This is a genomic window from Bradyrhizobium sp. MI1.3 (assembly GCF_055811695.1).
On record NZ_JBVVPQ010000001.1, the window covers coordinates 173,015 to 230,685 of the forward strand.

The window sequence follows — 57,671 nt, forward strand, 5'->3', positions numbered from 1 at the left end:
GGGCTGCTCGCGCAGCGAGAGCACGACGCTGCGCACGAGGCGGGAGACGCGCGGGATTTCGGCGACGGTGATCGCGAGAATGACGTTGCCGACGCTGCCGCGTGTCAGCGCCATCAGCGCGATCGCCAGCAGGATCGGCGGGATCGACATCAGGCCGTCCATGAAGCGCATCAAGATGCCGTCGGCCCAGCGGATGAAGCCGGAGACGATGCCGATGGCGAGACCGGCCGCGGAGGCGAAGATCGCAACGGACAAGCCGACCGTGAGCGAGACCCGCGCGCCGAACAGCACGCGTGAATAGATGTCACGGCCGAGAACGTCGGTGCCAAACCAGTAAAGCGCCGACGGTGCGCGGGTCCGCTTGGCCGGCGCAAGTGCGGTCGGATCCACCGTTCCAAGATAAGGCGCAAAGATCGCGATCAGAACGAGCAACAGCAGCAACGTGCCGCCAATGGCAACGGTGGGATGGCCGCGCAGCAGCCCGACGAAGCCGCGCCGGATCGTAACCGGCCGGAGGATCTCAGGCAGTTGCGGCGCGAGGACGAAGCCCGCCGGCAGCGCTTGCGGATTGACGGTCGTATCGGTCAATAGCGGATCCTCGGGTCAACGAGCGTATAAATGACGTCGATCATCAGATTGACGAGGACGTAGACGAAGCTGAACAGCAGCACGATGCCCTGGATTACGGGATAATCGCGGCGCAGGATCGCGTCGATCGTGAGCCGGCCGAGGCCGGGAATCGCGAAAACGCTTTCCGTGACGACCGCGCCGCCGATCAGCAGCGCGATGCCGATGCCGATCACCGTGACGATCGGCACCGCCGCGTTCTTCAGCGCGTGGACGAACAGGATGCCGCCCTGTCCGAGGCCCTTGGCGCGCGCGGTGCGGATATAATCCTGCTGCAATACTTCGAGCATGGTGGCGCGCGTGATACGGGCGATCAGCGCGATGTAGACACAGCCGAGCGCGATCGCCGGCAGGATCAGGTTTTGCAGCCAGGGCCAGACGCCCTGGGCGAGCGGCGTATAGCCTTGCACCGGAAGCCATTCGAGCTCCAGCGCGAAGACGTAGGCGAGGACATAGCCGACGACGAAGACCGGCAGGGAGAAGCCGAACACGGCAAAGGCCATGATGGCCCGGTCGATCAGGCTTCCCGCCTTCCAGGCCGCCAGCACGCCGAGCGGCACCGCGACCACGATCGTGAGCAGGAGCGTGACCATCATCAGCGACAGCGTCGGCCCGAGACGCTGCCCGATCATGGTCGAGACCGGCAAATTGGTGAAGATCGAGGTGCCGAGATCGCCATGCAGAATGCGCCAGACCCAACTGCCGAACTGGATCAGGAAGGGTCGATCGAGGCCGAGGCTCTGACGGATACGCTCCACATCCTCCGGACTTGCCTGATCGCCTGCGATCACCACGGCGGGATCTCCCGGCGCGATGTAGAGCAGGCTGAACACGAACAGCGCGACGATGGCCATCACTGGCAAGGTCGAGGCGATACGCCGGAGGATGTAGGATAGCATCTGGCTTCAGCGCAAGGTCATGCGGATTTCGACACGCCCCAGAAGAACGGCAGCGGCCCCTTTGTGATGCCGGAGACGTTCTTGCGCCAGGCCGTGTAGCTGAGGAAGAAGCCGGTCGGCGCGTAGACGACGTCCTCGAGCGCGACCTTGTTGAGACGAGCGACCGCGGCCTTCTCCTCGTCGAGGCCCTTGGCCTCGAACCAGGACGTGACCTCCTTTTCCGTGCCGGGGCTGTTCGGCCAGCCGAACCAGGCCTTGTCGCCGTTGGCGCGAATGGCGGTATAGGGCGCCGGATTGATGCAGTCCGAACCCGCATGCCAGGTGTGGAACATGTTCCAGCCGCCCTGTCCGGGCGGCGTCTTTTGCGCGCGACGCGAGCCGACCGTGCCCCAATCGGTCGCGACGAAGTCGACATTCATGCCGAGCTTCTTCAAGAGATCGGCGGTCACATCGCCGAACGCCTTGGTGATCGGCTGGTCCTGCGCCACCAGGCAGGTCACCGGCTGGCCGGAATAACCGCTCTCGGCGAGCAGCTTCTTGGCAGCGTCAAGATCGCGCTTGCCCTTGAGGACCTCGCCGCCCGCCTCGGTGTAGAGCGGCGTATCCGGTGTGAAGAAGCCGGGCAGCGACTTCCACAGCGAATTGTCGTCACCGACGAGCGCGCGCATATAGTCTTCCTGGCTCATCGCCATCAGCACTGCGCGCCGCGCCCGCACGTCGTTGAAGGGCGGATACAGGAAGTTCATGCGGAACGAGCCGACATTGCCGAGCGGATCGCCGATGTCGACGCTGATGTTCTTGTTGTTCTTGAGGACCGGGACGAGATCGGCGATGGGGTTCTCCCACCAGTCGATCTCGCCGTTTTGCAACGCGGCCGCGGCGGTCGCCGGATCCGGCATCACGATCCATTCGACGCGGTCGAGCAGCATCTGCTTGCCGCCGGCGAGCCACGACGCCTTCTCCTGCCGCGGTACATAGTCGGCAAACTTCTCGAACACGGCTTTCGCGCCGGGGACCCACTCGCCCTTGGCAAACTTCATCGGCCCCGAGCCGACATAATCGCCGATCTGCTTGAACGGGTCGGTCTGCGCGATGCGCTCCGGCATGATGAAGGCGCAGGGCGAGTTGTTCTTGCCAAGCGCATAGAGCATCTTCGGGAACGGCTGCTTCAGCACCCATTTGAAAGTGCGATCGTCGACAGCAGTGAGTTCCTGCTGCAGTGCCTTGAGCATCAGCCCCATCGGATCGCGCGCCGCCCAGCGGGTGAGACTCGCAACGACGTCCTTGCTCCGCACCGGCTCGCCGTCGTGGAATTTGAGGCCCGGCCGCAATTTGAACGTCCAGGTGGTGCCGTCGTCGGTCACTTCCTCGGACTCGACCATCTGCCGCTGCGGCTGGAGCGCGGAATCGACGCCGTAGAGCGTATCCCAGACCAGCGCGGCGGCATTGCGCACGACATATTGCGTGCCCCAGATCGGGTCGAAATTGGCGAGGTTTGCTTGCGGCACGAAGCGCAGGGTGCGCGCGGAGGCGCCTTGTGCGATCGCCGGGGCCGAGAGGCCGCTCAATGCCAGACCGCCCGCGCCGGCCAGTCCCTTCAATACGGTCCTGCGATCCATGAAATCCTCCCAATAGTGCCGTGATGCCGGCCATCGTTGGCCAAGAACAGGTGAAACCAGAGCTCATTGGCGTGCAAATGGTATGCCACTAACCGGACCTTCGCCAGCGGGATATCCGCACCATTTGGGCCGGGCGAGACCTCAAAGCGCAGCCGCCAGCACTGGCCCGGTCTCGATATGCGGAATCGCCTCGACGAGCTTGCGCGTGTAGTCGGTCTTGGGATTGTCGAACAGCGCCCGGCTCTCGCCCTGCTCCACGATGCCGCCATTGCGCAGCACGATAGTGCGATCGCAAAGCATGCGCACCACGTTGAGATCGTGGCTGACGAACAGCAGCGCGATGTCGTTCTCGCGCCTGAGACGATCGAGCAGTTGCAGTACCACCGCCTGAACGGATACGTCGAGCGCGGCGGTCGGCTCGTCCAGCACCAGGAGCCGCGGCCGGCAGGCGATGGCGCGCGCGATGCCGACGCGCGCCTTCTGGCCGCCGGAGAGCTGATGCGGAAAGCGCGGCAACAGATCCAGCTGCAGCCCCACACGCTCGGCGCAATCCTCCACCCGCTTGCGCAGCGCATCGCCCCCACGCATACGATCGAGCCGCATCAGCGGATGGGCGATGCAATCGAAGGCGGTGAAGCGCGGATTGAGGCTCTCGTTCGGGTCCTGGAACACCATCTGGATGTCTTTGCGGAAGCGCGAGCGATGAAAGTCGCGCGACGCCATGTGGCCGATCGACTGCCCGTCGAACACGATCTCGCCCTCGCTCGGATCGATCAGGCGGCAGATCATGCGCGACGTCGTGCTCTTGCCGGAGCCGGATTCGCCGACGAGGCCGACGCTCTCGCCGCCGGCCATCGTCATGGAGAAGTCCGCCACCGCCGCAGCGCCCTCGTCGAAGCGTTTTGCGAGCTTGCGCACCTCCAGCAGCGGCGGAGTCCCGTGAACGGGCTCCTGCCTGGGCCTGCTGACGACAGCCGCGTAGCCTTCCCGCTCCTCTTCCGTTACGAGGTCCGCGATCCCGGAGGTCGCGGTCGGCGACGCCGCCACCAGACGCCGGGTATAGGCGTGCTGCGGTGCGCCGAACAGCGTCCTGGGGCTAGCCTCTTCGACGATACGGCCGCGCTCCATCACCGCGATACGGCGACAATATCGCGCCGCTAACCCGAGATCGTGCGTGATCAGGATCGTCGCCATGCCGCGCGCGGCGGCAATCTCCGCCAAAAGGTCCATCACCACCTTCTGCGTGGTGACGTCGAGCCCGGTCGTCGGCTCATCGGCGATCAAGAGCGCGGGATTGCAGGAGATCGCGATCGCGATCATCACGCGCTGGCACATGCCGCCGGAGAGCTCGTGCGGATAGGCGTTCATCCGCGTCTCGGGGTCGCGGATCTGGACGGCGCGCAACAGCTCCAGCGCCTCGGCGCGGGCGGCGTCCTTCGATATCCGCTTGTGCGTGAGGATCGCGTCCGCGATCTGCAGGCCGATCGCGCGGATCGGGTTGAGCGCCGCGCGCGGGTTCTGAAAGATCATCGACATCGCGGCGCCCTGGAGCTGACGGAGATCGTCACGCCTGAGTTTTGTGACGTCTTGCCCGCGAAACAGGATTTTTCCGCCGGTGACGCGCCCGGCTGCATCGAGCAGTCGCGTCGTGGCAAAACCGGTGACCGACTTGCCCGATCCGCTTTCGCCGACGAGGCCAAGCATCTCGCCGGCCTCGACCTTGAGCGTCACGCCGCGCACGGCCTCGACCATTCCGCGCCGCGTCGAGAACGAAACGTGGAGATCGTCGATCCTGAGCAAGTCCTCGCTCATGTGCGCATGCGCGGATCGAGAATGTCCCGCATCCCGTCACCGAGGAGGTTGAAGCACAGCACGGCCATCATCAACGCGAGGCCCGGAAAGGCCACCAGCCACCACCGCCCCGTCGAGATGAAGCGGGCGCCCTCCGCGACCATGATGCCCCATTCCGGTGTCGGCGGCTTGACGCCAAGGCCAATGAAGGACAAGCCGGCGGCGTTCAGGATCGCCCAGCCGAGGTTGAGCGAGATCTGCACCGCCATCGCCGGCAGGATGTTCGGCAGCAGGAAGCGCAGCACCACCGAGAAATGGCTCTCGCCACAGGAACGCGCCGCCTCCACCCAGCCGACATTGCGCCGGACGTTGACCTCGGCGCGCGCGAAGCGGATGTAGAACGGCAGATTGATGATCGCGGTCGCAATCACAATGTTCTCGATCCGGTTGCCGAGCGCCGCAACCATCGCCATGGCCAGAACGAACAGCGGAAAGGCCATCATGACGTCGACGAAGCGGCCGACCGAACGGTCGAGCCTGCCGCCGGCATAGCCGCAGAAAGAGCCGACGACGGCGCCGATCACGAAGGAGATGCCGACCGCCGAGACCGCGATGGCAAGGTCGAGGCGTGCCGCAACGACGAGGCGGCTGAACACGTCGCGCCCGAGCTGGTCGGTGCCGGCAAGATGCGCCGCGCTCGGCGGTTGCAGGGCCTCCGAGACATTGGAGACGACGGGATCATAGGGCACCAGCCACGGTCCGAAGATCGCGACCAGGACAAACAGCAGGACACCCGCCGCGGCGACACCGGTCAGCGGGTTGCCGCGCAAAATCCAGACCGAATGGCGGAGGGTTGCGCTGGTCATCCGATCGACACCCTGGGATCGGCGATACCGTAGCAGATGTCGACGACGAGATTGACCAGCACGAAGATGCCAGCCATCAGCAGGACGAAACCCTGCACCGGCGCATAGTCGGACGATAGCAGCGCGTCGAGCGCGTAGGAGGCAACGCCCGGCCAGGAGAACACCTTCTCCACCAGGACATTGGCGCCAAGCATGGTCGAGAACACGATGCCGGCAATGGTGATGACGGGCAGGATCGCATTACGCAGCGCATAGGTGACGACGACCTTCTGCCAGGACAATCCGACCGAGCGCGCCGTGCGCACGAAATCGCTGCCGAGCGAGACCAGCATCGAGGCACGCGTGATCCGCGCCAGCGGCGCGATCACGAACAGGGCCATGCTCAGCGCAGGCAGGATCAGCTGCTTGCAGGCCGCCCACCAGCCCTCGATGTCTCCCGCGAGCAGGAAATCGATCGACAGGAATCCGGTGCGCTGCGGCGGCAGCGAGGTGAAGACGTCGATCCGCCCGGTCGGGTCAGGCGCAAGACCTAGCAGATAGTAGAACACATAGATCAGCAGCAGGCCCGACACGAAGGTCGGCACGCAGACGCCGAGCGCACAGAACAGCCGCACGCCGTGATCGACCAGCGATCCCGGCTTCAAGGCTGCGACCACGCCGAGTGGCACCGCCGCGATCAGCGCGATCAGGAGCGCCGTGAAGGTCAACTCCAGCGAGGCCGGCAGCCGTTCGCGCAGATCCTTCAGGACCGGCTGTCCCGTCATCATGGAGCGGCCGAGATTGCCGCGGCCGATATCGGACAGATAGAACACGAGCTGCTCCGGCACCGACTTGTCGAGCCCCATCTGCTTGCGGATCTGCTCGATCTCCTCCTTGCCGGCATTGGGCCCGGAGGCGAAGAACACCGCGGGATCTCCGGGGAGGACCCGCATCAGGAGAAAGGTGAAGACCAGCACGCCGAACAACGCCGGCAGCGACGACAAAAGCCGCCTCCCCGCCCGCACCACCGTCGCACCAAGTCCGGTCATCACCTTTCAGAGCTCCTCCAATTTTTCGGATGTCACTTGCGGCTGACGTCGCGATAGTCGACCTGACGATGGAACTCGTAGGTATAGCCCTCGATCGAGGCCGCCATTACGGCGTCCTGATTGGGCTGCCACAGCGGGATCTGCGGCATCTCGCTGAAATGGATCGCGTTGAGCTTGCGGCCATCCTCCTCGTACTTGGCCTTGTCGGGCTCGAAGCGCGCTTCCTGCGCGATCGTCGCCAGTTCCGGATTGTTGATCGAGCTGTAGTTCCAGCGCTGATTGCCGGTGTAGAAGTTGCGGTAGAAGTAATCGGTCGAGGGCAGCCAGGCGACGATGCCTTCCGTGAACAGGGGCAGCTTCTTCTCGTTGATCTGCGTCGACATCTGCGCATCCGGCAGCTTCTGGATGTCGACCTTGATCCCGATCTTGGCAAGCGATTCCTTCACGAGGGCCGCCATCGGCTCCGCGGTCGAGGCCTGGCCGACGTTGAAGCTGAAGGTGGTTGAAAAACCCTCCGGGAGTCCCGCGGCCTTCAGATATTCCCTCGCTTTGTCGAGATCGGTCTTCACCGGCGCCTGGAACGGATAGATCCCGTTCAGGGGCTTGCCATCCGGCCATGTCGCACCGAACAGCGGCGCGCCGCGACCGAACAGGGCAGCCTTGAACATATCCTCATAAGGCAGCGCGAAAGCGATGGCGCGGCGGACGTTGACGTTGTCGAAAGGCGGGATCTGGTTGTTCATCGAGACGAAGGTGATCGAATTGTATTGCGGCGTCGAGATCACCTTGAGCTTGCCCTTGGCCTCGAGCGATTGCACGTCGCTGGCCTGGAGATCGACGACGAGGTCGGCGTCGCCGCGCTCGACAAGATTGGCGCGGGTCGCGGGCTCCGGCACGGACTGCACGATCACGCGCTTGAAGAAGGCCGGCTTGTTGGGCGAGCCGCGGTTCCAGTCCTCGTTGCGCTTGATGATCACCTGCTCGCCGGGCTTGAAGCTCTCGATCACATAGGCACCGCTGCCGGCAGTGTGCTCCTTCAGCCAAGCGGTGGCCCAGGGATCTTCTGGGGTCGCGTGCTCCTTGGCGACCTTCGAGTTGATGATCAGCGGGTAGACCGTCGCGAGATTCGGCAGCGCGAGCTTGTCGGGCTTCGGCAGCGTCACTTCGATCGTGAGGGGATCGATCACCTTGAACTGGTCGGCCGACGTCAGCGATCCCGTCAGCAACTGTGCCTTGCCAAGGATCGGCGCGGTGACGCAGCGATCGAGAGACCATTTCACGTCCTCGGCGGTCACGGGCGAGCCGTCCTGGAACTTGGCATCCTTGCGCAGACGGAACGTCAGCTTCAGTCCATCCGAGCTGACGTCGTAGGATTCGGCGAGCTCGCCGGTGATCTTGTCGAGATCGAACACCCATTTGCCGTTGAGCTGCTTGCGGCCGAACGCCACCAGGCGGTCGTAGGTGCTCATGCTCAGCGCGAAGGATTCGCGCGTCGAGCCCGGGATGTTGGGATCGAGCGTGTTGACGGATGCGCCGGTGACATAGCGCAACGTCTCGGCCCTGGTTTGCGCTTGCGAAGGCGCAGTGGCGATGAGCAACAACGCGGTGGTGGCGAGCACGGAGGATGCCGACCTGAAAGACACAAAACGCATTCGTTTTCCCCAAAAATCTCGACAAGAACGCCGACAGGACAGGTTAAGAAAGAAGCAAGTTGCGCGCCAGTCTCATGATGCGCTGTTGTGGACGCTTTGTCGCGGCGGCGCATGGACGATCATCGCGATTCTTCCATTTTTCGCGCTGGCCGCGTGACCACGGCCTGCGGCACGTCATAGGCGCGAAGCGAGGCCCAGTGCCGTTCGACATCGGCGCGGAACAGGCCGCGCGTCAGGCCATTCACCAGCTTCGGCACCGCGGTCGTCATCGCGTTGATCGACGATCCCGACGGGCCAAAACTCATGGTGGAGGCGATGGCGAAGAGATGGATGTTCGAGATCCACGGCGTCTCGCCCGCGACGCGCTCGGTGAAGGCGTAATCGTCGGCGAGATAGGGAAAGCGGCCGAGCCGCGCGTTGCGCTCGGTCTCCGGGGGCTGGTAGCGGTCGGCCCAGATTGCGATATTGCCGGCAAATGCGCGCAGCTCGCCACGGCCGGCAAAATCCATGTCGATGCCGGTGCCGCAGATGACGAAATCCGCAGGTATGGCGCCGCGCGGCGTTTGCAACTCAATACCCTTGCCGGTCTCGCGTGCGGCCTCAAGCGGCGCGCCCTCGTGCAATGTGAAATTGGCGTGATTTGCGCAGCGATCGTAAGTCGCCTGCGGAAAGCCTTCGCGCATCTCGAGGATGGAGCGCATGAAGCGCCAGCGCCAGGCATCGTCGAGATCGCTGAGATGCCGGAGGAAGCCGCGAAAGGTCAGCCAGCGATAGGGCTGGATTACCTGGATCTGTGCGCGGCGGCATAGCAGGTGTACCTCTGCGGCGCCGGCTTCCAGCGCGGTTGCCGCGTTGTCGAAGGCAGATGCGCCGGCGCCGATCACGGCGACGCGCTTGCCGCGGAGGTTTTCGAAATCGATATCGTCGTCGACTGTTGCGACCGAGCTCACGGGCAGATGGCTCAGCGGCTCGGGGATCATCCAGCTCCCCATTCCCTCCTGCCCCGTCGCCAGCACGATCTTGCGCGCATGGAGCGTCTCGACGCCATCGCCACGCTTCACGCGTGCGGCCAGCAACCCGTCTGCGGCCGGCCGGATTTCCAGGAGCTCGCAGCCGTTGCGCACGGGCAGGCCGATCGTGCGCCGTAGCCAGAGCAGATACTCAGCCCAGTGCCCGCGCGGGATCAGGTCGAGTGTCTGCCAGCTCTCCTTGCCGAAGCGGGCCTCATGCCAGGACTGATAGGTCAGGCTGGGGATATCGAGGTCAGGACCGGTATAATCCTTTGGGCTGCGCAGCGTCGGCATGCGGGCATAGGTGAGCCACGGGCCTTCCATCCCCTCCTCGGCCTTGTCCAGCAGCAGAATGTTGCTGACACGGGAGCGCATCAGGCCGAAGCCGATGGCGATGCCGGATTGGCCGGCGCCGATCACGAGCACATCCAGCGCCGGCTTGCCGTCCGGTCCCGTCTTCGGTTCGAGCCAGGCGGCACCGGGATGCGCGATCCGCGCGATATCGGCGCGAACGTCAGCTTCGAGCTCTGTCAGTGTATCGCTCATGCCGCGAGCCAGCCTCCGTCGACCACCATCACGGTGCCGGTGGTAAATGAGGACGCATCGCTTGCGAGATGCAGCGCCGCTTGCGCGATCTCCTCGGCCTGACCGAACCGCTTCATGGCATGGCGATTGCGGGAGGTTTCGCGCACCTCGTCCGCATTGGCGTGACGGGCAAAGCTGCGGCGAAGCATCGGCGTGTCGATCGCACCGGGTGCAATGGCGTTGACGCGAATGCCGTCGGTTGCGAAATCCACCGCCATCGTCCGGGTCAGGCTGATAATCGCGCCCTTGGCCGCAATATAGGCGCTGTTGCCCTTGCCGCCGGCGATCGCAAGCTGCGATGCCAGCGTGATGATCGAGCCGCCCTTCTGCCGCTGCATCTGCGGCACGGCCGCCCGCGCCCACAACCAGGTGCCGCCGACATTGGTTCGGAACACCGCGTCCCAATCTTCAAGGCTGGTCGTCAGCACTGTGCCGCCGCAGGAAAAGCCGGCGGCAGTCATGAGGATGTCGAGCCGGCCGTGCCGTGCCACGACGTCGTTTGCAACAGCCCCGGCGAAATCGGCATCGCCGACGTCGCCAACATGTGTCATGGCCTCGCCGACCAGGCTCAGGGTCTCCTGAAGGCCGGCGGCATCGCGATCGACCAGAGCGAGATGCGCGCCTTCGTCGGCAAACAGCTTCGCGCTGGCGCGGCCGATGCCGGAGCCTGCGCCCGTAATGATGGCCGTGCGCCCCTGCAGCCGCATCAGAGACTCTCCTTGTGCTGCGTCCACCAGGCGCTCATGGCTGCGGCGGAGTCGGCGCAGCCGAACCTCGCCTGCCAGCCGAATTCATCCGCCATCCGGTTCACCGACAGCGGCGCACGATGGGGCCCATGCAGCTTGATGATGGTTTTCTCGCCGGGCGCCGCGAGCCGGCACTCCAGGCCGGGATGCAACGCCGCAAAGGCCTCGCCCCATTGCAGCGCCGGCCATAGCGCGCCACTGGAGATGTTGTAGAGCCGATGGCGCGGCCGCTCGGCTTCGATCAGCAGTGCGACGGCCTCGGCCGCATCCGGCGCGTAGATCCAGTCCCTCATGCCCGCTTCAGGCATGATCGCCGGCTCGCCGCGCGCGAATGCCGCCAGAATCTGGAACTGGAGGCTTGGCGTGTCGCGCACGGAGCTCGGTCGCTCCCACGGCCCGAACAGGGCGCTCAGCCGTACACTCAGGAAATCGCCGCCGAAGAGCTCGGCGTGACGCGCAACCGATCGCTCCGATGTGAACTTGCTGATGGCGTAGAACGAGACCGGATCGCAAGGCGTGTCCTCGTCCAGAATCGCGACCCGCGCACCCGCAGCACCGTAGGCCGATGCCGAGGAGAGATTGACGACGCGACGAACGCCATGCCGGATAGCAGAGAGCAGGATCGGGATCTGCGCCATCACATTGATCTCGAGAACGCGCGCGGTCGATGCCCTCTCCAGTTCATCACCGGCGGTGATGGCCGCCCCGAGCACGATCGCATCAACGCCTTCGGCGATCAGGGCATCGATGGCATCTGCGTCGGTGATATCGCCCTGCACGGCTTTGAGCCGGGCGCCGTAGTCGGCAAGAGATCGCCGCGCGGATGGTGGCAACTCTGCGCGGTCATAAAGCGTGACGTCGTGGCCGCGCGCGAGCAGCGCCTCCGCAACGTTGAGGCCGACAAAGCCGGTGCCGCCGAAGATGACGATCTTCATCGCGCGCGATCCGCCGTCACAGCAGGTTTGCTCCGAAATTGCGCTCGGGATCCATGTCGGCCACGAGCCGGCCGGTGGGCTTGGCCGCCTCGCCGCCGCTGCGTGCCAGGAACTGGCCGCTGCCGGCGCTCGCGAGGCACTTGTTGCCGTCGATGATCACCCGACCGCGCGACAGCACCGACATCGGCCAACCCTTCAGCTTCCGTCCCGCAAACGGTGTGTAGCCGGCGAGATCGTGCATCATCTCGTCGGCGATCACGGTCTCACGATCGGGATCCCAGATCGCGATATCGGCATCAGCGCCGACCGCGATCGAGCCCTTGCGCGGATGCAGATTGTAGATCTTGGCCGGCGCCGTCGAAGTCAGCTCGACGAACTTTTCCAGGCCCAACCGCCCCTTCGACACCATTGCGTCGAACAGTAGCGGCAGCCGCAACTCCAATCCCGGGAGGCCATTGGCGACCTGCTTGAAGTTGGGATTGGGACCGGCACGCAGCTTGCCGGTCTCGTCGTAGCGATACGGCGCGTGATCCGACGAGATGGTCTGGAGATCGCCCAGCGATAGCGCCTGCCACAGCGCCTCCTGGTCCGAATGCGTCCGCGGCGGCGGGCTGCACATCCACTTGGCGCCTTCCGCCCCGGGCTTGTCGAGATCGGCGGCGGTCAGGAACAGATATTGCGGACAGGTCTCGGCAAACACCTTCAGCCCCTGCCCGCGGGAGTCGCGGATCACCTTGGCGCCTTCGGCAGTCGAGACATGGAAGATCATGATGGGCTGGTCGATCAGCGCGGCCATGCCGATCAGCCGGGTGAAGGCCTCCGCCTCGGACACGCGGGCGTGGCTGACGGCGTGATATTTCGGCATCGTGTAGCCGCGCGCGAGCAGGCGCTTCACCATCCAGGCGATGATGCCGTGGTTTTCGGCATGGGCGCACAACATCGCGCCGGACTGGCGCGCGGCCAGAAGGATATCCAGCAGCGGCTCGTCGTCGACCTTGAGCCGGTCATAGGTCATGAAGATCTTGATCGACGCATGCCCCTGCTTCACCAACGCGGGGATATGCTCCTCGACCGTTTCTTTGGTCGCATCGGCGATGATCATGTGAAAGGCGTAGTCGATCACGGCGCCCTTCTTCGCCAGCGCGTGATAATCCTCGACCACCTGCGGCAGCTTCATGCCGACGTGCTGGGCGGCGAAAGGAATCACCGTGGTCGTGCCGCCAAAGGCAGCCGAGACGGTCGCGCTCTCAAAGGTGTCGGCATTCATGATGCTGGCCGCGGACAATTGCTCGATATGGGCGTGGCTGTCGACGCCGCCGGGCAGAACCAGCTTTCCGCGCGCGTCGATCTCGCGCTTCGCCGCCGGAAGCCCGCGGCCGATAGCGGCGATGGTCTCGCCGGAGATCGCGACGTCGGCCTCGAACACGTCGGTCGTGGTGGCGACGCGGCCGCCGCGGATGATCAGGTCGTAAACTGGTTCAGTCATGAGGCACTCCGTGATAGCCTAAAGCCAAGTGATCGCCATTCCGCAGGAAAACCATCATGGCCCGGCCGCGCATTCTCGTCATCAATCCGAATTCCAACCCCGCGGTCACGCAGGGGCTGGAGGACGCGCTGAAGCCGCTCGGTTTCGAGGGCGGCCCCGAACTGGTCTGCCAGACGCTGGCCGAGGGACCGTTCGGCATTGAAAGCCAGGCCGATGTCGATGGCGTCGCGATGCCGCTGCGCCGGCTGGTCGAGGGCGACAACAGCTCGGCCGCCTTTGTCATCGCCTGTTACAGCGATCCCGGGCTTCAGGTCTGCCGTGAAGGCACCGACCGGCCCGTGTTCGGCATCGCCGAGTGCGGCGTGCTGACGGCGCTGGCCCGCGCCGAGACCTTTGGCGTCATCGCGATCGCCCAACGCTCGATCCCGCGTCACATGCGCTATCTCAGGCAGATGGGACTGACCGAACGCCTCGCCGGCGAGCGGCCTCTCAACATGAGCGTCGCCGAAACCGCCTCGGGCGAAGGCACGCTGGCCAGGATGATCGAAATCGGCCGCGCGCTGCGCGACGAGGACGGCGCCCGCGCCATCGTGATGGGCTGCGCCGGCATGGCGCGCCATCGCCGTCCCCTCGAAGACGCGCTCGGCATTGCCGTGATCGACCCGACGCAGGCGGCCGTCACGATGGCGCTGGGTACGGTGCAATTCTCGAATCACTAGGCGTCCTTCAGCTCTTTGGCGTCCTGCCGCGCGATCCATTGCGCGTGGCTCTCGCGGACAAGCGTGAACGTGTCCCGCTGCGTCGTATAGAGATTGCCGAACATGCGACCGATCGGGCGGTAGGCGTCGAGGTCGACATACATGTTGGCCTCGTTGACGAGGCCCTCGCGGGCGTGAACCCGGAGCACTTCGCCGACGAGCAGTTCGCGATCGGGCGAGAAGGTCAGCGCGACATGGCGCCGGCATTCGAGCGCGAAGGGCGCTGCGGCGAGGCGCGGTACCTTCACGTCGATTGAGGGAAGGGTCGCGAGCCCTGCCGCAGCGACCTCGCTGTCACCGGACGGGAAATCGACCGCGCAGTCATTCATCGCTGCGGAGAGCGCCTCATCAACCATGTGAACGACGAACTCGCCGTCGCGATGGATGTTGCGGGTGGTGTCCTTCGGGCTGTGATCCGGCTTGTGTTGAAGCCCGAGCACGATCAGCGCCGGACTCTCCGAGAACACGTTGAAGAAGCTGAACGGCGCAGCGTTGACCGCCCCGTTCGCATCGAGCGTCGTCACCAGCGCGATCGGCCGCGGCACCACCACGCCGCAAAGCAGCTTGTAGCGATCGCGCGGATCGAGCTCGCGTAACAATATGCCCGATGTGGTCTGGCCAGTCATCGACGTTACTTCTCCGGCGGCGGCACCGCGCCGGTTCGGCTGGTGATCAGGCCGTAGTGCTCGATGCGGCGGTGCTGTGCGAAATTGAAGATCGTGGTCTTGCCGAAGGTGGTGGCATCGAGGTCGCAGGCGTGGACCAGCAGCTCGTCCTCCTCCGTCTTCGCTTCGGCGACGATTTCGCCATTGGGATCGACGATCAGACTGCCGCCGAACAGCGGGTGTCCGTCCTCGTTACCGGCTTTGGCCACCGCGACGACCCAGGTCGCGTTCTGATAGGCGCCGGCCTGCGCCGAGAGGCGATTGTGGAACAGGCGTTTCTCGACGCCCTCATCGCTCCTCTCCGCATTCACGGACGGCGTGTTGTAGCCGATCAGCACCATCTCGACGCCCTGCAAGCCCATCACGCGATAGGTCTCGGGCCAGCGGCGGTCGTTGCAGATGGCCATGCCGATGATGCCGCCGAGCTCGCGCCAGACGTTGAAGCCGAGATCGCCCGGCTCGAAATAGCGCTTTTCCAGATGCTGGTGCGAGCGTTTGGTGTCGTATTCCACATGGCCGGGCAAATGGATCTTGCGATATTTGCCGACGATCTTGCCCGACTTGTCGGTGAGAACAGCGGTGTTGAAGTGATGTCCATCAGGCGTCAGCTCCGCATAGCCGAAATTCATCGCCATCTGGTGCTGCGCCGCGCGCTCGAACAACGGCCTCGTCGCAGCGTTCGGCATCTCGCGCTCGAACCAATTGTCGAACTCGGCCCGGTTCTCCACATACCAGCGCGGGAAGAAGGTCGTCAGCGCCAGTTCCGGATAGACGATCAGGTCGGCGCCCTTGCTCTTGGCTTCATCCATCAGCGCGATCATGCGCTTGACCACGGCCTCGCGGCTGTCGGCTTTCTGGATCGGGCCCATCTGAGCGGCGGCAACATTGACGATACGCATCAGCGATTTCCTGGTGATGTCTTCGAAGCTACAATTTCAATCACTTGCCGGCACGCGGCTGCATAACGCAGCGTCTCCCGGGCTTTCCGGCCGCCGCCTGCCGATCATCATAGTGTGCGCTGCACGATCCGCGCTCATTTTTGTTCCGCATCGGCAACATCCAGGCCGTGGTCCAGTGCATCCAGAAGCTGCTCGGCCTCATGCTCGGAGATCACGAGGGGCGGAGCGAGGAACAGCGAAGTCTGCTCGCCGCTGGTGCCGATCACGGCGCCTGCCTCCAGGGCCCGCTCCGCGACGCGCGAGGCGATCGGCACCTCGGTGGTGTCGGCGTGCCAGGAACGCCAGTCCGGCCCGTGCAGCTCCACGGTCCAGTGCAGCCCCTGCCCCGCCACGCGCTGCACGCTTGGATGTCTCTGCGCGATGGCGAGCAGGCGGCGGGCGAACAGCTTTTCGAGGTTCTTTACGTGCTCAAGAATCTTCTCTCCGCTGACGACCTTCAGGTAAGCGCTCACGGCGGCCATGCTGATCGGATGGCCGCGCAGCGTTCCGTAATTCTGCCAGCTCGTGCCATTGAGCCGTTCGACGATGGCTTTCGACACCACCACCGCGGCAACCGCCGCCGCGCCGCCGCCGAGCGATTTTCCGAGCGTCACGATGTCAGGGCGGCTTTCGGCGCCCTGGAATGCGAACCAGCGCCCAGCGCGGCCTGCGCCGGTCACCACTTCGTCTGCGATCCAGTAGGAGCCAACCTGCCGCGCGCACCGCGCCACCTCGTCCTGATAGGCGCCGTCGTAATAGATGCCGCCCTGCGTGTAGTCGATGATCGTCGCTGCGGTGTCCGAAAGCAGGCGCGTGGCATCGGCCAGATATTCGCGTGGGGGAACATTGTTGGCGGGCGCACCATAGATCGCGCCATCCGGCGCCGGCAATATCCGCACCGGCGCCATCGGCGCCGGCAGCTTCGAGCCGCCTGAGTGCACCGCGAGGCCGCCATGCCATTGCGGCTGCACGGTCATACTGCGCGACAGGCCTGTAATGCCGTGATAGGCGCGTTCGCGCGTTGCCAGCGCGGACCGCTGCGTCAGCGCCTGGCAAAGTGACAGCGCCATGTCGTTGGCCTCGCTGCCGCTGATGCAGAAGCGCACCGCACCGACCCAATCCTCTTCGCCCTTGAAGGCGATGGCCATCAAATCGTCAGCGGCCTGCTCGCGGCCGACCCAGGTCCACCCCTCGTTCACGACGGGCGTATCCGCGGCGCGGCGGATCGCCTCCACCATCGCGGGATGACGATGTCCGAGACCGCCGCCGGTGTTGCTGCCGTCGATGAGCTTGCGACCATCCGACAGATGAAAATAAACGCCCTCGCCGCCGACCACGGCCATGGGCGCGCTGTCGCCGGCATTCAGCCCGGTTCGCAACAATCTGCTCATTGCAATCCCTTCATTCCGCAGCCTCGGCGCCGTAGCCACCGCCGCCGCAGGTCTCGATGTTGACGAGATCGCCTTGCTGCAGCACCAGGTTCGACTTGCCGTCGATCGCGACGTTCGCGCCCTGCCGGATCAGCGAGATGCGGCAGGGCTTGCCGGGTTCGCCGCCCTGCATGCCGAACGGCGCGATCACCATGCGCTCGATGCAGGTGGTCAGATGCATCGACGGCGCCAGGATACGATAGGTGCGCACGACTCCGTCTCCGCCGCGATGGGCGCCCGCGCCGCCGGAATGCCTGCGAATGGCCTGCTGCTCGACTTGGATCGCGTAATTCGCCTCGATCACCTCGACCGGCGTATTCGAGGTGTTGGACAGATGCACCCGCGTCGCTGAGATGCCGTCCCGATCATGCCGCGCGCCCTCGCCACCGCCGTGGACCTCGTAAAGCATCTTCCATGAACCGTTTTGCCGCGGTTCGGCAAAAAACAGGACGCCCGCCGTGGTCGCCCCGCCGGCCGACAGACGCTCGGGAATGGTATCCTGCATCGCGCGGAAGATCGCATCGACGATGCGCATCGAGGTCTCGTGGTTGCCGGCCGCAACCGAGGCATTCCACCCCGGCTCCAGGATCGAGCCCGGGCGCGTGATGATGGTCAGCGGCCGCAACGCGCCCGCGTTCTGGTTCATGTCGCGCCCGCTCATGATGCGCGCGGCATAGGCTACCGCCGAGCGCGCCATGAACGGCGTGGTGTTGCAGAAATTCGAGACGCGGTCGCAGCTTCCCGAGAGATCGAAGGTCGCTTCGTCGCCTGCAATGGTGATCTTGACATGAATGCGCGCTGGCGCGGCGTTGACGCCGCCGTCGTCCAGATAATCCTCGCCCTCGTAGACGCCATCCGGCAGATCGCGCAACGCCTCGCGCATCTCGATTTCGGAGAGATCGTGCAGGCGCGCCTGCGCCGCCGTGAAGACTGCCTTGCCGTGCTCGCGGCAAAGCTCGAAGATGCGCTTCTCGCCGGCTTTCGTTGCGGCGATCTGGGCGAGAAGATCGCCCTCGCAGGATTCGGGATCGCGAACATTGGCCTTGAGCAGCTGCACGATCGGCGTATTGACGCCCGCTGCCGTGGCGATCAGAACCGGCGGAATGCGCATCGCCTCCTGGAAGGTGTCGATCGCTTTCGCAAAATAGCTGCCGGGCCAGGTGCCGCCGATATCGGGCCAATGCGCGAGGCTGACCGCGAACGCCACGATCTCGCCGTCGACGAAGACGGGGCGCACGACCTTGACGTCGTTGAGATGATTGCCGCCGAGCGGGCCGACATTGTAGATCAGTGCATCGCCTTCGTTCAGGCTGTCCCGCGGCACCACCTTCAACAATTCGAGAACCGTATAGGCCATCGCGCCGAGATGGATCGGGATGTCGCGGCCCTGCCCGACCAGGTCGCCCCGGCCGTCCGTGATCGCCGACGACAGGTCGCCGGCCTCGCGCAGCAGCGGCGAGCGCGCCGAGCGCGTCATCACCAGGCTCATCTCCTCGGCCGCGGCCGAGAGCCCGTGCCTGATGACCTCGACGACGAACGGATCGATCTTCATGGGGCCACCCGCGTCAGGAACAGATTGCCTGAAACGTCGGGCCGCGCCTGCCAGCCGGGCGGGACCACCACGGTCGACCATGCGTCTTCAATGATGGCCGGACCGCTGACAATCTCGGTCAACGAGGCGCGGTCGATGATGCTTGTTGCGATGTCGTGAAAGCCGTCGAACGAGCAGATGCGCTCGCCGGTGGAGACCGCCCTCACCGCGACGGACGGCCGGCTCACGACGGTGCGCGACGGACGGCGCGCCTGCACCCGCACGGATTCGATGACGCAGCTCTCGCCGGTCGCATAGCCGAACAGCTCGTGGTGCCGGGCCAGAAAATCCTTCTTCAGCGTGATGACGTCGAGCGGTCGCGCGAACGGCACCGGAATGGCGTCGTTCTGCGCGGCGTAGCGCATCAAGGCCACCAGCTCGACCTGAATCTCGGTCGCGGCCACGCCGTTGGCGACGAGCGGCGCCGAAGCATCGTCAATCAGCACCCCGATCCGTTCCGACACGCGGGCGAGGTCGATGCCGTCAAGCGCAGCACGCAAGGTTCGCTGCTGGAGGAAGCTGAAATCGGCAGTGAGACAGCCCAGCGCCGAAAAAGCACTTGATGCACTGGGAACGACGACCTCGGCAATTCCGTAGAGATCGGCAAGCCCCGCGGCGTGCATCGGGCCACCACCGCCAAAGGCGAGCAGCGTGCAGTCGCGTCCGTCGATGCCGCGCTCGACCGTGACGCGGCGGAGCGCACGCGCCATTGTCGCGTTCGCGACCTTGATGATGCCGAGCGCGGTTTCGGTCAGGCTCAGCCCCAAAGCGCGCGCGATCGGCGCGATGACGTCACTGGCTGCCTTGATATTGATTCCGATCCGATCGCCAAGCCTGGTTTCGGGATTGAGATAGCCGAGCACGGCGTTGGCGTCGGTGATGGTCGGCTCGGTACCGCCGCGGCCGTAGCAAGCCGGTCCAGGCTCTGAGCCGGCGCTTTCCGGTCCGACGGTCAGGCCGCCGGGACCATTGCGCACGATCGAGCCGCCGCCCGCGCCGATCGAGTGAACCGCAAGCATCGGCTGGCGCAGCGGCTTGTCGCCGAGCATGCGGCCGTCTGTCATCTCGGCCTGGCCGTCGACGATCAGGCACACGTCGGTCGTGGTGCCGCCCATGTCGAACGTCAGCATCCGCGATGTGCCGAGCTGGCGCGCGATGCTGACGGATGCGGAGACGCCGGCCGCCGGGCCCGACATCGCCATCACCAGCGGCCGCCGCTTCACGGCGGAGATCGGGACCATGGCGCCGGCCGAATGAAACACCTGCAGGCCGGGACCGATCGGCAGTCGCAGTTCCAGTTCGCTGAGATACTCCACCGCGATCGGCATGGCGGCCGCGTTGAACACGGTCGCCGAGGTCCGCTCGTATTCGCGCGCCTCGGGATTGACCTCGTGCGACAGCGAGACGTGGGCAACGACGCCCTTGAGCCGCTCGCCGAGCATTTTCTCGTGGACGGGATTGGCATAGGCGTGAAGCAGTGCGACCGCGACGCTCTGCACGCCGGTCCCCTTCAGCCAGGCCACCAGGCGCTCGATCTCCGCTTCATCCAACGCCTTCAGCACCCGGCCCTCGTGGTCGAGGCGCTCGGCGAGGCCAAAACATCGTTCGGGCGGCACCAGCGGCGGCGATTTTGGCGGAATGTCGAGACGATAGAGATCGCGGCGGCGATAGCGCGCGATCTCCAGCACGTCGGAAAAGCCTTCGGTCGCCACCAGCGCCACTTTCGGCAAACGTCCTTCGACGATGGCATTGGTTACGCGCGTGGTGCCGTGGACGAAGCGCTTGACCTCGCTCTTGCGCAGGCCCACCGCCTCGATTGCCTCCAGCATCGCCTGAACCGGAGCTTGAGGTCGCGACGGCACTTTCGCGATCCGCGCCCCCGCGGGGGAGTGCCGGATCGCGATGATGTCGGTGAAGGTGCCACCGATATCGGTGCCGACCTCCCAGTGATTTTCGTCAGTGTTCATGCGTGGGTCAGCTGCGGACGACGTTCGAACCGGACGCCGGGTGCTTCCCGTCCTTCGCGAGGTTCAATCGCAAACCGAGAGCGCTCATCGTCATCCCCTGTCATGCCACTGCTTGCGAGCGTGCGACAGAGCGATGGGCTTCGGATAGGGCCAGCGTTGTCGCAACGCACAGGACCAGCACGCAACCGGCGCTGCCCGCCGAGGCACATTTTAGTGCAGCGCTGCCCGCAGGGAGTGCACATCGGTGTGGATCGTTCCACGCGCGCTAAGTGCAGCGCACCACGAGTTTTCCCGGACGAAACGGCACATCCGCTGCACTGCAATCCACGCGCCGCGGACGCACTGTCTAATTTGCAGGCGATCGATCGGCGCTACGGACCATACGATTGCTTATGAGCTATGCATGGCAGTCGGCTCAGCCTCTCTTTATTGTACGATCAGTAAGCGGTCGTTTTGCCCACTCAACGCCTCGCGACCAGGCGACGCGAGCCGATGACGATGCCCGTGATGGAGAACAGAAAGCCGAGGGCGCAGAGCCCGACGACCAAGCCGTCGCGCAGCAACGGATGCGCGACCAGGACCGGAAAGTCCAACGTGTGCAGCGCGCCGTAGAACCAGCGATAAGCCCGCCGCGACGAATCCAGCCTTTGCACCAAATTGCCGTCGGCGCCGTCGATGTCGAACCAGAGGTCGCCGCAGGAGGAGCGGTAGACCGGGGCGCCAGGGACGGTGGACTGCGCGGGATAGTTGTCGTTGTCGGCAAGTACGGACGGTACGCCGCAGCCGGCTGCGAGGCGCGCGGTCAGCCCCTGGACCTCGTGGACATCCAGAGATCCCGTTGGTCCGTCGCGCGGCGCATCCCCTGCCTTGATCAAGGTCTGCGCGGCAAGATCCGTGCGATCCCGCCGATAGAGAGTGCCGTTGAAGGCAAACCATTCGATCTCGTGGACCGACGGCGATACGGGCTGGCGATCGAGCGAACGGGCCGCCGTCCAGTTCGGTGGGGCGTTCATCACGCTGGATTCAGCCGAGGTCAATTGCCCACGCGAGAACAGCCGTCCGTGATCCATGGAGAGCCAGCCACTGAAAATCCAGCTCAGCACGAAGACCATCGCCGCGAGGCCGATGAGATGATGCAGCGCATGCCAGCCACGATAGGGCGACCCGATCAGACCGCTTTGAGGTTTGATCCGCGCAAGCCCGAGCACAGCGCCAAGCAAAGCTGCGATCAGGGCCAGCAGCGACAAGGTCCAGACCACGCGATCCCACAGCGACCAGTTGCTTCGCAGAACTGTCGGATAGATCCAGTGCAGCACACTTCCGGCGAGATTCCATCCGCGCTCGCTGCGCGTCGTATCCAGAACGATTTCGCCGGTGAGCGAGGAGACATAGAGCTCCGTTCCGGCGGCGTCGCCCAGGGCAACCCGAAACAGGGGCCGATGGCGGTCAAAGCCGTTCGGCACGCTCCATTGATCGTAGTCCGCGCGCGCAACGATCGCGGGCCGCGCGGCATCCAGCCCCCGGCTGCGAGCGTGATCTCGCGCGATGGCCAGCGCGACCTCGGAAGACGCGACCGACGCGCCGCCCCCGTCGGAGGCACGCACTGCGTCCGCGCGCGACGGCCCCGAGACGACATAGACCGGTCCGTCACTGCGCTGGATCAGGCGAACGCGGGTCGCATCCGCAATGCCGCTCGCGGCAACCACGTCGGCGACCGCAAGCCCCGTCTCAGCGCGATCCAGCGGCACGAGCCCGGCAAAGCGTTCCGCTTCCGTCAGGGACGGAAATGGAACGAAGTGCATCACGATTCCCGTCGCGAACCACATCGCGAACAGCAGGCAGAACGCGATCCCGAGCCATCGATGCAGCAGGACGATCGCGCGCATCATCGATCAGCGTCCTACCATTTGAACGCGGCCGAGAGTTCATAGGTGCGCGGCGCGCCCAGCAGGATCTGGTCGGGATAGAACGGATCGCCCCAGATCGCGTAACGCTTGTCGGCGATGTTGCGCACCCGGAAGGTCAGGCGGGCCTGGTCGACCGCGTTGAACACGGTCTTGGGGATGTCGACGAAGGCGTAGACGTCCGCAACAGTGTAGGCTTTCAGCGTCACGGTGTTGGCATCGGTGTTGTAGCGGTCGCCGACATGGCGGCCGGTGATACCGAACTCGACCGCCCAGGGCGTGAAGAACCGGTATGACGCGCCGGCATTGGCGACGACGCGTGGCACGTTCGGCGGCGTGTTGCCGGAGAACGAGCCGCCGACAAAATTGTAGTCGGCGTAGCGCGCATCGACATAGGCGATGTTGCCCCAGAGACGCAGAGGCTCGATCGGACGCACCGAGGCGGCCAGCTCGACGCCCTTCGACTCCTGCCGTCCGGCCAGGTTGAGCTGCATGCCGCCTGCCGCGGCATAGACGTTCTTGCGCAGGATGTCGTAGGCCGAGAACGACCATTCCGCCCGGTTGTCCCAGAACAGGTGCTTGACACCAGTCTCGTAGGTGCGCGCGGTGGTCAGGTTGAGCGGATCGGTCGGATTGAGCAGGAAGATGTTGTTGGCCGCGATGTCGGCGCCGGTCGCATATTGGCTGAAGAAGGTCAGGCCCGGAACCGCTTCCCACGTGTAACCGATGCGCCCCGTCGTCGGGACCCAGGATTGCGAGAACGGGAAGTTCGCCTTCTCCAGACCGAACTTGTCGGTCGAATTACGGTCGAGCCCGATATGCTCGACGCGCAGGCCGCCAACCAGCGCGAAGCTGCGCGTGAGCTTCAGCCGGTCCTCGAATGACAGCGCCTCATTATCGATGCGCGCAGTCTGCTGCTGAATAGTGAGCAGGCCGTAGTACCCGCGAGGCGGATCGACCAGCGGAACGGAATCGCCGGGGAAATTTGCGGCGCCCGGCCTCACGAAATCAAGGTAGCTTGAGGACAACGTCGTGACCAGACGGTTGTCAAAGCCGGCGATATTCGCATCCCAGATCAAGTCGGTGATGTTGCCGACCAAGCGTTGGCTGTGCGCGACGTAGAAACGCTCGCGATCCACCATGTTGGTACCGGAATTGAACGCCTCGACCTCATTGTTGAACCACGTGCGCTCTGCACCATAGCCATAGGCCTGACTCTTCAGCGTCAGGTCTGGCGCGAGCTTCAGCTCGAAACCGCCGCGCAACCAGACCTCCTGCGCGACGTTCCTGTTGTCGAGGACGTTGTAGTTGGTGTTGAAGGTGCGGTCATCGATCGTGACCGCACCGAGATTGGTTTTGTTGTAGTTCGAGATGTAATTGCCGGACACGATCCCCGTCGTCGCATGCGAGCCGCTGAAGGCAATCGGCACCAGCGGCGCGCCCCAATAGGCTTTCGAGCGATCCTCGCGGTACTCGATCGCGCCCCAGACCTTGAGGCTATCGGAGATGCGATAGTTGAGCTGGCCCGACACATCGAGCGTCTTCGTGTTGGTGTCGTCGGCAAAGCCGTTGAGCGAGGAACGGCTGACGTCGAAACGGTAGTCCAGCCCCTGCACATTGGTGCTGCCGCCCGAGCCGTAATGCGCGCGGAACGAGTTCAGCGAATCCCAGGAGAAATCCGCCTCGTTCCGGATCGGACCGGTGTGCGGCTGCTTGGTGACGAAGTTGATCGCGCCGCCGGCGGCGCCCTCGCCCGACATCAGTGACGCCGGACCCTTCAGGAATTCGACAGCTTCCAGATTGGCCGTGTCGGTGATCCGCGAGGTCATGTTCTGCGGACCGATCTTGATGCCGTTGTAGAGCGTGTTGATTTGGCTGTTGGTGAAACCGCGCATCGAGAAAGCCGAGGGCTCGGCCGGATTGTCGCCGGCTGTGACGCCAACCGCTCCCTGCGCGACGTCGGACACGGTGCGGTAGCCCTGCTCGCGCATGGTTGCGGCCGAGATCACCTCCACGGTCGCGGGCGTTTCGCGCACGGTCAGGCCGAGGCGAGAGGCGCTTTCGGCGACTGCATTGGTGTTGAGCGGCGTCTGTGCTGCCGCGGTCGGCACGACGGGCTTGGGCGCTACAGATGCAGCCGCCGGCCGGCGCGCAGCTGCGCGGCGTGGGCCCTGCGCTTCCCGGCCGGCCGGCTTCGCCTGCTTGCGAGATTGGGCGGGTGTTACCTCGACCGGCGGCAGAGGTTCGCGGGCCTGCTGCGCCAGCGCTGCGGGGGGATCAAGCACGGCAAGGGATGTCAGCGCGGCGGATGCGAGCAGGAACGCGCGCGGTCGTACGATACGAACAGGAGACACGGTTGTGGACCTCGGTATGACGTCAGTGGCACGTCACAGCGAACCAAGGTCCCATCTTCCGGCTTGTCAGCCTTCCGATGAAGCCGAATGTCTGTACTCCCCGACCGACATCTTCGCGTGTGACCACGGCTGACGGCAGGTCTCCTGGCTCGCGGGTCACTACCTTGCGTCGCCTTCCCGGGACCGAGATACCCAGTGGCTCGTGACGCAAGATTCGCCGCTTACAGTTGCGGGGGCAGCCACGGCATTGGGGACAATGTCCCCGCACCGCATTCCCTTTTCATCCCCTCTCGGGGAAACCGTCGCGAGCATCTAGGATTACGATCAAGACAGAGTCAATGTGCCAGTTGCGGCGTTATTGCCACAACGACCAACTTCCTTGGAGATAAGCATGGAGGGCGAGACCTTCCTCTGGGTGATACGGCACGCGCCCGTCGATGGGGTCGCCGGGACGATCCATGCAGCCGACGCCCCGGCCGATCTCGGTGATCGCGCGCAGCTGGAGGCACTGCGGCAGCGCTTGCCGCGGGACGCCGCGAGCTATGCGAGCCCGTCGCGTCGCACGGTCGAAACGGCCCGCGCGCTGGGGCTTGAGCCGCTGCAGCTGGACGAATTCAGCGAGCAGAATTTTGGCGACTGGACCGGTCGTCGGCATGACGAGCTCGCCGCGACTGGTGGCGAGGCCTATGCACGGTTCTGGAGCGATCCGGCGCGCGGACGGCCGCCGGGCGGCGAAAGCTTTGAGGATCAGGTCGCGCGCGTCCGGCTGGGTCTGTCAAAGATCAGCACCGGGGCCGCAACGCTCGTCGTGCATTCCGGCACGATCCGCGCGGCGCTGTGCATCGCGCTGGATCTGACGCCACAAGCGGCCCTGCGCTTTGTGATCGATCCGCTGTCGCTGACCCGGATCGACCGGCTCGCGACCGGCTGGCGCGTCGTCTCGGTCAATCAGCGGACGATTTGATCAGGCCGGACGATCAGGCACATTGGCCTGCGCAAAGGTCGCCATCCCGTTGTGGAGCGCACAGGCCGACCGCACCAGCGGCAGCGCGATGGCCGCCCCCGATCCTTCGCCGAGCCTGAGATCGAGGCTGATCAGCGGCTGCACATTCAGCGCGCGAAGCACCAGCCGATGTCCCTGCTCGGCGGACTGATGCGATGCCAGCAGGAACGGCAGGCACGAGGGATTGAGCCGCGCCGCCGCAAGTGCCGCGACCGATACGATGAAGCCGTCGATCAACACGGGGATGCGGCCCTGTGCAGCCGCGATAATGGCACCGCAGATGGCCGCAATCTCGAGGCCGCCGACGGCGCACAGGATCTTTTCGGGCGACGCGCCCGTAATGCCATGACGTGCGATCGCGGCGTCGATCACCCGCGCCTTGTGCACACGGCCGGCCGCGTCGATGCCGGTGCCGCTGCCCGCGATCTCTTCCGCGCTCACGCCGAGCAAGGCGGCCGCGATCGCCGCCGATGTCGTGGTGTTGCCGATGCCCATCTCGCCGAAGATCAGAAGATCGGGCTGCCCGGCCTGCGCGCGCGTCACCGCACGTCGGCCGGATTCGAAGGCGAATGCCAGCTCTGTGGAGGTGAGCGCAGCTTCGACGCTGAAATCGCGCGTGCCGCTGCGCGGCTTGTCGGTCACGATTCCAGCCATCTCCTCCTGCGCCAGCGTGCCGGCGTCGACGACCTCCAGGCTGGAGCCCAGCTCACGCGCCAGCACCGAGATCGCGGCACCGCCGGAGGCGAAATTCGCCAGCATCGCGATGGTCACTTCTTGCGGATAGGCCGAGACGCCCTGCGCGACGATGCCGTGATCGCCGGCGAAGATGATGATCGGAACCCGGGCCGCGCGCGGTTGCTCGGTTGCTTGCAGGCCCGCAAGCTCAATCGCGAGCTGCTCGAGCCGGCCGAGCGCGCCGGTCGGTTTCGTCAGTTGCGCCTGTCGCGCCACCGCCGCGTCGCGATGGACAGCCGAGATATCAGGGCATTGTTGGGTGACCCATTCGGGGAGCATGCTGCCTCGCTTGCCTCACGGCCTGCGCTTGAGGATGTAACTGTCCATGATCCAGCCGTGCCGTTCGCGCGCCTCTTGCCGCACCGCGACGATACGCGGGCCGATCTCGGCCAGCGCGCCGGACATGACGATCTGATCGGCCATGCCGAGATAGGCGCCCCACCAGATGTGCAGGCCTTCCGGATCAAGCGACTGGAACGCCGTGCCGCCGTCGAGCATCACCACCACTGTATCGACACCTTGCGGCCAGCCGCCATCGCGCAAGCGACGGCCGGTCGTGACCAGAAATGGCTCGCCGATATCGTTGAGCGGCAGCGCATGCGCCGCGCACAGCGCCTGGATCGAGGTGATGCCGGGAACGACCCTGATGTCAGGCAAGGGATCGAGCCGCCGCGCGATGCGCAGCGAGGAATCATAAAGCGAGGGATCGCCCCAGATCAATAGCGCGACATTGCCCTCGCCTTCGAGATGATCTGCGATCGTCTGCGACCAGGCAGCGGCCACGGCATCGTGCCAATCGTCCACGCCCTTGCGATAGTCCGCTTCAGCGGCGTCGCGGACGGGCAGATCGAACTCGGCAATGCGCGTCGTGTCGCTGGCGAGCACATCGGCGCAGATCGTCCGCCTGAGATCGGCGAGATCGGACTTGGCCGTCCCCTTGCGCGGGATCAGGACGAGATCAGCCGCGTTGATGGCAGTAATCGCGGCGCGCGTGAGCTGCTCGGGATCGCCGCAACCGATGCCTATCAGGGAGAGCGTGAGCATCGTGCCTGCGAAGGGCGGCCATGACGGCCGCCCGTTCGCTTGTCACTTAAGCCGCGTTGTGCAAACGCGGGGTGACGAGGCCGGGCGCGGTGACGCCGCGCAACGACTTCGCCAGCGCCAGCACGCCGAGATCGGCGAGCGGCTCGATCACGATGACCAGCGCATAGGACGCCGCGAAGGTCGCGATGTTGACGAGGTTGGTCGCGCCAAAACCGGCGCCATAGACCGCCCAGAACGCCACCCAGGCGATGACGCCCGCCTGATAGGTCGTCGAAAGCGCCAGCGCCTGGCGATACTTCAGATCGACATAGGCCGTGTTGCGCGCAATGATCCGCGTGGCGATCGCCTGGATCCCGAACAGCGGCACCAGCAGCGTGGTGACGTTCATGCCATATTGCGGCAGGTCGGGCGGCTCGAATAAGATGCCCTGGAACAGCAGGCCGAACGCGAGGCCGAAGGCCGCAGGCGCAGCGCCAAACAGCAGGAACAAGGTCGAGCCGAGGATGAAGTGCACCTCGGAGACGCCGACGGGGAAGTGCGGCAGGATCTCGAAGAAGATAAACACGAGTCCCGTGGTGGCGAGCGTCCGCGCCGCGAACGACGTGATGCCCTGCTCGCGCACGGTCTCGACCGCGAGCTTCAAGGCAACACCGCCGACGGCGATGCCGGTTGCGTAACTCAGCACGAGCTTGGCGTCCGAGACTAGTCCGGGTTCGATATGCATGGCTCAGATCCTTCTTGCCGTCACACCCGACGGCCTTGGCCTCAAAACGTGCACGGCCGGTCTCCTGGCTCGCGGTTCACTGGGAGTCTCCGGCCTTCCCGGGCCTTGCGGCCCAGTGGCTGATCGAAGTCCCTCACCGCTTACAGTCGCGGGGGCGGCTGGGGTTTTGAGCGCCGCAACTGGGTCCGCCCATCCCCATTCCCGATTATGCTCCGGCGCTTTGCGCCGCGTCGAGCACCATGCCTCTCCTGTGTGCCCCTTTCGCCGGCCGGGCGTCAAGGGGCGAAGGGCGGACGAGGCGGTCATGACGGATAATCCCCCGCCAGCGCGCCGAACAGGATCACGGCCGCCGTCGAGGCCGCCCCGCCCCGCGCAAGTTGCTCGGCAAGTTCCGAAATGGTGGTGCGGACCAACCGCTCATCGGGACGGCCGAGCGATTCGGCAAACACCGCCGGAGTGGTTGGGGAGAGGCCGTGCTCGATCAATTTGACGACAAGCGCCGGGAACGTCCGCCGGCCCATATAGACCACGGTCGTCGCCTCCGGATCGGCCAGCGCCACCCAATTGAGATCTGGCGGCAGCTCGCCGGTGACGTCCGCCCCGGTCACGAACTGCACGCGGCGGGAGGTGTGACGCCGGGTCAGCGGAATGCCGGCTTGCGCGGCGGCGACACAGGCCGAGGTGACGCCGGGAACGATCTCGTAGCCGATGCCGGCTTCGCGCAGCGTCTCGAGCTCCTCCTCGAGCCGGCCAAAGATGCCAGCATCGCCCGACTTCAACCGCACCACGCGCGCGCCCGTTACGGCATAGTCGACCAGCAAGCGGTTGACGTGGTGCTGCTTGGTCGAGGGCCGTCCCGCCCGCTTCCCCACCGCGACGAGATTGGCGCCGGGCCGGGCCAGATCGAGGATCGCGCCCGAAGCAAGATCGTCATAGAGCACGACGTCGGCCTCGCGCAGGCGCGCGGCTCCCTTGAGCGTGAGGAGCTCGGGATCGCCGGGGCCGGCGGAGACGAAGGAGACAAAACCGCTCACCGGTCCTCCGCGATCAGATGGAAGAACGTGCCGGTGGCTTGTCCCCGGCGCGAGCCGGTCTCGGCGATGACGGCGCCTGTCGCGTCGTGCACGACCGCGAGCGGCGTGTCGGGCTGCGCGAGGATCGTCGAATAGTGGAATTCATGGCCACGCAGGCGTGCACCCGCCCGATGCCCCGGCATCGGCGCTGTGAGCTCGGCGAGGCGATAGCCCAGATGCATGCGGCGCTTGGCAAAGCTTGTTTCCAGGCCGAGCAGGCCCGTCATCTCGTGGCTGATGCCGTCGGCGTCGGTCAAAGCGGTGCCCAGCACCATATAGCCTCCGCACTCCCCGTGCACCGGGCGCGTTTCGGCGAATGCGCGCAATCCGCTGCGGAAGCGCGCATTGGCCGCGATCTTGCCGGCGTGCAGCTCGGGATAGCCGCCCGGCAGCCAGCACACATCGGCGCCCGGATCAGGGTCCTCATCAGCCAGCGGCGAGAATGTCGATATCTCCGCACCCGCCGCGCGCCACGCTTCCAGCATATGCGGATAGACGAAGGAGAACGCGGCGTCACGGGCCAACGCAATGCGCTGACCGGGCGGCGTCACGTTGACGCCGCTCGCGGCAGGTTGCGGGGACCAGGTGGCGGCCGAACGCAGCACTGCGTCGAGATCGACATGCTCGGCGACAAAGCGCGCAGCCTCGTCGATCAGCTTGCCGATTTCCGCCTGCTCCTCGGCCTGCACCAGCCCGAGATGCCGCTTCGGCAGGCTGATCTCGGCGTGTCGCGGCAGCGCACCGAACACGGCGATGCCGACATCCAGCAGCGCACGGCGCACGAGGGCTTCGTGGCGTGGACTCGCAACGCGATTGAGCACGACGCCTGCGAGGCGAACACCCGCGCGGTAATCGCGAAGGCCTGCGGCGATCGCTGCCGCCGTCTGTGCCTGTCCCGAGGGATCGATCACCAGCAGCACCGGCCAGTCCAGCATCTCTGCAATGTCGGCGGTCGCTCCGGTGCCGCAGACGCCGCGCGCGGCGACGCCGTCGAACAGACCCATCGAGCCTTCGGCCAGCACGACATCGGCGTCAATGCCGCGGCTGACGAGATGCGAGATTGTCCCGCGATCCATCGCCCAGCTGTCGACGTTGACCGAGGCGCGTCCCGTAGCGGCTGCATGAAACGCGGGATCGATGTAATCGGGGCCGCTCTTGAAGCACTGCACCCGCAATCCGCTGTTGCGCCAGGCGCGGGCGAGCGCCAGCGTCAGCGTCGTCTTGCCGACGCCGGAGGCCGGGGCGGAGATGACGAGCCCTGCTGCCATCACGACACCTCCGGAAAGCGCGGCTCGGCGCCGACCGGCCGGTAGCGGCGGTCGTAATCGGCGGCATAGAGACGGCTCTCGGAGAAATCCGCCGAGCCCAGCGTCTTGCCCACCAGGATCAATGCGGTGCGCTCCATCTCGCTGCCGACAGCAGCGTCGAGTGTTGCGAGCGTGGCGCGGACGATGCGCTGGTCGGGCCAGCTCGCACGCCAGACAATCGCGACCGGGCAATCCGCGCCGTAATGCGGCGTCAGCTCGGCGACGACCTTGTCGAGCAGATGGATCGACAGATGGATGGCGAGCACCGCGCCGGTGGCGGCGAAGGCGGCGAGGTTCTCGCCTTCCGGCATCGCGCTGGCGCGGCCCGGCGTGCGCGTCAAAATCACCGTCTGGGCAAGGCCGGGCAGCGTCAGCTCGGCCTCCAGCGCAGCCGCGGCGGCCGAGAAGGAGGGAACACCAGGCGTCACCGTGTAGGGAATGTCGAGCGTGCGCAGGCGGCGAAGCTGCTCACCCATCGCCGACCAGATCGAGAGATCACCGGAATGCAGCCGCGCAACGTCCTTGCCATCAGCATGTGCGGCGGCGATCTCCGCGACGATCTCCTCGAGCGACAGCGGCGCGGTGTTGACGATCCGCGCACCGGGCGGGCAATGCGCCAGCACGCCTTCGGGCACCAGCGAGCCGGCATAGAGGCAAACCGGACAGACGGCGATCAGGTCGCGGCCACGCAATGTCAGCAAGTCAGGGGCGCCCGGCCCCGCCCCGATGAAATGCACCGTCATGCGCCGTCTCCCTCCGCGATCGCCGCGGTCGCGGTGCGATCCTGCGAGACCACCCGCGTCGCAATCAATCGCGCGCGAGGTCCAGCCACCGCGAGAGCCGCCGCTTCGGCGACCGATCCCGTCCCGAATTTTTCGGCAACGAGTTTTGATTGGGTCGGCGTGTCGATGCCGGCCAGCATTTCGGCGGCGACCGCCTTGATCGGCACGCCGCATTCGCGCGCGAGCTGCTTCAACACCTCCGCGTCGGCCCTGTCGCTGACCGTTGCCAATGCTGCGAGGCCTTCGGGACCGCCGGCCGCCAGAAGCGCCTCGCGCAGCGAGGCCAGCGTGACATCCTTTTTGAATCCGAGCCCGGCGACCTTCATCGGACCGCACTCCATTGCACGACGGGCCGCACCGCCTCCCAGGACCGGTAGCGGCCGAGCGGAGTGGCATGCGCAAGCTCGACCCGGATCAAGTCGCCGCCATGGCGCTGGTGCAGCTCACCCAGCAGCGCTTCCGTCTCCAGCGTCACTGCATGGGCAACCAATCGCGTTCCGGATGCGAGCCGCGACCAGACGGCGTCGAACATCGCGATGTCGAGCCCGCCGCCGATAAACACGGCGTCAGGCCCGTCCAGCGCAGCAAGGGCTTCAGGCGCCTTTCCCGCGATGACTGTGATCCGATGCGCCAACCCGAACGCCGCTGCGTTGTTGCGAATGTTCGCGGCGCGATCCTCGCGCGCCTCGACGGCGATCGCCGTCCCGCCGCTCAGCGCCCACTCGACCGAGATCGAGCCGGAGCCAGCACCAATGTCCCACAGCCGTTCACCGGGACGCGGCGCCAGCGCCGAGAGCGCAAGCGCACGGACCGGACGCTTGGTGATCTGGCCGTCATGGACGAAGAGTTCGTCCGATAGTCCCGAGCTGCGGGGAAGGCCCTGCGCTCCTCTCGCCTCCACGGCCACCGCGACCAGAGTTCCGGCAAGACGGTCTGCGAAGCTATCGGCGCGATGCGCGTCGATACTTTCGCGCGGCCCGCCAAGCGCGGTGAGCGTCCAGAATGCCGAGGCACCCCATCCGCGCGCCGTCAGCCATTTCGCGAGATCGCCGGCCGCCTTCGCGTCGCGCACGAGGCAAATGATGCGTGCACCGTGCGCCAGATGTGGCACGAGGCGCTCGAATGGCGCGGCATGGAGACCAAGACAGGCAATCGCTTCAAGGCGCCAGCCTAGTCGCGCGGCGGCGAGCGAGAATGTCGAGGGAGCCGGATGCGCGATCCATTCGTCGCCATGGAGCTTCTCGGCAAGGCTCGCGCCGGCGCCAAACCAGAACGGATCGCCGGAGGCGAGCACCGCAGTCGGACGGCCGCGGCAGCTCAGCACGACATCTGCATCGAATGGCACCGGCCATGGACGGCCGCACCCGGTTACACCGGCCATTGCAAGATGCCGTTCACCGCCAAAGACAGTTTCGGCATCATCGAGCGCCTTTCGGCTTGCCTCGGACAGCCCGGCAAGGCCATCTTCGCCGATGCCGATGATGGTCAGCCAGGGATCAGCCATGACACGCGCCCTCATTCTGGGCGGAACGGCCGACGCGAGCCTGCTCGCGGCGGAGATCGCGCGCGCCGGCATCGCTGCCGTGTATTCCTATGGCGGCCGCACCCGCGCACCCGCCGCTCAGCCGTTGCCGACGCGTATTGGCGGTTTTGGCGGCGTGAGCGGTCTTGTCGATTACATCCGCAGCGAGCACATCACGCATGTGATCGACGCGACGCATCCCTTTGCTGCCGAGATGAGCCGCAATGCGGTCGCGGCATGCGCGGAAACCGGCACGCCGCTGATCGCTCTGGAGCGCGCGCCCTGGACCAAAGCGCCCGGCGACGACTGGATCGACATACCTGATGTCGACGCCGCGGTCGCCGCACTGCCCGAGGCGCCGGCAAATGTGTTCCTCGCCATCGGCCGCCAGCACATCGCCCCGTTCGCGTCCAAGCCGCAGCACGCCTACACGCTGAGATTCGTCGATCCGCCCGAAGCGCACCTGCCCTTCGCCGCGGATGTCATCGTGTCGCGTGGGCCGTTCACGCTCGAGGGCGAGCTGGAGATGCTGCGCGCGCGAGGCATCACCCGGATCGTCGCCCGCAATTCGGGCGGCGACGGCGCGCGCGCCAAGATCGACGCTGCGCGGGTGCTCGGCGTGCCCGTGATCATGATCTCGCGACCGAAGCTGCCGGAACGATTGCGGGTCGAGAGCGTGGCCGCGATCATGCAGTGGCTGGGTCATCGGACCTGCCTCGGCGCATAGACCCAACGGCCGACGCGGCGTGTCTGCGAGTTGCCGACGATCACCAGCGTGCGCATGTCGGCCATCTCAGGCCGGGCTTCGTTCAGCCTGACGGTCTCGATCTTTTCATCGGCGGCGCTGATCGCGCGCGCGAAGATCACGAGGCGGTCGCCGCAGCCGGCCTCGTTCAGCACCGCGAGCGCGCGGCCAAACCCCTCCGGCCGGCTCGCCGAGCGCGGATTATACATGGCAATGGCAAAGTCGGCTTCCGCGGCGAGCCGCAGGCGCTTCTCGATCACCGCCCACGGCTTGAGATTGTCGGAGAGATTGATCGCACAGAAATCGTGGCCGAGCGGCGCGCCGGCGCGCGCGGCAGCCGCCAGCATCGCAGTGACGCCGGGCAGCACACGGATCGGCAGCTCCTGCCATTGCGGCGCCTGTTCGAGCGCCTCGAACACCGCGGAGGCCATCGCGAAGACGCCGGGGTCGCCGGAGGACACGATGACGACTTGCCCGCCTTCGGCCGCGAGCCGCAGGGCCTCGCTCGCGCGCTGTAATTCTTCGCGATTGTCGGAGGGATGCAGCTTGAGTCCCGGTCGCGGCGGCACACGCGCGACATAGGGTGCGTAGCCCAGAATGTCGGTCGCGGCGGCAAGCGCGGCGGAGACCTCGGGCGTCACCAGCGCGCCGCTGCCCGGTCCGAGGCCCGCGATGGTCAGCGTGCCCGTCATTCGGCGGCGTCCGGATGCCGGCCCTTGCCGTGCACGAGCACGATCGCAAAATAGGGGCAGTCGGCGGCATCGATCGCCGCGAGCCGCACCACGCGCTCGCCCGGCATGGTGCCGCGCTCGACCAGCCAGGCGTCGTCCAGCCGTCCGGCGGCAGCGAGCGCCCGGCGGACCTTTGCGAGATTGCGCCCGGTCTTCATGATCACGAGCGCATCGGAATCGCGCATGCGGCGTTCGAGCTCGTCCTCCGGGAGCGTGCCCATGAGCACCGTGGTCACGTCGTCACCGAGCGCGATCGGCTGTCCCACGCCATTCCAGCAGCCGACCATGCCGGGAATGCCGGCGATCACCTCGATCTCGACGCGGCCCTGCAGGCGGGTGTGCAGATGCATGAAAGAGCCGTAGAAGTAGGGATCGCCCTCGCAGAGCACGACCACGTCGACTGCGCGCGCCAGCCGCGCCAGACGTTCCGACCATTCGTCGTAGAAGCCGGCAAGCAGCTGGACATATTCAGGCGTGTCGAAGGCGATCTCGGTCGTAACAGGATATTCCATGGGATATTCGGTGACGTCGGTAGCCAACATGCCCTCGACGATGCGGCGCGCCTGGCCGGGCCGACCCTTCTTGCGAAAATAGGCGACATGCCTGGCGCCGCGCACCGTGCGATCGGCGCGCACGCTCATCATATCGGGATCGCCGGGGCCGAGACCGCAGCAGATGATGCGTCCCATCGCTATTCGCTCCGGCTCGCCAGCGCGTTCACGGCGGCGACCGTGATCGCGGAACCGCCGAGGCGGCCCTCGACCGTGAGCGCCGGCACCTTCGGATCGGCCATCAGCGCCGCCTTCGATTCGGCCGCGCCGACAAAGCCGACGGGACAGCCGATGATCGCCGCGGGCCGCGGGCAGCTCCGGTCCTCCAGCATGTTGAGGAGATGAAACAACGCGGTCGGCGCGTTGCCGATCGCCACGATCGCGCCGTCGAGATGCGGGCGCCATAGCTCCAGGGCCGCGGCCGAACGGGTGTTGCGCATGGACTGCGCGAGCGCGGGAACGGTCTCGTCGCCCAGCGTGCAGATGACGGCGTTGGCCGCGGGAAGCCGCGCCCGCGTAATTCCTTCGGAGACCATGCGCGCGTCGCACAGGATCGGTGCGCCCTTCTGCAGGGCCGCGCGTGCGGCGGCCGCCATGCCCGATGTGAAGCGGATATGCGCTTCGAGGCCCACCATGCCGGCGGCATGGATCATCCGCACCACCACCTGCTCCTCGTCCGGCGTGAAGCGCGCAAGATCGGCTTCGGCCCGGATGGTCGCAAAGGACTGCCGGTAGATCGCAGCGCCGTCAGTCTCGTAAGTATGCGGCATCAGTGCCCTCCCATCAGGATGGAGGGATTTCCGACGATGTCGTCGCGGTTCAGCCCCCGCAGGATGGGCTCATCGCGTGTCGACCCGGCGCGCACGAGGTCGAAGCCGGCGCCGGTCGCGACCAGAGTGATGGCGGCGGGACCGGAATGGGCGCAGCCCTTGGCACAGCCGGAGACGTGGAGCCGTGCGGCCGCGCCGATGTTCGGGGCCAGGGCCGCGGCAAGGCCACGCGTATCGGCATGCGCCTCGCGACAGCGTGGCGCGCCGCTGCAGGCGATGACGCGCAGTGCGGGATCGTAGGCCTCGGTGATAAGACCGGTCACGTTCGGCATGGCGCGCTTGCCTTCGCTCAAAACCATCCGCCATGGCGTCATGCGCAGCGCATGTCCGCAACCGGCGAACTGGTTGAGCGTCGCATGCGCCATCTGCCCGAAGGCGACCCCGACCATCGCACCTTGCGCATAGAGGCCGGGACGCGCCGTGGCCATGATCGGCGCCGGCTCGGCCTCGCCGCGCAATGCCGCCGGCAAGATTGCACCGGCTGAAAGATGCGCCGCCATCCGCCCTCGCCCCCCTCTGGCGCCGCCTGAGGTCACGAACCAGTCGGCGAATGCGAGCGCGGTGGTCACGGCCTCGCCACGCGCGACGGAGCGGCCAAGTTTGTCGCCATCAGCCCGCACCAGCAGGCCGCCGGAACGATCGCGCTCGATCCGCACGTCGGCGGAATCGCCCGCAAGCACGCGTGAGGTGCCGTCATCGATGGCGAAGCCGAACTTGGTTGGAAGTTCGAGCTTGCTGTCAGCGAGCGCCTCCTCGAGCTCGGCGGCGAGCGATTGGGTCGCGTCCCCCGCACGCCAGAACGGCGTCACAAGGATGTTGCGACGGGATTCGGTCTCAGCATCCGGGTCGAGCAGCGCCAGTTGCGCAAGGCCGTCGAGCAGCAGCCTGTGGCTGGTCTCGTTGACGCCTCTGATCTGGAGATTGGCCCGGCTGGTCACGTCGATCAGGCCGTTGCCATGGCGTTCGGCGAGATGGGCCAGTCCGGAGATCTGGGCAGCTTCGAGCCGGCCGCCGAACGGACGCACGCGGACCACGAGCCCGTCGCCCGATTGCATCGGGCGCAGCGCGCCGGGACACCAGCCCTTGACCACGGAAGCGCTCATGACGCCTCCCGCAGCGCAGCCGCAATCGAATTGCGGCGCGTCCGCCAGAGCGAGGCTTCATGCAGGCGCGCGAAACACGTCTCCATCGCCGCGAGTGCCGCCGGATTTTCGCGAGCCATGAAGGCGCGGACGTCGTCATGGCCGAGCGTCGCATCGTAATAGAGGTCGAACAGATGCGGCGGCACGGCGCCGGCCAGATGCGCGAAGGCGGCCATGTGCTCGAGCGTTGCGGTGATCTCGGCCGCCCCGCGAAAACCGTGGCGCATCATGCCCGCGATCCAGGCCGGGTTGGCCGCGCGCGCGCGGACGACACGGGAGATTTCCTCGGTCAGCGTACGCGCGTGCGGCTGCTCGGGGCGCGTCGCGTCGAGATGATAGAGCGATGGCCCTGTCGCGCCGAGATGGGCTGCGGCCGCCGCAATGCCGGCCTCATGCGCGGCATAGTCGGCCGCGAGCAGAAGATCGGTTTCCGGCAAATCCTGCACGTGAACAAAAGCATCGGCGGATGCGAGCCGCTTCTCGATGCCGGCACGATCGAGCCTGATCTCGCCGTCCGCCGAGAACGCCCATGACGATGCCGACAGCCAGGCTTCGCCGGCGGCGTGGCGCGTCTCGGGCGTGAAGTCGTCCGGGATTGCCGAGAGGCCGACGCCGTATTGTCCGGGACGCGGGGCGAACACGCGCGATGTGCGATGGCGATATGGATTTTCGTCGCGCTCGTCCTCGCGGGCCGACAGCGCCTCGGCTGCCGCCTCGAACAATTGCGCGAGGCCTGAGAAGACGTCGCGAAACAGGCCCGAGACGCGCAGCGTGACGTCGATGCGGGGCCGGCCAAGCTCGGCAGGCGCGATGATGTCGTAGCCGGTCACACGGCCGGAAGCATGATCCCAGCGCGGTGCGAGGCCGGCCAGATGCAGCGCCATAGCAAACTCCTCGCCCGCGGTGCGCATCGTCGCCGAGCCCCAGAGATCGACGACAAGGCCCTTCGGCCAGTCGCCATGATCCTGCAGATGACGACGGAGTAATTCTTCCGCGAGCTTGATGCCTTGCGCATGCGCGGACGGCGTCGGCACCGCGCGCGGATCGACGGCAAAGAGATTGCGCCCGGTCGGCAGCACGTCCTGACGGCCGCGATAGGGCGAGCCTGACGGCCCCGGCGCGACGCGCCGTCCTGCAAGCGCGGCCCGCAACGCGTCGCGTTCCGCTTCACCGCAGGCGCCGCGGCCGAACACATGCAGGCCGTCGCCGAACTGGCTTTCCTTGAGATCGCAGACGAAGCGGTCGATCCGCGGGATCGCTTCGGCCGGCGCGGCCGCTGCATCGAGGCCAAGATCGTCTTCGAGGCCAGCCGCGCGTGCCTCGTCACGGATTGCGGCGATCAGACGCTGGCGGCGGGCGGGATCGAGGCCATCGGCCGTCGAGTACTCGTCGAGGAGCTGTTCGAGCCTGCGCAGCCCGTCCGGCACCGCCGATGCGGCGAGCTGCGGCGGCAGATGGCCGATCGTGACGGCGCCCAGGCGCCGCTTGGCCTGCGCGGCTTCGCCGGGATCGTTGACGATGAAGGGATAGATGACGGGCAAATCGCCAATCAGGGCTTCCGGCCAGCACGCCTGCGACAGTGCCACGGATTTTCCCGGCAGCCATTCCAGCGTGCCGTGGGCGCCCATATGCACGACGGCATCACAGCCCTGCTCGCGCAGCCAGAGATAGAACGCGACATAGGCGTGGCGGGGCGTGCGCGCGAGATCGTGATAGTCGGCATCGCGCGTCGCCGCATCGCCGCGCTCCGGCTGAACCGCGATGATCGAGCGGCCGCACTGAATCGCGGCAAAATGGAACGCGCCATCGCGACAACCCGGATCGGTCTCGGGCGCGCCCCAGGCTTGCGCGAGATCATCCTGCAAGACTTGCGGAAGGTGCAGGAGCGCAGCGCGGTAATCGACAACGCTCCAGCTCAAGGTCCGCTTGAGCAGCGTCTCGCCGAGCGCATGGACCGGATCGACATCGAAGCCAGCCTCCGCGAGGTCGGACACCATGGCTTCGACCGAGGCCAGCGCATCGAGTCCCACCGCATGCGCAATCTGATGCGGACGGCCCGGATAGTTGGAGAGCACGAGTGCCATCCGCTTGTCGGCGGCTGGCTTCTCTGAAAGGCGCTGCCAGGCCGCAACGCGCGCGGCGACGGCCTTCACGCGCTCCTCGTCGGGCCTGTGTGCCAGATGCGAGAATTGCAGATCGGGATCGCGCATCGCGGCCGATTTGAAGCTCACCACGCCCGCAAACAGGCGGCCATCGACCTCGGGCAGCACCACATGCATCGCGAGGTCGCCGGGCGACAGGCCGCGGAGCGAGCTCGCCCAATCCTCGCGGCGTGCCGTGGAGAGCGCGACCTGGAACACCGGGCAGGATGCGGCATCGAACGGCATCGTGCCGTCGTCGCCCATCGCCGAGAACGCCGTCGCATTGACGATCGCGGCCGGAGGATTTTGCGCAAGATGCACCCGCAACCAATCCGCAACGCCTGGAGCCTTCAGCGAGGTGACGAAGACGCCGTGCGCGTCGAACCCCTTCTCGCGCAGCGCCGCGATCAGGGCATCGACCGGGCCAGTGTCCGCGGCGGTGAGATAGGAGCGATAGAAGATCACCAGTGCGTGCGGCTTCCCTTCGCGGGCCTGCGGCGTCGCCATGACACCGCGCGCCGGATCGTAAAAGCCCATCTCCGGCACGGTCATCTCGCCGATAATAGGTCCCGCATAGAGGCCCGAAGCCAACGCAAGCTGCGCGATTGCGGCTTGCGACGCGACAGGGCCACCGGTGTCGCAGAGCACCTTGAGCCGCCGCAATGTCGAGACCGGCAGGGTCGAATAGGCATCCAGCCGCGTGTCATCGCGGCCGTCGGCCGGCAGCACGGCCAGCACGATGCCGCGCTGCTTCGCGAGTTGCTGCAGGGCCGCGAGCCCATATGGCCAATAGGATTCCCCACCGATCAGACGCACGAGGATGCCGCGCGCCTGCGCAAGCGTGCGCTCGATATAGGTGTCGACCGAGAGCGGATGACGCAGTTCGGCGAGATTGACGAGCCGTAGCGACGGCAGGCTGTCGCGACCACGGCGCCAACCGGCCGCGAACGCCGCTAGATCGGAATCCGAATACGAGAGCACCACGAGATCGGCCGGGTCCTGGCCGATGTCCCTTGGTATCGCGGTCTCCTCGAGACCGCGGCTCTCGCGGAAGACGACGTGCATCAGATGCCAGTTCCTGAAAGACCGAGTCCCGCCTTGATCGCGGCTTCATCAATGTTTCCGTGCTCGCCGATCACGACGAGCTTTGACTGCCTCGCACCCGCGCCCCAGGGCTTGTCGAACTGGTGGCGCACGCGCTCGCCGACCGCTTGCAGCAAGAGGCGCATCGGCTTGCCTTCCATCGCGATGTAACCCTTGACGCGCAGCACATTCTGCTCGCGCGCCAGCCGCTGAACGGATGCAACCAGCGCGTCGATATCGGTGACCTCGGGAAGATCGATCACGACCGACGCAAAATCGTCGTGCTCATGATCCTCCTCGCCGTCGTGATGCGAGGGACGCGCGGCGAGATCGTTCTCGGCGGCAGCACCGAGGCCGAGGATGAGGCGCGCGTCGATGGCGCCGTCGGTGATCGCCAGCATCGGCACGCGGCGCGGCATCTCGGCGGTGATCGCCGCTTTGGCGGCTTCGAGCCCTGCCGCGCCCGCAAGATCCGCCTTGGTCAGCAGCACGATGTCGGCGCAGGCGATCTGGTCCTCGAACACTTCCGACAGCGGCGTCTCATGGTCGAGATTCTCGTCCGCCGCACGCTGCGCCTCGACGGCGTCAGGATCGGGCGCGAAACGGCCGGCGGCGACAGCTTCGGCGTCGGCGAGCGCGATCACACCATCGACCGTGATCCGCGAACGGATCTCCGGCCAGTCGAACGCCTTCAACAGCGGCTTGGGCAGCGCCAGGCCCGAGGTCTCGATCAGGATATGATCGGGGCGCACCGGTCGCGACAGCAGCTTCTCCATGGTTGGAATGAAATCGTCGGCGACGGTGCAGCAGATACAGCCATTGGCGAGCTCGATGATGTTCTCTTCCGGGCAATTCGCATCGGCGCAGGATTTCAGAATCTCGCCATCGACGCCCTCGCTGCCGAACTCGTTGACGAGCACCGCGAGCTTCTTGCCGTTGGCATTGGCAAGCAGATGCTGGATCAGCGTGGTCTTGCCGGAGCCGAGAAAGCCCGTGACGACCGTGACCGGGACTTTTGCGAGCGAATTCATTCGGCGGCCTCCGGCACGACGGCCAAGGTGGGAATGGGGGGAATGCGGGCAAGCGATTGCTTGCGGAAGATCTCCGGGCGGCTGCGCCAGGGCACGAGGCCGTCGGGCGCGGCCGCATAGGCCGCGGCGCCCGCGACCACGTCGCTCGCATTCGCATCCGACAGACGGCCATAAACATAGGACCAGCGGCCGGGCGCGCTGAGCGCGACCGAGCAACCCTGGTTGCACGCAGACAGGCATTCGACGGGAACCACGCTGACGCCGTCGGGCACGCCGGCCTCGAGGATCGCACCATGGAGGCGCTTACCCGGCGTCGTCTCGCCCTCGCCAAGCGTCTGGCCGGCGCGGCAGGTGATGCAGACATGAAGTGTGACGGTCATCGCTTCTTCCAGAATAAACAGCGGGAAGCGATGAGGCCCACGAACCGTTCTTGCGAAGGTCCGTTTCCCCGTCGCGGAACACCCCGTCCGCCGGTCCAAAATCGTCCGCGCTGGCAGGTCTCCCGGCTTCCGGAGCAGGGTTTCCCCTTCGATCCCCGCCTTCCCGATCCCCTAGGGGTCAGTGGCTTCGGGCATCTCTCCGGTCACGGTCGCGGGGGCGGCTGCATTTTGGAACCAAATCTTGCCGATTCGGACCCTATCGCATTCCCTCTTCGCCTGTCGTAGGACAGGAACCAACGCCGGGTCACCATTTGCCCCCGACCGCCTCTTGTCAAGCCGAAGGACCCCGTCCGATGACGTCAGAACCGGATACCCAGACGGCCGACGAAACCGACGCCCGTCACGCCTCGAAAATGGCGAAGAAGAAGGTCGCCCGCGACAAGATCATGGCGACCAAGAGCGGCGAAAAGGGCCTCATCATCGTCCACACCGGCGCCGGCAAGGGCAAGTCGTCCTCGGCCTTCGGCATGATCGTCCGCTGCGTCGCCCATGGCTTCCCCTGCGCGGTCGTGCAGTTCATCAAGGGCGCCTGGGACACCGGCGAGCGCCGCATGCTCACCGGTCATTTCGGCGACCTCTGCCAATTCCACGCCATGGGCGAGGGTTTTACCTGGGAGACGCAGGACCGCGCCCGCGATATCGCAGCCGCGCGCGCCGGCTGGGAAAAGGCCAAGGAACTGATCCTCGACCAGAATCTCCGCATGGTCGTGCTCGACGAGATCAACATCGCGCTGCGCTACGATTATCTCGACATCGCCGAAGTTGTCGATTTCCTGGTGACCTCGAAGCCACCGATGACGCATGTCGTGCTCACCGGGCGCAACGCCAAGGACGAGCTGATCGAGATCGCCGATCTCGTCACCGAGATGACGCTGATCAAGCATCCCTTCCGCTCCGGCATCAAGGCGCAAGCCGGCGTCGAGTTCTAAGAAACTCGCGATGGCGCGCGCATTGATGATCCAGGGGGCCGGCTCGGACGTGGGCAAGTCGCTCATCGTCGCCGGTCTCGCGCGCGCGTTTGTTCGACGCGGCCTGCGCGTGCTCCCGTTCAAGCCGCAGAACATGTCGAACAATGCTGCCGTCACGGTCGACGGCGGCGAGATCGGCCGCGCCCAGGCGCTCCAGGCGCTCGCCGCCGGCGTCGAGCCGCACACCGACATGAACCCGGTGCTGCTCAAGCCCGAGACCGATGTCGGCGCGCAGGTGATCGTGCAGGGAAAACGCATCGCGACCGCGCGTGCGCGTGAATATGCGGCGATGAAGCCGTCATTGATGGGCGCCGTGCTGGAGAGCTTCGAGCGGCTGAAGGCGCGCGCCGATCTCGTGCTGGTGGAAGGCGCCGGCAGCCCGGCCGAGGTGAACCTGCGCAAGGCCGACATCGCCAATATGGGTTTTGCGCGCAAGGCTGGCGTGCCGGTCGTGCTGGTCGGCGATATCGACCGCGGCGGTGTCATCGCGCAACTCGTCGGCATCAAGGCGGTGATCGACCCGGATGATGCCGCGATGATCCAGGGTTTTGTCATCAACAAGTTCCGCGGCGATCCCACGCTGTTCGACGACGGCTATAAGCTGATTGAAGAAAAGACCGCATGGCGCGGCTTTGGCGTGCTGCCCTGGTTCGCGCGCGCCGGCGAGCTGCCGGCTGAGGATGCGCTGGGCCTGAGCGATGCGCGCAAGCCGGGCCAATGCAAGATCGCCTGTCTCGCGCTGTCGCGGATCGCCAATTTCGACGATCTCGATCCGCTCAAGCTCGAGCCTGGCGTCGATCTCGTGATGGTGCGGCCGGGCGAGGCAATTCCCGGCGACGTCAGGCTCGTCATCATTCCCGGTTCGAAATCCACGCGCGGCGACCTCGCCTTTCTGCGCGCGCAGGGCTGGGACATCGATCTCCTGGCGCACTACCGCAGAGGCGGCCATGTGCTCGGCCTCTGCGGTGGCTATCAGATGCTCGGACGAAGCGTCACTGATCCCGAGGGGATCGAGGGCCCCGCCGGCGATACACCGGGTCTCGGACTTCTGGATGTCGAGACGGTGATGAGCCCGCAGAAGACATTGACGCTTGTCGCGGCCGTGCATGCCGCGACGGACCAGCCGATCGAGGCTTATGAAATCCACATCGGCCGCACTGATGGGCCGGATCGCGCGCGGCCATTCGCAAGGCTGAACGGGGAACCAGAAGGCGCGATCTCGCGCGACGGACGCGTGCAAGGCAGCTATCTGCACGGCCTGTTCACGTCGGATGATTTCCGCAAGGCGTTCTTGGCGAAGCTCGACATTCCCGCAGGCAACGAGCCCTATCACGCCAGGGTCGAGAGTGCGCTCGATGCGCTTGCCGATCACATCGAGCAACATCTCGACGTCGACGGCCTGCTCGCGCTAGCGCGCTAGCGCCTCGGCCAGGCGCGTCCATTCGGAGTCGCCGCCCGGAAGCCCGAGGCGCAGCCATGTCGGCTCCCGCGCGAACACGCGCGACCAGATATGGCGACGCGCCAGTCTCTCCTGCGCCGCAAGCGCGTCAGGCGTCTCGTAGAGACGAAACAGCTGCGTGCCGCCAACGAGCGTCCAGCCTTGCGACCGCACCATGCCGTCGAGGCGAACGCAGTCTCGCGCCAGCCGCGCGGACGTGGCCTCGGCCCAGGCATCGTGATGCAGAGCGCGGCAACCGATCGCGATCGCCGGTCCCGAGACCGGCCAAGGCCCCGACATCGATGCGAGCCTGGCGATGTCGGAGGAATTGCCGAGCGCGAAGCCGAGCCGCAGGCCGGCAAGGCCGTAAAACTTTCCAAAGGAGCGCAAAATCAGCAGCCCCGGCCGGTCCTCGGATGCAAGCGAAAGCTGCGGTGCCACATCGGCAAAACTCTCGTCGACGACGAGACGGCCGACGCGCGGCAGCAGTGACAGCAAATCCCTTGGTGTGTGGCATCGGCCGTCGGGATTGTTGGGATTGACGACAATGGCGAGGTCCGCGCCCGCCAGTGCGTCGAGCTCCCCGACCTCCTGGACCTCCCAGCCCGCAGCCGAGAGGACCCCGGCATATTCGTTGTAGGTCGGCGCGAGGATGCGCGCGCGGCCGGGCGGCGCGAGTTGCGGCAGCAGTTGAATCGCGGCCTGTGCGCCGCCGAGCGCGACAACCGCCGCGCTCGTGCGGTAAGCGTGCCGCGCCGCCTGATGCAGCGCCTCGATTTCGCCGCGCGAGGGCAACGCGCTCCACGCGCGCGAGCTCACCTCGCCCACGGGATAAGGCACGCGGTTGATCCCGGTCGACAGATCGATCCAGTCCTCCGCGCGACCGCCGAACCGCTGCAGGGCCTGATCGAGATTTCCACCGTGCTCGCGCATGCGCTGTTCTTTCACGCGAAGGCCAGGATCGCAAGGAGGCCGGCGAGCAGCAGCATGGCGCGGCGGTAGACCGTCAATCCCCGATCGATGTCGGCGGCAAGCGGATCGCGCGCACCTTCATTCAGCCATGGCTCGTTCGTGGTGCTGCCGTGATAGATCCGCGGACCGCTGAGCCGCACACCAAGCGCACCCGCCATCGCTGCTTCCGGCCAGCCGGCATTGGGCGAACGGTGACGGCGTGCATCCCGCGTCATGCAGGACAGCGCCTCTGATCGCCGTGGCGCCAACAGCACGAACAGAAATCCGGTCAGCCGCGCCGGAACGAAATTGGCGACGTCGTCGATGCGCGCCGCGGCCCAGCCGAAAGCTTCGTGGCGTTCGGAGCGATGGCCGATCATGGAGTCCAGCGTGTTGATCGCTTTGTAACCCAAAATGCCGGGAAGACCGAACAGCGCGCCCCAGAACACGGGTGCGACGATCCCGTCGGACGCATTTTCGGCGAGGCTCTCGATCGCCGCGCGCGCGATCCCGGCCTCGTCGAGCGTCAGGGGATCGCGGCCAACGATGCGCGAGACCGCCTCGCGTGCGGCGGCGATGTCACCGGCCCGCATGGGATTTGCGACGGCAGCAACGTGGGCGTGCAGCGAACGCAGGGCGACCAGCGGCCAAGCCAGGACGCCGACCAGCACGACCTGGATCTCCAAGGGAAGCAGGGACTGAAGCGCCCAGCCGAGCGCAACGGCGAGCCCGATCACCGCGAGCGTTCCGGCAAGACCGGCGGCGCGGCGAAACGCCGGCGGATCAGACGATCGATTCCAGGCGGTGTCGATGGCAGAGATCAGCCGGCCCAGCCAGGTGACGGGATGGCCGATCCGCGCGAACAACCACGACGGCCAGCCCAACAGGGCATCCACCGCCATCGCCACCGCCATCGCACCCGCAAAACCCACACCCGTCTCCTGTCCTGCCCCTGTTGCGCAAACCACGACCAGAGCGCAAGCCCCCGGCTGGCGGATTTCGGCTTTGTTTTTGGCTGCGTTTGGTGATTAGTGCTGGGCTACAGGAGACCTTTATGGCCGTCATCTTGATCACGGGCGGAGCGCGATCGGGCAAGAGCAAGCGTGCGGAAATGCGCACGCGCGCCTTTCCTGGGCAGCCGGTCTATGTCGCGACGGCCGAGGCTCTCGATGCCGAAATGGAGGCGCGCATTGCCGGGCATCGCGCGCGCCGCGGAACAGACTGGATCGAACGCGAAGTGCCGCTCGATCTCGTTCCCGCGCTGGTCGCAAGCGACGGCGGCGGCGCGCGGCTCGTCGATTGCCTGACGCTGTGGCTCTCTAACCTCATGCATACGGAGCGCGACTGGGAACGCGAGATCAAGGAGCTTGCCGGTGCCCTGCCCCGGCTGAAAAGCCCCGTCGTTCTCGTGACCAACGAGGTCGGCCTCGGCATCGTCCCCGACAATGCGCTGGCGCGGAGCTTCCGCGACGCCGCCGGGTTCATGAACCAGGCCATCGCGGCCGTTGCCGACGAGGCCGAGTTCGTCGTCGCCGGCCTGCCGATGAAATTAAAATGATGCCGCGCGCCGAATTCTTTCAGGACGTCATCGCCGATTTCAGGATCGCGGCATCGTTCGTGACGATCCTCCCCGTGGCATCGTCGAAGCCCGCCGCTGACGGCGCCGTCGCGCGCGCGACCTGGGCGCTGCCCGTGGCGGGACTGCTGGTCGGCCTTGCCGGCGCCCTGGTCTACAAGGTCGCGAGCCGGTTCGGTCTGACACCGAACCTTGCCGCCCTGCTCGCGCTGGCCGCGACCGCCCTTATCACCGGCGCGCTGCACGAGGACGGCCTTGCCGACACGGCCGACGGGCTCGGCGGCGGCCGCACGCGCGAGCGCAAGCTCGAGATCATGCGCGACAGCCGGATCGGCACCTATGGCGCCTGCGCGCTGATCCTGTCGTTCGGCCTGCGCTGGAGCGCGCTCGCGGCGATCGCCAATCCGTGGGCCGTCGCGCTCGCGCTGTGCGCTGCGCATACTGCGGCCCGCGCGGGCTTGCCGGCGTTCATGTCGCAGGTCGCACCTGCACGACCTGACGGCTTGTCGGCGAGCGCCGGATCACCGCCGGGCCGCAGCGTTGCGATCGCATTCGCTGTTGGAATCCTCACGCTCACGCTCGCGCTTGGGCCCGGCAAGGCGCTGGTGAGCCTGATCCTGCTCTCCCTCGCCGGGCTGATGCTGGCGCGACTTGCCATCCGCCAGATCGGCGGGCAGACCGGCGACATCCTCGGCGCGTTCGAGCAGACGGGCGAGATTCTGGTCCTGCTGGTTGCCGCAGCTTTCCAGATCGGAGGGTGACGCGATGGTCGAATTCGACGACGCCTTTCGCCAGCACTTGCGCGAGCTGTTCGTGTGGCGCCGCGACGTGCGCCGCTTTCGCGCCGATCAGTTGCCTGACGGCGCCATCGATCGCCTGATCGAGATGGCCTGTCTCTCACCCTCGGTCGGCCTCAGCCAGCCCTGGCGCTTCGTCATCGTCGATGACGCCGCACGGCGTCGTGCCGTGGTCGACGACTTCAAAGCGTGCAACGCCGACGCACTGAATGCCTATGCCAGTGAGCGCGCGGCGCGCTATGCCACGCTGAAACTCTCGGGTCTCGAACAAGCCCCGGGCCACCTCGCCGTGTTCGCCGACAAGGCCAGCGACATCGGTCACGGCCTCGGCCGCGCGACGATGCCGGAGACGACGGAATATTCGGTGGTCGCGGCGATCACCGCGATGTGGCTGGCCGCGCGCGCCGAGGGCATCGGGCTTGGCTGGGTATCGATCCTCCATCCGGATCGCATCCACGCCATTCTTGACGTGCCGGACACCTGGAAATTCATCGCCTATCTCTGCATCGGTTATCCGGAAGTCGAATGCGACCGGCCCGAGCTGGAACAGGCGAAGTGGGAGCAGCGGCGCGGCGCGGAAGAATTCACACTGCGGCGTTAAGCGCGTGCCCCATACGCCCTACGACCTGCTCCTGCCGGCAACCGCCGCAATCGGCGCGGGGCTTTCCTGCTTCTGGAACATCAACAACGGCCGGAGAATGACGCGGCCATAGGCCTCGTAGTGGTGCTGGGTCGAGACCGCCATCTTCAGCGGCGTCGCGTAATTCGCCTCGAACGTCATGAACGAGGCGTAGGTCCAGGAGAAGCCGACGCCGACCGAGCCCAGTTCGGTGATTCCCGGAAACGTCGAGTACACCGCCCCCCAGTCGGTGAAGATGTAAGTGTCGAAACCCCTGAGCCATTGCGACCAGTTGTAGTGCAGCTCGGCGTTGAAATAGTAGCCGCTGTCGCCGGAGGCCGAGTTGGAGGGATAACCGCGCACGGTGGTGGGACCGCCGATCGAGAAGATCTGGTCGCCCGGCAGCAGCTTTTCCTGTGTGTACTGCCAGCTCGCCAGCACGTTGGTGCTGAAATTTGCAGGCCCCGCAGCGCTGGTCGCGAACATCGAGCCGGTATAGGTGTTGAACGCGCGGTTGTTGCCGAGCACGTGGTCTTGCCATGCGATGTAGTTCACCGCAGGCGAAACCGTGATCGAATAGGTATTGCCCGAATTGGTCACCGAGAGGCCGGCCGTGGCCTTGTCGTAATGATCCTGGGTCACGGCGACCGTTGCGAAGCGGCTGACAGTCTTGCCCTCGGTCTCCGCGGCGTTGAGCAGCACCAGCCAGTTCTGCGTCACCCAGACCGGCTGGCTGAAATTGACCGCGGCCTGGCTCGAGCGTCCGGTGACGTCGAGCGCGACGAACGGTCCCTGAATGATCTTGATCTTGCCTTCGGTATAGCTGACACCGGCGCGGCCGCCCCAGGGATTGACCGGGATGCTGTAGGCGACGTTGCCGTTGAGATTGCCGTCGGAACGGACGCCGTAGAATGTCAGGCGGTCGTCGACGCCGAACAGGCCGTGGCGCTTGTAGAAGGCCCCACCCTCCCAACGCCCGGTATTCTCCGCGCCCTGGTTGTCGGTGAAGAGCTGCAAGGTGTCGACCGGCGGTTCGATCACGGCGAACTGGAGATCGGTCAGGCCGAAGCTCGTGCCGGGCTGCAGCAGCGCCTTGATCTGCACGTCGTTGGTCCGGTTGAACCAGATCACGTCGCGATTGAGTTTCGGAACGTCGAGCACCTCGCCTTCGGGCTCCTTCACGCGCTGAAGGATGTAGTCGGGGCGGGTCTGCTTGTTGCCCTCGATGGTCGTCTTCTGGAGCCGGCCTTCGGTCAGCTTGACGCGGACGATGCCGCCCTTGGCATCCTGCTCGGGCAGCGTCGCTATGCCCGTGACGATGCCGCGCTCGGTATAGATGGCGTTGATGTCGGCGACGAGCTGCAACAGCGAAGCGATGTCGACGTTCTTGCCGACGTACTTCTTCGCGATCTCGTCGAGCTCGGCTGGCGTAATGAACTTGGAGGCGTCGAACTCGACCTTGTGCAGGCGGAATTTCGGCCCGCCCGGCTTCAGGAGCTGGGACTTCTCCCGCTCGCCGCCAATCACCGCCGGCCCGTTGAGCTTGGGCGGCGCGCTCTGCTGTTCGAGCTGCCGGCGTTGCCGGTCGACGTCGTTCTGGATCACGCCGGGATTGATCGACGGAATCTGCGCCCGCGCGGGGACGATGCACGACGCTGCCAGCCCAAGCCCTAACGCTGCCCCCAGAATCCGCATCCCTGGTCCCGTTACCATGCCTGTGCGAGACGGCCAATGGCCGGCTTCGCCGCCCCGATCGCCGCGTCCTTCCAGCCGGTGCGTCCCACGCGCTGACCCTGCCGGCGCAGCTTGCGCATGTCGCTCAATCCCTCGATGTTGACGGCGGGTCCGGCCCCGATGGTTTCGACCGGTCGCGGCGTCAGCAGCGCATCGAGCCGCGCCTTGCCGGAGAGACCGAGCAGGTAGAACGTCCCCCCGTCCTTCTTCGCGAGCCAGGTCTCGATGTTCTCGTTGCCCTCGCCGTCGACGGAGATGTTGCGGATCATGCTGGCGCCGGTGAAGTCGTTGCAGCAGGTGTGGGTCGGCCCGTAATTGGTGACGGTCGCGGAGACGCCGCCGGTGTAGAACACCACATAGGTGTTGCTGACATTGGCGTTCCCAACCTGGCTCATCGTGAACACGCCACCCGGCTGGTAGAGCTGGAGCGACGGCCAGTTGGACGGCGCCGGCGTACGGTTGTTGAGCAGCACCTGCTGGGTTGCCGTCGTCAGCATGAGCTGACCCGGGACATAGCCGTTCAGGATCGCCACGGCGTGGGCGTCGGTCCAGAAGTTCGCATCCACCACCCTGAACTGGTTGATGATGATGCCGTCCGGATCGATCGAGACGTTGGCCGAGGTCGCGGTGCCGCCGTTGTAGCCGGTCACGTTCATGATCAGCGGGACCTGCGGCGTCGAGCGGATCTGCTCGCCATTGACCTTGATCGTATCCGCCGCAAGGTCGAGCTCCCTCACCACGCTGACGAAACCGATCGTCAGGTCACCCGGCGAGGACAGCTTGACCGTGTTGCCCCTGATCCGGTCGAGCGAGACCGAGCCCGCCGAAGCGAAGTGCGTGTCGCCGTTGGCGAAGATCGATCCGCCCCGGATCGAACCGGCATCGGAGCGCAGGTCGATATCGCCGGCATCACCCGGGATACCCGCCGTGGTGAGCTGGTTGAAGACGATGTCGTTGACGGCATGCAGGGTCTGTGTGCCGCCGCTGATCGCGGTGCCGAGAGTGATTCCCCCGACAGTCGCGGTGACGTCGAGCGTGCCGCCGGCCGTGAGATTATCCCAACGAACGACAGTGCCGCTCAAGACAGCGCTGCCGGTCGTGGCCGTGAGGTTATGACCGGTGTTGGTGCCCGCCGCGATCAGCCTGGCCGAGCCGTTGGCGGAGACCGAGCCGAGCGTCGTCACACCGCCCGACATCACCGTCTGCGCCAGGATGAAGCCGTTGTCCGCATCGACGTTGATGCTGCCGGCGTCGCCGTTGATACCGGTGGACGTGAGCGCGTTGAAGCTGACGTTGTCGTGGGCGCGGATGGTCTGTGTGCCGCCGCTCTGCGCGGTCTTGAAGCCGATGCTGCCCTGGCCCGCGGTCGCGTCGAGCGTCGTGCCGACGTTGAGAACGTTCCAGTTGATCGCGCCGCCGGCGGTCAGCAGGCCCGCTCCGGTGGCGGCGGCGAGCGTGTTGCCGGTGATGGTCGAGGTTGCGACCAGCGTCGCCCCGCCATGGGCGGAGACCGAGCCGAGCGTCGTCACGCCGCCCGACATCACCGTCTGCGCCAGGATGAAGCCGTTGTCTGCATTGACGTTGATGCTGCCGGCATCGCCGCTGTAGCCGGTGGACGTGAGCGCGTCGAAGCTGACGTTGTCGTGGGCGTGGATGGTCTGTGTGCCGCCGCTCTGCGCGATCTTGAAGCCTATGCTGCCTTGGCCCGCGGTCGCGTTGAGCGTCGTGCCGACGTTGAGGACGTTCCAGTTGATCGGCCCGCCGGCGCTCAACAGGCCCGCTCCGGTGCTGGCGGCGAGCGTGTTGCCGGTGATGGTCGAGGCTGCAACCAGTGTCGCCCCGCCATGGGCCGAAACCGAGCCGAGCGTCGTCACGCCGCCCGACATCACCGTCTGCGCCAGGATGAAGCCGTTGTCGGCCGTGACGTTGATGTTACCGACATCACCGCTGTAGCCGGTCGTAACCAGCGACTTGAACGTCACGTTCTGGCTGGCGTGGACCGTTTGCGAGCCGCTGCTGTCGGCCGTGCCGATGACAATGCTGCCATTGTTCGCGACGGCGCTGAAGCTGCCGCTCGCACCCGTGGCCGTGCCCGCCAGTACTTGGTCGAGCGTCAAGCCGCCTGAACCAACCAGATCCACGCCACCCTTCACTGCGGACAACAGGCTTGCCTCGGTGTCGGTGAGAGCCTTCAGGTAGATGCCACCGGCGCTCGTGCTCGCCGAAAGCCGAGCCGCGCTGAGGATGAGGCGGGCCGCCGCACTGCCGATGCCGTTCGATGCGTCTAGCGAGACTTCTGCCCCTGAGCCGGACGCCACGATCTTCGTTTGACCGTCGCCGTTGTCGATGATCGCTCCGGGCGAAGCGACGCCGCCGGCGGTAACGACGATCGACGGCGCGTTCGAGGCCGCCGCATAGGACAGCGACGAGTTGAGCTGGCCGATCGTCGCGTTGCCCGTGGTGATCACTGAGATCACGCCGGCCGCGTTGATGGCCGAATAGGCGCCCATCGACAGTGAGGCGGAAGCCAGCGTCACCCCGTCCGAGGAGCTGCTGGCCACCACCGGCGCCGCGCTGGTGCCATCGGCGAAAGTCACAGCGCCGTTTGCGAGCAGCTGCATCAGGCCAACGCTGGTGACATCGGCATTGATGCTGATCGCGCCGTGCGGCACGTTCAGCGTCAGTGTCCCGCCCGCAGTCAGCGCGCCGTAGGTGCCGGTCGCACCCACCGCGAGATCGTGCGCCACGACCAGGATGCTGAGGTCGCCGACCGCGGAGCCTGTGAGCGCGCCGGAGAGCTGCACCTGAAGCGGCTGGAACGTCGCGCCGTCGAAGCTGATATCGCCGCCGGCGCGCAGATCGAGATCCGTGCCGACGATATGCACCGCCGTGCGATCGGCGAAGTTGGTTCCAGCCTCGGCATAGATGCTGCCTGTCGCGGCCAACTGGATGGCGCCGGTCGCTGAGACGTTGCCGAGGACCAGGTCGCCGGTGGTCTGCTTCACATAGACGCCCAGTCCGGACGACACCTGATCAAGATGATCGCTGGTCGGGCTCGCGAAGGCGATCTGGATCGCGTTCGCGTTGGCCGCCGGGTCGGCTCCGGCCGCGCCAGCGCTGCCGATGTTGCCGTGCTCGGCGATCAGGGAGAGGTTGGGAATGTCGCCGGAGATCACAGGAACCCCGCTCACGCCCGCGGAGATGCTGCCCACCGCATCGAGCTTGACGTCACCCCTGCCGGTCACCTGGATGCCGCCGGCCTGCGCGGCAGCGATCGGACCGTAACTCGCGGCCGCAATGCCGCCGAGCACGAGGCTGTTCTTGCTGCCGAGATAGACCTCCGACAGCGCCTTGGCGGTGACCGCGGTTGGATTGTCCAGAATGACGAGGCTCTGTTGCGACAGCGTGACGTTGTAGGTCACGACGCCGGTCGTCGAGTCGGTCGAGGAGTTGACGACGAGCTGTCCGGGACCGGCCGAGGCGAGCAGTCCCTTCTGGGCGGACGTCAGCGACGAGGCATTGACACTCGTGAACGTGAACGTCTGAGGCGCCGCGAGCTGGCCGACCGAACCGTTCGGTGTGTACAGCATGACCTGGCTGGCCTTGATGTTGGCCGCGACATCCTCGCTGATCGGCGGTGGCGGTGCACCGACCGCTGAGGAAGAGACGGTGTAGGCGAGCTGGCTCTGAGTCCATTGCGAGCCCGCTGTGATCATCCCGTAGAGCTTTTCGGTCGGAGCGAGCGTATAGGCATAGTTCGAACTGTAGGTCGCAAGCGCCGTCTGCAGGGCCGTGTTGGTCGGCATAAGCTGATGGCCAGTTGCCACGCCGTCGAACAATCTGGTGAACAGGTTCGACGAGAGCGTGCTGCCGAACAGCGTCGCCAGAGGGTCAGAGGGCGCGGTGCCGAGCAATGTGGTCAGCGAGGCCTTGACCTGAACCGTGTCGATCATGCCGAGCAGGAACTGGTCCTTCAGCAAGCGCGTCGTGGCCTCATTCTGCATGTCCGTCGTCGAGACCGCGGAAGGATCGATGCCGAGCTTGGCGGCTACCTGCGCCCGCAGCACGGTCAGGCCCACCGAGGTCGGGCTATAGGTGTTGCCGTTCGCGAAGGCGACGTTCTTGAGCTGGAAGTAGTCGTTGTAGGCCGCCGTGACCATGGTCTGGTAACTGTTGACGGCTGCGGTCGCGCCGTTGCCGCTGAGGAGGTCCAGGCTGGTCCAGACATCCGCCAGATGCGCGCTCTGCTCGGCCGTGAGGCCGCCGGACGACAGGCCGTTCAATATCCTGGCTTGCGCCCCATCGGAGGCCGCGGCCTCGAGGAACACCGGGCCGCTCTTCGACTCGACCGTGCCGAGCCGCAGATCGCCCTTGGACTGCACGATGTAGGTTCCGGTCGTCGAATAGCTGTTGAGCATGCCGCCATCGACGCTGCCGTCGACCAGCGTCGTGCCGGTCGCCTGGATCACGAGCGGATTGATGTTGGTGAGGACGGTCGCGCCGTTGCTGACGCCGGTCACCGCGCCAATCGCACCGCCGGTGGACCTGATCTCGATGTTCTTGCCGACGACGACAGGGTTGGCGACGCTGTAGGCGGACGCCGAGTTGATGTCGCCGGTCGCCGAGATGAAGACGCTGCCCTGCGGCGCGTCGCCGGCCACGGTCGAGTTCACCTTGACCTGGTTGATCGACAGCGAGCCCACGGCCGCGATCGCAATATCGTGGTCGATCGAATTGGCGGTGAGGCTGCCGCCATAGACCTGCACGGAGACCGGCGCCCCGCCGGCACCGATGCTGCCGATGCCGCCCGCCGCCGACAGCGACACACTGGTGCCCGATATCACCGGGTTGTTGGCGTTCGCGCCGACCGTGATGGCCGAACTGGCGCCCGTGGCCACGACCGAGGTCGCACCCTGAAGGTTGTTGATGGGGCCGTTGATGACGATGCCGGAGTTCGACGTGACCGCGACCGTGCTGGCGCCGCCGCCGTTGAACTGGATGTTGATGGGGTTCGATGCCTTGACGGTGTTGGTCAGCGTCAGCGTCAGGTGATCGAAGATCTCCTGGAACCAATCGTACTGTCCATCCGCGCCGCAGCACTTGTCGGAATGGGTGTTGCCGCCGCCGCCGTGAGCCGAACCGGTCGCGGTGACGACCTCCTGGTAATTCGTGCTCTGCAATTGTCCCGTGGTGGCGCCGTTGGCGACCTGCTGCACGTCCGAGACCAGGCTGGTGGTGCGGACGAAGGAGCTACCGCTGTTGGGATCCCGCGAGGTGTATTGCCAGCCATAGTCGAACTGCGTGCTCGTCGTCGAACGATCCAGCCGCGCGGTGTCGACCCACTGGTAGTACATGTTGGCTTGCGGCGCGTACTGCAGGCCGGCCGTGCCGCTTGTCGCGGCAAGCATCGAGCCGTCGTACTGGCTCGCATTGACGCTGTTGGTTCGATACGTCGACACCTGCTGGCCGCCCGGGGCGGCAGGATCGTAGACGTACCACGTCGTCTGCGCCTTGAGCTGATCGACGATCTCGATCACGCTGGCTGCGCTGACGCCGGTATTGATCGTGTTGGTGACGAGTTGAAGGCCGGTGGTGTTGTTCACCGTGATCGTGCCGGCGCCCCCGTTGACGATGATGTTGCCCTGCGGCGTGCCGTCGGTCGAGGTCGAGATGATCTTGCCGTTCAGGTAGACGTAGCCGCCGGACCCCTGCACCACGCCGTTCAGGAGGATCTGGTCGGTGGCGGCATTGTACCTCGCGCCGACCTGGACGTCGCTGCCACTTACCTTCGACAGATACTGCGTCAAATCCACATAGCTGCCGTGCTGCGCGTTGGTCTGGGCCTGGGCAAAGGCCGAGCTGTCGGCCTTCAGAGCGTTGATGGCGTTCAGCGCGCCGGTGCCGATATTGACCGAATAGTTGCTGCTCGAGCCGCTTTGGATGGTGCCGTTGATGTTGAGAACCGATGCCGACAGGATGATCGCCTTGCCGATGATGAAGGGCGCGTTCGCCGGCGGGTTGGTCGCCGTGTTCGCCGTCTTCGGCGTGATCACATCGGGCTGGATGTTGATGACCTGGAAGTAGGCGGAGCAATGCGAGCAGTTGAACGGGCTGGAGCCGCTATAGACGCCCTGGCCGTCATAGGTGCTTGCCTCCCATGGGGCGGTGCTGATGGTCTGCCTGGTCGGCCCCTCGATCGTCGCGAGCGTTGACGCGTCGGGAGTGCTGCCGGCATGTTCGTTGCCGTTGCCCGGCGCACCCGAACCCATCGGCAGGAAGATCGCCGAATAGAGCGAAAGGCCGTCGTAATAGAGATCCAGCAGCCGCGCCGTAAAGACAGTGCTGTTGCTCGCCGTACCGGCGACGCCCGCGCTGCCGGAGGCGCAGCAATAATAGGAATACGGGTGATTGCCGCCGGAAGCGATATGCACGCCGCTGTCGTAGGCGCCATAGGCACCGAGATAGGTCGCCGCCGCCATCACCGCCGTCAGCGTGTCGTTGTCAGCCGGCTTGTACTCGGTATTGGCCCATTGCGAGGCCACGTCGTGGTTGGAGCTGAAGATGCTGCCGACGCCGCCATTGAAGGTGAAGGAGCCGTTCGGCACCACCATCTGGATTGTCGCAGCATCGAACGTCTGCGATGCGACGACGTTGCCGAGATTGTTGGTGATCTTGAGCAGGCCGTTCTCGTTGGTGACGACGCCGTCGAAGTAGATGTCGGGCGTGCGCGTCAGGGTGTTGCCGTTCTGGTCGACACCGAGACCCGTGTTGGGATCCTTGCGGTTATAGACCGCCGAGATGTCGATGATCGGCGTCGCGCTGTTGTTCGACGTGAAAGTCACGTTCGACGACGACCCCGGGTCGACCTGCGGGTGCGTGACCAGCCCCCCCGTCACGTTGGTGATCGTGAGGTTCGACAGCGCTACGAAATCGAGGCCCTGGTTTTCAATCTTGATCATGGGCGAAGAGCGCGCGATCACCGATGGTGCGGCAAGACCTGCGCCACCTGCCCCGGACAGCCTCTGCGCCAGGATCGAAACGTTGCCGGCCGACACCATTATATCGCCGAACGCGAAGGCGTTGCCGGATGCATTGGCAGCGAACGGCGCCTGCTGGATCAGGGTATTGATCTGGCGCTGGATCTCGCCGGTCGGATCGGTGCCGCCAAACGTGATCGAGGGCTGCGTGGCGGAAAGCGCCGTCTGGACCTGCGTCGACGTCAGGCCACTCAGAGATGCGAGTTGAGCGACGATCGTCTGGTAAGGATTGAAGCCGCCCACGATGGTGTACTGGATCGTCTGGTGGTTCCAGCTCATCACCCGATTGAAATGATCGACGTCGGAGACGTATTCGAGCGAGAGCGGATCGTAGGGGCTCGTCGTAGACAGGGTCGGCGTGCTCGCGCCAAGCGCGATCGTGATCGTCTCGTCATTGTGGATGCCGGCCACCACGAGGCCGTTGAGCGCGACATTGCCGGTCCCGCCGCTGTTGTCGTTGCTGTGGTTGTCGCTGTTCTTGGCGCTGAAGATCTCCAGGTAGGGATTGTAGTTGCTACCGAGGCCGGAGGCCGTGACCTGGCCCGGCGTCGCGGTGAGCGAGATGTCGTTGGCGCCGAGCACCTTCGAGCCGATGGCAAGCGTCAGGCTGGTGTCGTCGTCGGCGTTGGCGGTGCCGCGATAGAGGCCCGAGATGGCAACGACCGTGTTGTTGTAGACCACCGTCGTCGCGTTCGCGGCCACGCTGCTGTAGACGCTGCCGTCGCCGGCCAGGCCTGCGGCGATGTTGATCTTGCCCCAGGCCTCCACTGTCGAGCTGCTGCCGACATTGACGTTCTGCGTTGCATGCACCCATGC

45 protein-coding genes and 3 riboswitches (2 of these 48 running past the window's edge) are annotated in these 57,671 nt (G+C 65.9%); of the genes, 8 read left to right on the top strand and 37 right to left on the bottom strand.

The window, feature by feature from the left end:
• The 11 genes from AC0L3A_RS00775 to hydA all read right to left on the bottom strand — a co-directional run.
• Positions 1-588: the 5' portion of an ABC transporter permease gene (locus tag AC0L3A_RS00775; RefSeq protein WP_007593091.1), read on the bottom strand. The gene continues 336 nt to the left of window position 1, outside the view; only the first 588 of its 924 coding nucleotides appear in the window; the start codon lies at positions 586-588; its stop codon lies beyond the left edge, outside the window.
• Positions 585-1,526: an ABC transporter permease gene (locus AC0L3A_RS00780; RefSeq protein ID WP_007593093.1), complete on the bottom strand. Its 942-nt coding sequence runs from the start codon at positions 1,524-1,526 to the stop codon at positions 585-587. The genes AC0L3A_RS00775 and AC0L3A_RS00780 overlap by 4 nt, the downstream gene beginning before the upstream one ends.
• Positions 1,527-1,543: 17 nt before the next feature.
• Entirely contained in the window at positions 1,544-3,145 is a 1,602-nt protein-coding gene (locus AC0L3A_RS00785; RefSeq protein WP_219681063.1) for an ABC transporter substrate-binding protein, read from the bottom strand.
• 141 nt (positions 3,146-3,286) lie between these two features.
• Positions 3,287-4,957, bottom strand: coding sequence for a nickel ABC transporter ATP-binding protein NikE (gene nikE / locus AC0L3A_RS00790; protein ID WP_473253361.1), 1,671 nt, complete (start codon positions 4,955-4,957; stop codon positions 3,287-3,289).
• Positions 4,954-5,802, bottom strand: coding sequence for an ABC transporter permease (locus AC0L3A_RS00795; RefSeq protein WP_007608569.1), 849 nt, complete (start codon positions 5,800-5,802; stop codon positions 4,954-4,956). The genes nikE and AC0L3A_RS00795 overlap by 4 nt, the downstream gene beginning before the upstream one ends.
• Positions 5,799-6,833, bottom strand: a complete 1,035-nt coding sequence (locus AC0L3A_RS00800) for an ABC transporter permease (RefSeq protein WP_473253362.1) — start codon at positions 6,831-6,833, stop codon at positions 5,799-5,801. The genes AC0L3A_RS00795 and AC0L3A_RS00800 overlap by 4 nt, the downstream gene beginning before the upstream one ends.
• Positions 6,834-6,862: 29 nt before the next feature.
• Positions 6,863-8,482, bottom strand: coding sequence for an ABC transporter substrate-binding protein (locus tag AC0L3A_RS00805; RefSeq protein ID WP_473253363.1), 1,620 nt, complete (start codon positions 8,480-8,482; stop codon positions 6,863-6,865).
• 119 nt (positions 8,483-8,601) lie between these two features.
• Positions 8,602-10,038, bottom strand: a complete 1,437-nt coding sequence (locus tag AC0L3A_RS00810) for an NAD(P)-binding domain-containing protein (protein ID WP_473253365.1) — start codon at positions 10,036-10,038, stop codon at positions 8,602-8,604.
• Entirely contained in the window at positions 10,035-10,784 is a 750-nt protein-coding gene (locus tag AC0L3A_RS00815) for an SDR family oxidoreductase (protein ID WP_473253366.1), read from the bottom strand. Before AC0L3A_RS00815 ends, AC0L3A_RS00810 begins: the two co-directional genes overlap by 4 nt.
• Positions 10,784-11,758, bottom strand: coding sequence for an NAD-dependent epimerase/dehydratase family protein (locus AC0L3A_RS00820; RefSeq protein ID WP_473253367.1), 975 nt, complete (start codon positions 11,756-11,758; stop codon positions 10,784-10,786). Before AC0L3A_RS00820 ends, AC0L3A_RS00815 begins: the two co-directional genes overlap by 1 nt.
• 16 nt (positions 11,759-11,774) lie before the next feature.
• Positions 11,775-13,244: a dihydropyrimidinase gene (gene hydA / locus AC0L3A_RS00825; RefSeq protein WP_473253368.1), complete on the bottom strand. Its 1,470-nt coding sequence runs from the start codon at positions 13,242-13,244 to the stop codon at positions 11,775-11,777.
• A gap of 56 nt (positions 13,245-13,300) precedes the next feature.
• Here hydA and AC0L3A_RS00830 point away from each other — a divergent pair, with 56 nt between their 5' ends.
• Positions 13,301-13,963: an aspartate/glutamate racemase family protein gene (locus AC0L3A_RS00830; protein ID WP_007593113.1), complete on the top strand. Its 663-nt coding sequence runs from the start codon at positions 13,301-13,303 to the stop codon at positions 13,961-13,963.
• Here AC0L3A_RS00830 and AC0L3A_RS00835 read toward each other — a convergent pair.
• The 7 genes from AC0L3A_RS00835 to AC0L3A_RS00865 all read right to left on the bottom strand — a co-directional run bounded on the left by AC0L3A_RS00835 (position 13,960) and on the right by AC0L3A_RS00865 (position 24,851).
• On the bottom strand, positions 13,960-14,628 hold the full coding sequence (locus AC0L3A_RS00835; RefSeq protein WP_473253369.1) for a flavin reductase family protein: 669 nt from the start codon (positions 14,626-14,628) through the stop codon (positions 13,960-13,962). The genes AC0L3A_RS00830 and AC0L3A_RS00835 overlap by 4 nt on opposite strands.
• Positions 14,629-14,633: 5 nt before the next feature.
• A complete protein-coding gene (locus AC0L3A_RS00840; RefSeq protein ID WP_354164644.1) occupies positions 14,634-15,566 on the bottom strand; it encodes an N-carbamoyl-D-amino-acid hydrolase in 933 nt (310 codons plus the stop codon).
• A 134-nt stretch (positions 15,567-15,700) separates the two neighbouring features.
• Positions 15,701-16,996 carry an aminotransferase class III-fold pyridoxal phosphate-dependent enzyme gene (locus tag AC0L3A_RS00845; RefSeq protein WP_473253370.1) on the bottom strand — a complete coding sequence of 432 codons (1,296 nt, stop codon included), beginning with the start codon at positions 16,994-16,996 and terminating at the stop codon, positions 15,701-15,703.
• 10 nt (positions 16,997-17,006) lie between these two features.
• Entirely contained in the window at positions 17,007-18,587 is a 1,581-nt protein-coding gene (locus AC0L3A_RS00850; RefSeq protein ID WP_354127553.1) for a hydantoinase B/oxoprolinase family protein, read from the bottom strand.
• Positions 18,584-20,593, bottom strand: a complete 2,010-nt coding sequence (locus AC0L3A_RS00855; protein ID WP_473253371.1) for a hydantoinase/oxoprolinase family protein — start codon at positions 20,591-20,593, stop codon at positions 18,584-18,586. The genes AC0L3A_RS00850 and AC0L3A_RS00855 overlap by 4 nt, the downstream gene beginning before the upstream one ends.
• A 461-nt stretch (positions 20,594-21,054) precedes the next feature.
• Positions 21,055-22,482 (bottom strand): PepSY domain-containing protein, encoded by a 1,428-nt coding sequence (locus AC0L3A_RS00860; protein ID WP_473253372.1) that lies wholly within the window; start codon positions 22,480-22,482, stop codon positions 21,055-21,057.
• An 11-nt stretch (positions 22,483-22,493) separates the two neighbouring features.
• Positions 22,494-24,851 (bottom strand): TonB-dependent receptor, encoded by a 2,358-nt coding sequence (locus tag AC0L3A_RS00865; protein ID WP_473253373.1) that lies wholly within the window; start codon positions 24,849-24,851, stop codon positions 22,494-22,496.
• Between the two features lie 117 nt (positions 24,852-24,968).
• Positions 24,969-25,170, bottom strand: a riboswitch (cobalamin riboswitch).
• 72 nt (positions 25,171-25,242) lie between these two features.
• Here AC0L3A_RS00865 and AC0L3A_RS00870 point away from each other — a divergent pair.
• Positions 25,243-25,815 carry a histidine phosphatase family protein gene (locus AC0L3A_RS00870; RefSeq protein WP_473253374.1) on the top strand — a complete coding sequence of 191 codons (573 nt, stop codon included), beginning with the start codon at positions 25,243-25,245 and terminating at the stop codon, positions 25,813-25,815.
• Here AC0L3A_RS00870 and cobT read toward each other — a convergent pair whose 3' ends face one another.
• From cobT to cbiE, 8 genes are all read right to left on the bottom strand, one after another.
• A complete protein-coding gene (gene cobT, locus AC0L3A_RS00875) occupies positions 25,816-26,868 on the bottom strand; it encodes a nicotinate-nucleotide--dimethylbenzimidazole phosphoribosyltransferase (RefSeq protein WP_473253376.1) in 1,053 nt (350 codons plus the stop codon).
• Positions 26,869-26,883: 15 nt separating this feature from the next.
• Entirely contained in the window at positions 26,884-27,633 is a 750-nt protein-coding gene (cobF, locus tag AC0L3A_RS00880; protein ID WP_219681046.1) for a precorrin-6A synthase (deacetylating), read from the bottom strand.
• A gap of 46 nt (positions 27,634-27,679) precedes the next feature.
• Positions 27,680-28,357 carry an energy-coupling factor ABC transporter permease gene (locus AC0L3A_RS00885; RefSeq protein WP_473253378.1) on the bottom strand — a complete coding sequence of 226 codons (678 nt, stop codon included), beginning with the start codon at positions 28,355-28,357 and terminating at the stop codon, positions 27,680-27,682.
• Positions 28,358-28,394: 37 nt separating this feature from the next.
• Positions 28,395-28,614: riboswitch (cobalamin riboswitch) on the bottom strand.
• 45 nt (positions 28,615-28,659) lie between these two features.
• Positions 28,660-29,391, bottom strand: coding sequence for a uroporphyrinogen-III C-methyltransferase (cobA, locus tag AC0L3A_RS00890; RefSeq protein WP_473253379.1), 732 nt, complete (start codon positions 29,389-29,391; stop codon positions 28,660-28,662).
• Complete coding sequence (locus tag AC0L3A_RS00895) at positions 29,388-30,698, bottom strand: cobyrinate a,c-diamide synthase (protein WP_473253380.1); 1,311 nt, start codon at positions 30,696-30,698, stop codon at positions 29,388-29,390. Before AC0L3A_RS00895 ends, cobA begins: the two co-directional genes overlap by 4 nt.
• Positions 30,698-31,480, bottom strand: coding sequence for a precorrin-4 C(11)-methyltransferase (cobM, locus tag AC0L3A_RS00900; RefSeq protein WP_007593150.1), 783 nt, complete (start codon positions 31,478-31,480; stop codon positions 30,698-30,700). Before cobM ends, AC0L3A_RS00895 begins: the two co-directional genes overlap by 1 nt.
• On the bottom strand, positions 31,477-31,845 hold the full coding sequence (locus AC0L3A_RS00905; protein ID WP_219681041.1) for a cobalamin biosynthesis protein: 369 nt from the start codon (positions 31,843-31,845) through the stop codon (positions 31,477-31,479). The genes cobM and AC0L3A_RS00905 overlap by 4 nt, the downstream gene beginning before the upstream one ends.
• Positions 31,842-33,023: a precorrin-6y C5,15-methyltransferase (decarboxylating) subunit CbiE gene (gene cbiE / locus AC0L3A_RS00910; protein WP_473253382.1), complete on the bottom strand. Its 1,182-nt coding sequence runs from the start codon at positions 33,021-33,023 to the stop codon at positions 31,842-31,844. Before cbiE ends, AC0L3A_RS00905 begins: the two co-directional genes overlap by 4 nt.
• On the opposite strand from cbiE, the gene AC0L3A_RS00915 reads away from it, so the two are divergent.
• Positions 33,022-33,768, top strand: a complete 747-nt coding sequence (locus AC0L3A_RS00915; RefSeq protein WP_473253383.1) for a cobalt-precorrin-6A reductase — start codon at positions 33,022-33,024, stop codon at positions 33,766-33,768. The genes cbiE and AC0L3A_RS00915 overlap by 2 nt on opposite strands.
• On the opposite strand, the gene cobJ is transcribed toward AC0L3A_RS00915, so the two are convergent.
• From cobJ to AC0L3A_RS00950, 7 genes are read right to left on the bottom strand one after another with little or no spacing between them, the layout of a single operon-like run.
• Complete coding sequence (gene cobJ, locus AC0L3A_RS00920; protein ID WP_473253384.1) at positions 33,744-34,478, bottom strand: precorrin-3B C(17)-methyltransferase; 735 nt, start codon at positions 34,476-34,478, stop codon at positions 33,744-33,746. The genes AC0L3A_RS00915 and cobJ overlap by 25 nt on opposite strands.
• The gene (locus AC0L3A_RS00925; protein WP_473253385.1) at positions 34,475-35,206 is read right to left on the bottom strand and encodes a precorrin-2 C(20)-methyltransferase; all 732 of its coding nucleotides are present in this window, start codon (positions 35,204-35,206) and stop codon (positions 34,475-34,477) included. Before AC0L3A_RS00925 ends, cobJ begins: the two co-directional genes overlap by 4 nt.
• 2 nt (positions 35,207-35,208) lie before the next feature.
• Positions 35,209-35,838 (bottom strand): precorrin-8X methylmutase, encoded by a 630-nt coding sequence (locus AC0L3A_RS00930; protein ID WP_473253386.1) that lies wholly within the window; start codon positions 35,836-35,838, stop codon positions 35,209-35,211.
• Positions 35,838-37,001: a precorrin-3B synthase gene (cobG, locus tag AC0L3A_RS00935; RefSeq protein ID WP_473253387.1), complete on the bottom strand. Its 1,164-nt coding sequence runs from the start codon at positions 36,999-37,001 to the stop codon at positions 35,838-35,840. The genes AC0L3A_RS00930 and cobG overlap by 1 nt, the downstream gene beginning before the upstream one ends.
• The gene (gene cobN, locus AC0L3A_RS00940) at positions 36,998-40,246 is read right to left on the bottom strand and encodes a cobaltochelatase subunit CobN (protein ID WP_473253388.1); all 3,249 of its coding nucleotides are present in this window, start codon (positions 40,244-40,246) and stop codon (positions 36,998-37,000) included. Before cobN ends, cobG begins: the two co-directional genes overlap by 4 nt.
• Positions 40,246-41,295, bottom strand: coding sequence for a cobalamin biosynthesis protein CobW (cobW, locus tag AC0L3A_RS00945; RefSeq protein ID WP_473253389.1), 1,050 nt, complete (start codon positions 41,293-41,295; stop codon positions 40,246-40,248). The genes cobN and cobW overlap by 1 nt, the downstream gene beginning before the upstream one ends.
• Positions 41,292-41,675: a DUF1636 domain-containing protein gene (locus tag AC0L3A_RS00950; RefSeq protein ID WP_354127539.1), complete on the bottom strand. Its 384-nt coding sequence runs from the start codon at positions 41,673-41,675 to the stop codon at positions 41,292-41,294. The genes cobW and AC0L3A_RS00950 overlap by 4 nt, the downstream gene beginning before the upstream one ends.
• A 95-nt stretch (positions 41,676-41,770) precedes the next feature.
• A riboswitch (cobalamin riboswitch) is annotated at positions 41,771-41,988 on the bottom strand.
• Between the two features lie 40 nt (positions 41,989-42,028).
• Here AC0L3A_RS00950 and cobO point away from each other — a divergent pair.
• On the top strand, positions 42,029-42,664 hold the full coding sequence (gene cobO / locus AC0L3A_RS00955) for a cob(I)yrinic acid a,c-diamide adenosyltransferase (RefSeq protein WP_007593167.1): 636 nt from the start codon (positions 42,029-42,031) through the stop codon (positions 42,662-42,664).
• A 10-nt stretch (positions 42,665-42,674) separates the two neighbouring features.
• The gene (locus tag AC0L3A_RS00960; RefSeq protein WP_473253390.1) at positions 42,675-44,123 is read left to right on the top strand and encodes a cobyric acid synthase; all 1,449 of its coding nucleotides are present in this window, start codon (positions 42,675-42,677) and stop codon (positions 44,121-44,123) included.
• On the opposite strand, the gene cobD is transcribed toward AC0L3A_RS00960, so the two are convergent.
• The gene (gene cobD, locus AC0L3A_RS00965) at positions 44,112-45,074 is read right to left on the bottom strand and encodes a threonine-phosphate decarboxylase CobD (protein ID WP_473253391.1); all 963 of its coding nucleotides are present in this window, start codon (positions 45,072-45,074) and stop codon (positions 44,112-44,114) included. The genes AC0L3A_RS00960 and cobD overlap by 12 nt on opposite strands.
• An 11-nt stretch (positions 45,075-45,085) precedes the next feature.
• Complete coding sequence (cbiB, locus tag AC0L3A_RS00970) at positions 45,086-46,024, bottom strand: adenosylcobinamide-phosphate synthase CbiB (protein WP_473253392.1); 939 nt, start codon at positions 46,022-46,024, stop codon at positions 45,086-45,088.
• A gap of 122 nt (positions 46,025-46,146) precedes the next feature.
• On the opposite strand from cbiB, the gene cobU reads away from it, so the two are divergent.
• Genes cobU through bluB form a run of 3 tightly spaced genes read left to right on the top strand, consistent with a single transcriptional unit; the run spans position 46,147 to position 48,066 of the window.
• On the top strand, positions 46,147-46,650 hold the full coding sequence (gene cobU / locus AC0L3A_RS00975; RefSeq protein ID WP_473253393.1) for a bifunctional adenosylcobinamide kinase/adenosylcobinamide-phosphate guanylyltransferase: 504 nt from the start codon (positions 46,147-46,149) through the stop codon (positions 46,648-46,650).
• On the top strand, positions 46,647-47,429 hold the full coding sequence (cobS, locus tag AC0L3A_RS00980; RefSeq protein ID WP_473253394.1) for an adenosylcobinamide-GDP ribazoletransferase: 783 nt from the start codon (positions 46,647-46,649) through the stop codon (positions 47,427-47,429). The genes cobU and cobS overlap by 4 nt, the downstream gene beginning before the upstream one ends.
• Positions 47,430-47,433: 4 nt before the next feature.
• Entirely contained in the window at positions 47,434-48,066 is a 633-nt protein-coding gene (gene bluB / locus AC0L3A_RS00985) for a 5,6-dimethylbenzimidazole synthase (protein WP_473253395.1), read from the top strand.
• Between the two features lie 18 nt (positions 48,067-48,084).
• On the opposite strand, the gene AC0L3A_RS00990 is transcribed toward bluB, so the two are convergent.
• Together AC0L3A_RS00990 and AC0L3A_RS00995 are read right to left on the bottom strand one after the other, a co-directional pair.
• On the bottom strand, positions 48,085-49,779 hold the full coding sequence (locus AC0L3A_RS00990) for a ShlB/FhaC/HecB family hemolysin secretion/activation protein (protein WP_473253396.1): 1,695 nt from the start codon (positions 49,777-49,779) through the stop codon (positions 48,085-48,087).
• 11 nt (positions 49,780-49,790) lie between these two features.
• A protein-coding gene (locus AC0L3A_RS00995; RefSeq protein WP_473253397.1) for a leukotoxin LktA family filamentous adhesin crosses the window boundary here: on the bottom strand, positions 49,791-57,671 show its 3' portion. The gene runs 8,988 nt beyond the window's last position; the window shows 7,881 of its 16,869 coding nt (coding positions 8,989-16,869); its start codon lies off the right edge, out of view; its stop codon occupies positions 49,791-49,793.

Excerpts from the sequence above, each read along its gene's own strand:
- AC0L3A_RS00780 (WP_007593093.1), bottom strand. The coding sequence starts at position 1,526 with ATGCTATCCTACATCCTCCGGCGTATCGCCTCGACCTTGCCAGTGATG.
- AC0L3A_RS00785 (WP_219681063.1), bottom strand. The coding sequence starts at position 3,145 with ATGGATCGCAGGACCGTATTGAAGGGACTGGCCGGCGCGGGCGGTCTG.
- nikE (WP_473253361.1), bottom strand. The coding sequence starts at position 4,957 with ATGAGCGAGGACTTGCTCAGGATCGACGATCTCCACGTTTCGTTCTCG.
- AC0L3A_RS00795 (WP_007608569.1), bottom strand. The coding sequence starts at position 5,802 with ATGACCAGCGCAACCCTCCGCCATTCGGTCTGGATTTTGCGCGGCAAC.
- AC0L3A_RS00805 (WP_473253363.1), bottom strand. The coding sequence starts at position 8,482 with ATGCGTTTTGTGTCTTTCAGGTCGGCATCCTCCGTGCTCGCCACCACC.
- AC0L3A_RS00810 (WP_473253365.1), bottom strand. The coding sequence starts at position 10,038 with ATGAGCGATACACTGACAGAGCTCGAAGCTGACGTTCGCGCCGATATC.
- AC0L3A_RS00815 (WP_473253366.1), bottom strand. The coding sequence starts at position 10,784 with ATGCGGCTGCAGGGGCGCACGGCCATCATTACGGGCGCAGGCTCCGGC.
- AC0L3A_RS00820 (WP_473253367.1), bottom strand. The coding sequence starts at position 11,758 with ATGAAGATCGTCATCTTCGGCGGCACCGGCTTTGTCGGCCTCAACGTT.
- hydA (WP_473253368.1), bottom strand. The coding sequence starts at position 13,244 with ATGACTGAACCAGTTTACGACCTGATCATCCGCGGCGGCCGCGTCGCC.
- AC0L3A_RS00830 (WP_007593113.1), top strand. The coding sequence starts at position 13,301 with ATGGCCCGGCCGCGCATTCTCGTCATCAATCCGAATTCCAACCCCGCG.
- AC0L3A_RS00835 (WP_473253369.1), bottom strand. The coding sequence starts at position 14,628 with ATGACTGGCCAGACCACATCGGGCATATTGTTACGCGAGCTCGATCCG.
- AC0L3A_RS00840 (WP_354164644.1), bottom strand. The coding sequence starts at position 15,566 with ATGCGTATCGTCAATGTTGCCGCCGCTCAGATGGGCCCGATCCAGAAA.
- AC0L3A_RS00845 (WP_473253370.1), bottom strand. The coding sequence starts at position 16,996 with ATGAGCAGATTGTTGCGAACCGGGCTGAATGCCGGCGACAGCGCGCCC.
- AC0L3A_RS00850 (WP_354127553.1), bottom strand. The coding sequence starts at position 18,587 with ATGAAGATCGATCCGTTCGTCGTCGAGGTCATCAGGCACGGGCTCTCG.
- AC0L3A_RS00855 (WP_473253371.1), bottom strand. The coding sequence starts at position 20,593 with ATGAACACTGACGAAAATCACTGGGAGGTCGGCACCGATATCGGTGGC.
- AC0L3A_RS00860 (WP_473253372.1), bottom strand. The coding sequence starts at position 22,482 with ATGATGCGCGCGATCGTCCTGCTGCATCGATGGCTCGGGATCGCGTTC.
- AC0L3A_RS00870 (WP_473253374.1), top strand. The coding sequence starts at position 25,243 with ATGGAGGGCGAGACCTTCCTCTGGGTGATACGGCACGCGCCCGTCGAT.
- cobT (WP_473253376.1), bottom strand. The coding sequence starts at position 26,868 with ATGCTCCCCGAATGGGTCACCCAACAATGCCCTGATATCTCGGCTGTC.
- cobF (WP_219681046.1), bottom strand. The coding sequence starts at position 27,633 with ATGCTCACGCTCTCCCTGATAGGCATCGGTTGCGGCGATCCCGAGCAG.
- AC0L3A_RS00885 (WP_473253378.1), bottom strand. The coding sequence starts at position 28,357 with ATGCATATCGAACCCGGACTAGTCTCGGACGCCAAGCTCGTGCTGAGT.
- AC0L3A_RS00895 (WP_473253380.1), bottom strand. The coding sequence starts at position 30,698 with ATGGCAGCAGGGCTCGTCATCTCCGCCCCGGCCTCCGGCGTCGGCAAG.
- cobM (WP_007593150.1), bottom strand. The coding sequence starts at position 31,480 with ATGACGGTGCATTTCATCGGGGCGGGGCCGGGCGCCCCTGACTTGCTG.
- AC0L3A_RS00905 (WP_219681041.1), bottom strand. The coding sequence starts at position 31,845 with ATGAAGGTCGCCGGGCTCGGATTCAAAAAGGATGTCACGCTGGCCTCG.
- AC0L3A_RS00915 (WP_473253383.1), top strand. The coding sequence starts at position 33,022 with ATGACACGCGCCCTCATTCTGGGCGGAACGGCCGACGCGAGCCTGCTC.
- cbiE (WP_473253382.1), bottom strand. The coding sequence starts at position 33,023 with ATGGCTGATCCCTGGCTGACCATCATCGGCATCGGCGAAGATGGCCTT.
- cobJ (WP_473253384.1), bottom strand. The coding sequence starts at position 34,478 with ATGACGGGCACGCTGACCATCGCGGGCCTCGGACCGGGCAGCGGCGCG.
- AC0L3A_RS00925 (WP_473253385.1), bottom strand. The coding sequence starts at position 35,206 with ATGGGACGCATCATCTGCTGCGGTCTCGGCCCCGGCGATCCCGATATG.
- AC0L3A_RS00930 (WP_473253386.1), bottom strand. The coding sequence starts at position 35,838 with ATGCCGCATACTTACGAGACTGACGGCGCTGCGATCTACCGGCAGTCC.
- cobG (WP_473253387.1), bottom strand. The coding sequence starts at position 37,001 with ATGAGCGCTTCCGTGGTCAAGGGCTGGTGTCCCGGCGCGCTGCGCCCG.
- cobN (WP_473253388.1), bottom strand. The coding sequence starts at position 40,246 with ATGCACGTCGTCTTCCGCGAGAGCCGCGGTCTCGAGGAGACCGCGATA.
- cobW (WP_473253389.1), bottom strand. The coding sequence starts at position 41,295 with ATGAATTCGCTCGCAAAAGTCCCGGTCACGGTCGTCACGGGCTTTCTC.
- AC0L3A_RS00950 (WP_354127539.1), bottom strand. The coding sequence starts at position 41,675 with ATGACCGTCACACTTCATGTCTGCATCACCTGCCGCGCCGGCCAGACG.
- cobO (WP_007593167.1), top strand. The coding sequence starts at position 42,029 with ATGACGTCAGAACCGGATACCCAGACGGCCGACGAAACCGACGCCCGT.
- AC0L3A_RS00960 (WP_473253390.1), top strand. The coding sequence starts at position 42,675 with ATGGCGCGCGCATTGATGATCCAGGGGGCCGGCTCGGACGTGGGCAAG.
- cobD (WP_473253391.1), bottom strand. The coding sequence starts at position 45,074 with ATGCGCGAGCACGGTGGAAATCTCGATCAGGCCCTGCAGCGGTTCGGC.
- cobU (WP_473253393.1), top strand. The coding sequence starts at position 46,147 with ATGGCCGTCATCTTGATCACGGGCGGAGCGCGATCGGGCAAGAGCAAG.
- cobS (WP_473253394.1), top strand. The coding sequence starts at position 46,647 with ATGATGCCGCGCGCCGAATTCTTTCAGGACGTCATCGCCGATTTCAGG.
- bluB (WP_473253395.1), top strand. The coding sequence starts at position 47,434 with ATGGTCGAATTCGACGACGCCTTTCGCCAGCACTTGCGCGAGCTGTTC.
- AC0L3A_RS00990 (WP_473253396.1), bottom strand. The coding sequence starts at position 49,779 with ATGCGGATTCTGGGGGCAGCGTTAGGGCTTGGGCTGGCAGCGTCGTGC.